Source organism: Agrobacterium sp. DKPNP3 (genome assembly GCF_052686535.1).
The window spans coordinates 1-52,955 of the sequence record NZ_JBQYSN010000012.1 but is presented as its reverse complement, the minus strand read 5'-3'; the positions used below and the strand labels follow the sequence as shown (position 1 = coordinate 52,955).

The 52,955-nt window shown below is 57.6% G+C and carries 63 protein-coding genes and 2 tRNA genes (1 of these 65 running past the window's edge); 38 read left to right on the top strand and 27 right to left on the bottom strand.

The features are described 5' to 3' along the window. From ACUTJJ_RS05720 to clpP, 5 genes are all read right to left on the bottom strand, one after another. A protein-coding gene (locus tag ACUTJJ_RS05720) for an esterase-like activity of phytase family protein (protein WP_445541582.1) crosses the window boundary here: on the bottom strand, nt 1-916 show its 5' portion. It extends 1,283 nt beyond the left edge of the window; only the first 916 of its 2,199 coding nucleotides appear in the window; it begins with the start codon at nt 914-916; its stop codon lies off the left edge, out of view. Nucleotides 917-1,182: 266 nt separating this feature from the next. Then, the gene (gene hupB, locus ACUTJJ_RS05715; protein WP_003502360.1) at nt 1,183-1,458 is read right to left on the bottom strand and encodes a DNA-binding protein HupB; all 276 of its coding nucleotides are present in this window, start codon (nt 1,456-1,458) and stop codon (nt 1,183-1,185) included. 290 nt (nt 1,459-1,748) lie between these two features. Beyond that, nucleotides 1,749-4,166, bottom strand: a complete 2,418-nt coding sequence (gene lon, locus ACUTJJ_RS05710; protein WP_445541581.1) for an endopeptidase La — start codon at nt 4,164-4,166, stop codon at nt 1,749-1,751. A gap of 410 nt (nt 4,167-4,576) precedes the next feature. Continuing rightward, entirely contained in the window at nt 4,577-5,854 is a 1,278-nt protein-coding gene (gene clpX, locus ACUTJJ_RS05705) for an ATP-dependent Clp protease ATP-binding subunit ClpX (protein ID WP_063951205.1), read from the bottom strand. Nucleotides 5,855-6,146: 292 nt separating this feature from the next. Beyond that, nucleotides 6,147-6,779: an ATP-dependent Clp endopeptidase proteolytic subunit ClpP gene (gene clpP / locus ACUTJJ_RS05700; protein ID WP_003521529.1), complete on the bottom strand. Its 633-nt coding sequence runs from the start codon at nt 6,777-6,779 to the stop codon at nt 6,147-6,149. Between the two features lie 447 nt (nt 6,780-7,226). Here clpP and ACUTJJ_RS05695 point away from each other — a divergent pair, with 447 nt between their 5' ends. Together ACUTJJ_RS05695 and ACUTJJ_RS05690 are read left to right on the top strand one after the other, a co-directional pair. Then, a complete protein-coding gene (locus ACUTJJ_RS05695; RefSeq protein ID WP_445541580.1) occupies nt 7,227-8,474 on the top strand; it encodes a diguanylate cyclase in 1,248 nt (415 codons plus the stop codon). Nucleotides 8,475-8,564: 90 nt separating this feature from the next. Then, nucleotides 8,565-9,812: a cytochrome P450 gene (locus ACUTJJ_RS05690; RefSeq protein WP_445541579.1), complete on the top strand. Its 1,248-nt coding sequence runs from the start codon at nt 8,565-8,567 to the stop codon at nt 9,810-9,812. Between the two features lie 21 nt (nt 9,813-9,833). On the opposite strand, the gene ACUTJJ_RS05685 is transcribed toward ACUTJJ_RS05690, so the two are convergent. After that, on the bottom strand, nt 9,834-10,604 hold the full coding sequence (locus ACUTJJ_RS05685; protein ID WP_172801658.1) for an SDR family NAD(P)-dependent oxidoreductase: 771 nt from the start codon (nt 10,602-10,604) through the stop codon (nt 9,834-9,836). Between the two features lie 89 nt (nt 10,605-10,693). Here ACUTJJ_RS05685 and ACUTJJ_RS05680 point away from each other — a divergent pair, with 89 nt between their 5' ends. Next, on the top strand, nt 10,694-11,008 hold the full coding sequence (locus tag ACUTJJ_RS05680; RefSeq protein ID WP_063951209.1) for an ArsR/SmtB family transcription factor: 315 nt from the start codon (nt 10,694-10,696) through the stop codon (nt 11,006-11,008). Between the two features lie 21 nt (nt 11,009-11,029). Here the strand turns inward: ACUTJJ_RS05680 and ACUTJJ_RS05675 are convergent, their stop codons facing one another. From ACUTJJ_RS05675 to ACUTJJ_RS05665, 3 genes are all read right to left on the bottom strand, one after another. After that, complete coding sequence (locus tag ACUTJJ_RS05675; RefSeq protein WP_063951210.1) at nt 11,030-11,374, bottom strand: cupin domain-containing protein; 345 nt, start codon at nt 11,372-11,374, stop codon at nt 11,030-11,032. A gap of 12 nt (nt 11,375-11,386) precedes the next feature. Next, the gene (locus tag ACUTJJ_RS05670; protein ID WP_445541578.1) at nt 11,387-12,670 is read right to left on the bottom strand and encodes an O-acetylhomoserine aminocarboxypropyltransferase; all 1,284 of its coding nucleotides are present in this window, start codon (nt 12,668-12,670) and stop codon (nt 11,387-11,389) included. A gap of 73 nt (nt 12,671-12,743) precedes the next feature. Then, nucleotides 12,744-13,178, bottom strand: coding sequence for a CoA-binding protein (locus ACUTJJ_RS05665; RefSeq protein WP_063951212.1), 435 nt, complete (start codon nt 13,176-13,178; stop codon nt 12,744-12,746). A gap of 841 nt (nt 13,179-14,019) precedes the next feature. On the opposite strand from ACUTJJ_RS05665, the gene ACUTJJ_RS05660 reads away from it, so the two are divergent. The 6 genes from ACUTJJ_RS05660 to ACUTJJ_RS05635 all read left to right on the top strand — a co-directional run bounded on the left by ACUTJJ_RS05660 (nt 14,020) and on the right by ACUTJJ_RS05635 (nt 18,985). Next, on the top strand, nt 14,020-14,856 hold the full coding sequence (locus ACUTJJ_RS05660) for an EamA family transporter (RefSeq protein WP_445541577.1): 837 nt from the start codon (nt 14,020-14,022) through the stop codon (nt 14,854-14,856). A 251-nt stretch (nt 14,857-15,107) separates the two neighbouring features. Then, nucleotides 15,108-15,572: a 50S ribosomal protein L13 gene (gene rplM / locus ACUTJJ_RS05655; RefSeq protein WP_004441288.1), complete on the top strand. Its 465-nt coding sequence runs from the start codon at nt 15,108-15,110 to the stop codon at nt 15,570-15,572. 2 nt (nt 15,573-15,574) lie between these two features. Continuing rightward, nucleotides 15,575-16,042, top strand: a complete 468-nt coding sequence (gene rpsI, locus ACUTJJ_RS05650) for a 30S ribosomal protein S9 (RefSeq protein ID WP_003521540.1) — start codon at nt 15,575-15,577, stop codon at nt 16,040-16,042. A gap of 130 nt (nt 16,043-16,172) precedes the next feature. Next, nucleotides 16,173-17,126 carry an agmatinase gene (gene speB / locus ACUTJJ_RS05645; protein ID WP_445541576.1) on the top strand — a complete coding sequence of 318 codons (954 nt, stop codon included), beginning with the start codon at nt 16,173-16,175 and terminating at the stop codon, nt 17,124-17,126. A 70-nt stretch (nt 17,127-17,196) separates the two neighbouring features. Beyond that, on the top strand, nt 17,197-18,129 hold the full coding sequence (argC, locus tag ACUTJJ_RS05640; RefSeq protein ID WP_445541575.1) for an N-acetyl-gamma-glutamyl-phosphate reductase: 933 nt from the start codon (nt 17,197-17,199) through the stop codon (nt 18,127-18,129). 10 nt (nt 18,130-18,139) lie between these two features. Further along, a complete protein-coding gene (locus tag ACUTJJ_RS05635; RefSeq protein WP_445541574.1) occupies nt 18,140-18,985 on the top strand; it encodes an aminoglycoside phosphotransferase family protein in 846 nt (281 codons plus the stop codon). Nucleotides 18,986-18,991: 6 nt separating this feature from the next. Here the strand turns inward: ACUTJJ_RS05635 and ACUTJJ_RS05630 are convergent, their stop codons facing one another. Further along, the gene (locus ACUTJJ_RS05630) at nt 18,992-20,089 is read right to left on the bottom strand and encodes a COX15/CtaA family protein (protein ID WP_445541591.1); all 1,098 of its coding nucleotides are present in this window, start codon (nt 20,087-20,089) and stop codon (nt 18,992-18,994) included. Nucleotides 20,090-20,237: 148 nt separating this feature from the next. Between ACUTJJ_RS05630 and ACUTJJ_RS05625 the strand changes: the two genes are divergently transcribed. Next, entirely contained in the window at nt 20,238-20,450 is a 213-nt protein-coding gene (locus tag ACUTJJ_RS05625) for a DUF2842 domain-containing protein (protein ID WP_063951219.1), read from the top strand. Nucleotides 20,451-20,546: 96 nt separating this feature from the next. Then, entirely contained in the window at nt 20,547-21,779 is a 1,233-nt protein-coding gene (locus tag ACUTJJ_RS05620; protein WP_445541573.1) for a GNAT family N-acetyltransferase, read from the top strand. Nucleotides 21,780-21,786: 7 nt separating this feature from the next. On the opposite strand, the gene uppB is transcribed toward ACUTJJ_RS05620, so the two are convergent. After that, nucleotides 21,787-24,060 (bottom strand): polysaccharide biosynthesis protein UppB, encoded by a 2,274-nt coding sequence (gene uppB, locus ACUTJJ_RS05615; protein ID WP_445541572.1) that lies wholly within the window; start codon nt 24,058-24,060, stop codon nt 21,787-21,789. Nucleotides 24,061-24,270: 210 nt separating this feature from the next. Between uppB and uppC the strand changes: the two genes are divergently transcribed. The 6 genes from uppC (at nt 24,271) to ACUTJJ_RS05585 (ending at nt 30,050) form a co-directional block, all read left to right on the top strand. Then, nucleotides 24,271-24,843 (top strand): polysaccharide export protein UppC, encoded by a 573-nt coding sequence (uppC, locus tag ACUTJJ_RS05610; RefSeq protein ID WP_209088761.1) that lies wholly within the window; start codon nt 24,271-24,273, stop codon nt 24,841-24,843. Nucleotides 24,844-24,860: 17 nt separating this feature from the next. Next, nucleotides 24,861-26,003, top strand: coding sequence for a polysaccharide biosynthesis type 4 glycosyltransferase UppD (gene uppD / locus ACUTJJ_RS05605; protein ID WP_445541571.1), 1,143 nt, complete (start codon nt 24,861-24,863; stop codon nt 26,001-26,003). Nucleotides 26,004-26,216: 213 nt separating this feature from the next. Further along, nucleotides 26,217-27,770 carry a polysaccharide biosynthesis glycosyltransferase UppE gene (gene uppE / locus ACUTJJ_RS05600; RefSeq protein ID WP_445541570.1) on the top strand — a complete coding sequence of 518 codons (1,554 nt, stop codon included), beginning with the start codon at nt 26,217-26,219 and terminating at the stop codon, nt 27,768-27,770. Beyond that, nucleotides 27,767-29,008: a polysaccharide biosynthesis O-antigen ligase family protein UppF gene (uppF, locus tag ACUTJJ_RS05595; RefSeq protein ID WP_445541569.1), complete on the top strand. Its 1,242-nt coding sequence runs from the start codon at nt 27,767-27,769 to the stop codon at nt 29,006-29,008. Before uppE ends, uppF begins: the two co-directional genes overlap by 4 nt. A gap of 79 nt (nt 29,009-29,087) precedes the next feature. Beyond that, nucleotides 29,088-29,237 (top strand): hypothetical protein, encoded by a 150-nt coding sequence (locus ACUTJJ_RS05590; RefSeq protein ID WP_104679367.1) that lies wholly within the window; start codon nt 29,088-29,090, stop codon nt 29,235-29,237. 171 nt (nt 29,238-29,408) lie between these two features. Beyond that, nucleotides 29,409-30,050 carry a hypothetical protein gene (locus ACUTJJ_RS05585; protein WP_445541568.1) on the top strand — a complete coding sequence of 214 codons (642 nt, stop codon included), beginning with the start codon at nt 29,409-29,411 and terminating at the stop codon, nt 30,048-30,050. A 60-nt stretch (nt 30,051-30,110) separates the two neighbouring features. Here ACUTJJ_RS05585 and ACUTJJ_RS05580 read toward each other — a convergent pair whose 3' ends face one another. Next, nucleotides 30,111-30,656, bottom strand: a complete 546-nt coding sequence (locus ACUTJJ_RS05580; RefSeq protein WP_144574766.1) for a DUF1269 domain-containing protein — start codon at nt 30,654-30,656, stop codon at nt 30,111-30,113. Nucleotides 30,657-30,899: 243 nt separating this feature from the next. On the opposite strand from ACUTJJ_RS05580, the gene ACUTJJ_RS05575 reads away from it, so the two are divergent. From ACUTJJ_RS05575 to ACUTJJ_RS05565, 3 genes are all read left to right on the top strand, one after another. Beyond that, a tRNA-Pro gene (locus tag ACUTJJ_RS05575) sits at nt 30,900-30,976 on the top strand. A 137-nt stretch (nt 30,977-31,113) separates the two neighbouring features. After that, a complete protein-coding gene (locus tag ACUTJJ_RS05570) occupies nt 31,114-31,374 on the top strand; it encodes a hypothetical protein (RefSeq protein ID WP_063951228.1) in 261 nt (86 codons plus the stop codon). Nucleotides 31,375-31,507: 133 nt separating this feature from the next. Then, nucleotides 31,508-31,711, top strand: a complete 204-nt coding sequence (locus tag ACUTJJ_RS05565; RefSeq protein ID WP_144574772.1) for a hypothetical protein — start codon at nt 31,508-31,510, stop codon at nt 31,709-31,711. A 68-nt stretch (nt 31,712-31,779) separates the two neighbouring features. On the opposite strand, the gene ACUTJJ_RS05560 is transcribed toward ACUTJJ_RS05565, so the two are convergent. The 7 genes from ACUTJJ_RS05560 to ACUTJJ_RS05530 all read right to left on the bottom strand — a co-directional run bounded on the left by ACUTJJ_RS05560 (nt 31,780) and on the right by ACUTJJ_RS05530 (nt 37,513). Further along, complete coding sequence (locus ACUTJJ_RS05560) at nt 31,780-32,277, bottom strand: ferritin (RefSeq protein ID WP_404493728.1); 498 nt, start codon at nt 32,275-32,277, stop codon at nt 31,780-31,782. A gap of 80 nt (nt 32,278-32,357) precedes the next feature. Further along, nucleotides 32,358-32,813 (bottom strand): pseudoazurin, encoded by a 456-nt coding sequence (locus ACUTJJ_RS05555; protein WP_445541567.1) that lies wholly within the window; start codon nt 32,811-32,813, stop codon nt 32,358-32,360. Continuing rightward, complete coding sequence (locus ACUTJJ_RS05550; protein WP_445541566.1) at nt 32,810-33,631, bottom strand: ABC transporter ATP-binding protein; 822 nt, start codon at nt 33,629-33,631, stop codon at nt 32,810-32,812. Before ACUTJJ_RS05550 ends, ACUTJJ_RS05555 begins: the two co-directional genes overlap by 4 nt. Then, nucleotides 33,628-34,680 (bottom strand): FecCD family ABC transporter permease, encoded by a 1,053-nt coding sequence (locus tag ACUTJJ_RS05545; RefSeq protein WP_445541565.1) that lies wholly within the window; start codon nt 34,678-34,680, stop codon nt 33,628-33,630. Before ACUTJJ_RS05545 ends, ACUTJJ_RS05550 begins: the two co-directional genes overlap by 4 nt. A gap of 110 nt (nt 34,681-34,790) precedes the next feature. Further along, the gene (locus ACUTJJ_RS05540; RefSeq protein WP_445541564.1) at nt 34,791-35,903 is read right to left on the bottom strand and encodes an ABC transporter substrate-binding protein; all 1,113 of its coding nucleotides are present in this window, start codon (nt 35,901-35,903) and stop codon (nt 34,791-34,793) included. Nucleotides 35,904-36,232: 329 nt separating this feature from the next. Next, a complete protein-coding gene (locus tag ACUTJJ_RS05535; RefSeq protein ID WP_404494401.1) occupies nt 36,233-36,787 on the bottom strand; it encodes a dual specificity protein phosphatase family protein in 555 nt (184 codons plus the stop codon). A gap of 138 nt (nt 36,788-36,925) precedes the next feature. Next, complete coding sequence (locus tag ACUTJJ_RS05530) at nt 36,926-37,513, bottom strand: YqaA family protein (protein WP_063951237.1); 588 nt, start codon at nt 37,511-37,513, stop codon at nt 36,926-36,928. Between the two features lie 516 nt (nt 37,514-38,029). On the opposite strand from ACUTJJ_RS05530, the gene ACUTJJ_RS05525 reads away from it, so the two are divergent. Next, nucleotides 38,030-38,674 carry an exopolysaccharide biosynthesis protein gene (locus ACUTJJ_RS05525; protein WP_445541563.1) on the top strand — a complete coding sequence of 215 codons (645 nt, stop codon included), beginning with the start codon at nt 38,030-38,032 and terminating at the stop codon, nt 38,672-38,674. Nucleotides 38,675-38,677: 3 nt separating this feature from the next. Here ACUTJJ_RS05525 and ACUTJJ_RS05520 read toward each other — a convergent pair whose 3' ends face one another. Further along, complete coding sequence (locus ACUTJJ_RS05520) at nt 38,678-38,956, bottom strand: hypothetical protein (protein ID WP_445541562.1); 279 nt, start codon at nt 38,954-38,956, stop codon at nt 38,678-38,680. A gap of 175 nt (nt 38,957-39,131) precedes the next feature. Here ACUTJJ_RS05520 and ACUTJJ_RS05515 point away from each other — a divergent pair. The 7 genes from ACUTJJ_RS05515 to ACUTJJ_RS05485 all read left to right on the top strand — a co-directional run bounded on the left by ACUTJJ_RS05515 (nt 39,132) and on the right by ACUTJJ_RS05485 (nt 42,873). Next, nucleotides 39,132-39,206: transfer RNA gene (locus tag ACUTJJ_RS05515), tRNA-Asn, on the top strand. 161 nt (nt 39,207-39,367) lie between these two features. Further along, nucleotides 39,368-40,330, top strand: coding sequence for a DUF4062 domain-containing protein (locus tag ACUTJJ_RS05510; protein ID WP_445541561.1), 963 nt, complete (start codon nt 39,368-39,370; stop codon nt 40,328-40,330). Between the two features lie 172 nt (nt 40,331-40,502). Beyond that, nucleotides 40,503-40,634 carry a hypothetical protein gene (locus ACUTJJ_RS05505; RefSeq protein ID WP_445541560.1) on the top strand — a complete coding sequence of 44 codons (132 nt, stop codon included), beginning with the start codon at nt 40,503-40,505 and terminating at the stop codon, nt 40,632-40,634. Between the two features lie 112 nt (nt 40,635-40,746). Next, entirely contained in the window at nt 40,747-41,391 is a 645-nt protein-coding gene (locus tag ACUTJJ_RS05500) for a hypothetical protein (protein WP_445541559.1), read from the top strand. A 78-nt stretch (nt 41,392-41,469) separates the two neighbouring features. Then, the gene (locus ACUTJJ_RS05495) at nt 41,470-41,649 is read left to right on the top strand and encodes a hypothetical protein (RefSeq protein ID WP_445541558.1); all 180 of its coding nucleotides are present in this window, start codon (nt 41,470-41,472) and stop codon (nt 41,647-41,649) included. Nucleotides 41,650-41,659: 10 nt separating this feature from the next. Continuing rightward, nucleotides 41,660-41,854 (top strand): hypothetical protein, encoded by a 195-nt coding sequence (locus tag ACUTJJ_RS05490; RefSeq protein ID WP_445541557.1) that lies wholly within the window; start codon nt 41,660-41,662, stop codon nt 41,852-41,854. A 617-nt stretch (nt 41,855-42,471) separates the two neighbouring features. Then, nucleotides 42,472-42,873: a hypothetical protein gene (locus tag ACUTJJ_RS05485; RefSeq protein WP_445541556.1), complete on the top strand. Its 402-nt coding sequence runs from the start codon at nt 42,472-42,474 to the stop codon at nt 42,871-42,873. 163 nt (nt 42,874-43,036) lie between these two features. On the opposite strand, the gene ACUTJJ_RS05480 is transcribed toward ACUTJJ_RS05485, so the two are convergent. The 3 genes from ACUTJJ_RS05480 to ACUTJJ_RS05470 all read right to left on the bottom strand — a co-directional run bounded on the left by ACUTJJ_RS05480 (nt 43,037) and on the right by ACUTJJ_RS05470 (nt 44,085). Then, the gene (locus ACUTJJ_RS05480; RefSeq protein WP_445541555.1) at nt 43,037-43,306 is read right to left on the bottom strand and encodes a hypothetical protein; all 270 of its coding nucleotides are present in this window, start codon (nt 43,304-43,306) and stop codon (nt 43,037-43,039) included. A 180-nt stretch (nt 43,307-43,486) separates the two neighbouring features. Next, nucleotides 43,487-43,735, bottom strand: a complete 249-nt coding sequence (locus tag ACUTJJ_RS05475; RefSeq protein ID WP_445541554.1) for a hypothetical protein — start codon at nt 43,733-43,735, stop codon at nt 43,487-43,489. After that, a complete protein-coding gene (locus tag ACUTJJ_RS05470; protein WP_445541553.1) occupies nt 43,732-44,085 on the bottom strand; it encodes a hypothetical protein in 354 nt (117 codons plus the stop codon). The genes ACUTJJ_RS05475 and ACUTJJ_RS05470 overlap by 4 nt, the downstream gene beginning before the upstream one ends. A gap of 50 nt (nt 44,086-44,135) precedes the next feature. On the opposite strand from ACUTJJ_RS05470, the gene ACUTJJ_RS05465 reads away from it, so the two are divergent. Then, nucleotides 44,136-44,474 carry a helix-turn-helix domain-containing protein gene (locus ACUTJJ_RS05465; RefSeq protein WP_445541552.1) on the top strand — a complete coding sequence of 113 codons (339 nt, stop codon included), beginning with the start codon at nt 44,136-44,138 and terminating at the stop codon, nt 44,472-44,474. 139 nt (nt 44,475-44,613) lie between these two features. Beyond that, entirely contained in the window at nt 44,614-45,657 is a 1,044-nt protein-coding gene (locus ACUTJJ_RS05460) for a tyrosine-type recombinase/integrase (RefSeq protein WP_445541551.1), read from the top strand. Here ACUTJJ_RS05460 and ACUTJJ_RS05455 read toward each other — a convergent pair whose 3' ends face one another. Continuing rightward, on the bottom strand, nt 45,658-45,945 hold the full coding sequence (locus tag ACUTJJ_RS05455; RefSeq protein WP_445541550.1) for a hypothetical protein: 288 nt from the start codon (nt 45,943-45,945) through the stop codon (nt 45,658-45,660). It abuts the gene before it with no gap. A 137-nt stretch (nt 45,946-46,082) separates the two neighbouring features. Here ACUTJJ_RS05455 and ACUTJJ_RS05450 point away from each other — a divergent pair, with 137 nt between their 5' ends. The 8 genes from ACUTJJ_RS05450 (at nt 46,083) to ACUTJJ_RS05415 (ending at nt 50,926) form a co-directional block, all read left to right on the top strand. Then, nucleotides 46,083-46,283, top strand: a complete 201-nt coding sequence (locus ACUTJJ_RS05450; protein WP_445541549.1) for a dehydrogenase — start codon at nt 46,083-46,085, stop codon at nt 46,281-46,283. Then, complete coding sequence (locus ACUTJJ_RS05445; protein WP_445541548.1) at nt 46,273-46,749, top strand: hypothetical protein; 477 nt, start codon at nt 46,273-46,275, stop codon at nt 46,747-46,749. The genes ACUTJJ_RS05450 and ACUTJJ_RS05445 overlap by 11 nt, the downstream gene beginning before the upstream one ends. 2 nt (nt 46,750-46,751) lie before the next feature. Next, nucleotides 46,752-47,411: an SOS response-associated peptidase gene (locus ACUTJJ_RS05440; protein WP_445541547.1), complete on the top strand. Its 660-nt coding sequence runs from the start codon at nt 46,752-46,754 to the stop codon at nt 47,409-47,411. A 157-nt stretch (nt 47,412-47,568) separates the two neighbouring features. Continuing rightward, nucleotides 47,569-47,787, top strand: a complete 219-nt coding sequence (locus ACUTJJ_RS05435; protein WP_135855965.1) for a hypothetical protein — start codon at nt 47,569-47,571, stop codon at nt 47,785-47,787. A 44-nt stretch (nt 47,788-47,831) separates the two neighbouring features. Continuing rightward, nucleotides 47,832-48,134 (top strand): hypothetical protein, encoded by a 303-nt coding sequence (locus ACUTJJ_RS05430; protein ID WP_445541546.1) that lies wholly within the window; start codon nt 47,832-47,834, stop codon nt 48,132-48,134. Nucleotides 48,135-48,387: 253 nt separating this feature from the next. Beyond that, nucleotides 48,388-48,525, top strand: a complete 138-nt coding sequence (locus ACUTJJ_RS05425) for a YHYH domain-containing protein (protein ID WP_445541545.1) — start codon at nt 48,388-48,390, stop codon at nt 48,523-48,525. 119 nt (nt 48,526-48,644) lie between these two features. After that, on the top strand, nt 48,645-49,865 hold the full coding sequence (locus ACUTJJ_RS05420; protein ID WP_445541544.1) for an AAA family ATPase: 1,221 nt from the start codon (nt 48,645-48,647) through the stop codon (nt 49,863-49,865). A 398-nt stretch (nt 49,866-50,263) separates the two neighbouring features. Further along, on the top strand, nt 50,264-50,926 hold the full coding sequence (locus ACUTJJ_RS05415; RefSeq protein ID WP_445541543.1) for an outer membrane protein: 663 nt from the start codon (nt 50,264-50,266) through the stop codon (nt 50,924-50,926). A gap of 52 nt (nt 50,927-50,978) precedes the next feature. On the opposite strand, the gene ACUTJJ_RS05410 is transcribed toward ACUTJJ_RS05415, so the two are convergent. The 3 genes from ACUTJJ_RS05410 to ACUTJJ_RS05400 all read right to left on the bottom strand — a co-directional run bounded on the left by ACUTJJ_RS05410 (nt 50,979) and on the right by ACUTJJ_RS05400 (nt 52,507). After that, nucleotides 50,979-51,323, bottom strand: a complete 345-nt coding sequence (locus tag ACUTJJ_RS05410; protein ID WP_445541542.1) for a hypothetical protein — start codon at nt 51,321-51,323, stop codon at nt 50,979-50,981. A gap of 117 nt (nt 51,324-51,440) precedes the next feature. Beyond that, entirely contained in the window at nt 51,441-51,692 is a 252-nt protein-coding gene (locus tag ACUTJJ_RS05405; RefSeq protein ID WP_445541541.1) for a hypothetical protein, read from the bottom strand. Then, entirely contained in the window at nt 51,689-52,507 is an 819-nt protein-coding gene (locus ACUTJJ_RS05400) for a glycoside hydrolase family 108 protein (RefSeq protein WP_445541540.1), read from the bottom strand. Before ACUTJJ_RS05400 ends, ACUTJJ_RS05405 begins: the two co-directional genes overlap by 4 nt. Nucleotides 52,508-52,955 lie beyond the last annotated feature (448 nt).

Here is a 52,955-nt window from a genome sequence, read left to right as displayed (position 1 = left end):
AGCCGCGTGCACCGCCCTGCCAGTCGCCCTCGTTGGCGATGACGATACGGTCATTGTCCAGCCACTTCACCGCATCCGGCTCGCGCTTGCGGCCTTCCTGCTTGTCGGTGAACTTCAGTTGACCATCGGTCTTGGTGTCGATGCCTTCCAGATCGACGGTGCCGGCAGAGAAATGCGTCTTCACCGCGCCTGTCTTGCCGTCGATAATGACGATATGGTTGTTTTCCTGGAGCGTCAGCGCGATCTCGCCATTGGCATTGATCGAGACGAATTCGGGCTCCGGATCCTCAGGCGAAATTTCGGCGAGACCGGTAACGTCGATCTTCTTCAGGCTCGCGCAATCGGCCACGCCGTCTTTCAGGCCAACCGTTACCAGATAACCGGCCGGCATCTGCGGCAGTGCGCCTTCATTCACCTTTTCGTCCCGTTCGTTTTCGATCGCGATGGCGGCAAAGGTCCTGTCCGGGGAAACCGCGACGGAATCGGGCTGGCCGCCGAGATCGCAGCTTACTTCGACCTTCTTGGTGGCGATATCGATCGTCACCAGCTTTCCCGACGGGTTGGCGCGGTTTTCCGAGGTATTGACGCCGGCCAGAACCTTGAGACCGGCCACGGCGACGGAGGTCGGCTCACCTTCCAGCAATAATGCCCCGCCGGCCTTAGGGGCTTTCGCATCGGTGATGTCGATGAAACCAATGCCTCCGAGCGGGCTGTCCGAATAGATCAGCGTCTTGCCGTCTTCACTGGCGGTGATGATTTCAGCCGAGGTGACGGACTTCGTGTCCTTGTCAGCAGGCAGGTTCTTCGCAACGGGAAAAGATGCGATGCGGTTAAAGACCGGCTCGGCCGCCGCCGGGAAGGCAGCGGATGTAAGCAGCGCCGCGCTCAAAGCCATATGAGAAAATCGGAACGCCATTGTAATCCCCCTTCGATCCAGAAACACCCCAAGGCTTCTGCGTCAAAGACATGACAGTGGCATGACACCCGACGCCGGGAATCAAAAAGCCCGGCCTTGGAGACCGGGCTTTTTTGTATCTGCGTCCATTCCGCTTATCGGAGCGCCCTTGTGGCCGGATGGAGGCCACACAGGCGCGCCATAATGGCGTTAACGCGTCAAAACATCTATCCTCGTGACCTGAAAAGCCGCTCGCCCGCCGCGGGCGTCGCGACCCTTCGGAAACCTTACGAGTTGACGGCGTCCTTCAGGCCCTTGCCTGCGGAGAACTTCGGAACGTTGCGAGCCGGGATATCGACTTCAGCACCCGTGGAAGGGTTGCGGCCCTTGGAGGCTTCACGACGGCTGACGGAGAAGCTGCCGAAGCCGGCGAGACGGATGTCGCCACCGTTCTTCAGTTCGCTCTGTACGGTTTCGAATACGGCATCAACAGCGGAAGCAGCATCTGCCTTCGTGAGACCAGCCTTTTCGGCAACAGCAGAGACGAGCTCGTTCTTGTTCATGTTTCCACCCCTTTCAATGGTTTGAAACGACTCAAATTAAGTCGGCGCAGAATACGTTTGTATCCGCGCGCAGCAACCCAAAAGCGCTGGAATCGCCTGAAAAACAAGGGGTCTGGAGTTTTTTTCACAAAAAAGGCCGACATTTCTGCCGGCCTTCCACATATTCGTGCCAAATTCGCATCACTTGCGCGGGACTAAACACCGCACTCCCCTTGGAAGGGCTAACACATTGAATCTACGCGACACACGCCACGAAAGGCGATTCCCGCCTTTCGTGTGCCTGTGGGCCTTCAATGTGCGATGGTCTGGCTGCCGTCATCAACACCTTCGACCGTTGCAATCACGGGCGTTTCGATGCTGCCGTCCCACTCGATGGGTTCCGGCTGGCGGATGAGGGCGTGCTTGATAACCTCGCCCATGCGCGATACCGGAATGATTTCCATCTCGTTCTTTACGTTGTCCGGAATCTCCGCCAGATCCTTGGCGTTTTCTTCCGGAATCAGCACCTTCTTGATGCCGCCGCGAAGCGCTGCAAGCAGCTTTTCCTTCAGGCCACCGATCGGCAGAACGCGACCACGAAGCGTGATCTCGCCTGTCATCGCCACATCCTTCGAAACCGGAATGCCGGTCATGATGGAGACGATGGCGGTTGCCATGGCGACACCGGCCGACGGACCATCCTTCGGGGTTGCCCCTTCCGGTACGTGCACGTGGATGTCGCTCTTGTCGAAGCGCGGCGGTTCGATGCCGAAGTCCACGGCGCGCGAGCGGACATAGGATGCCGCCGCCGAAATGGATTCCTTCATCACTTCCTTGAGGTTGCCGGTGACCGTCATACGGCCCTTGCCCGGCATCATCACGCCTTCGATGGTGAGCAGCTCACCGCCGACTTCCGTCCAGGCTAGACCTGTGACGACACCGACCTGATCCTCGCGCTCGGCCTCGCCGTGGCGGAACCGCGGAACGCCCAGATAATCCGGAACATTGGCAGCGGTGACTTCCACGGACTTGACCTTGCCCTTGATGATCTCGGTGACAGCCTTGCGCGCCAGCTTCATGAGCTCGCGTTCGAAGCTGCGCACGCCCGCCTCGCGGGTGTACTGCTGGATGACGACCATCAGGGCATCATCGGTGACCGAGAATTCTGCCGGACGCAGGGCATGTTCCTTGATCGCCTTCGGCAGCAGGTGACGCTTGGCGATTTCGCGCTTTTCGTCTTCCGTGTAACCGGCGATGCGGATCACTTCCATACGGTCCATCAGCGGGCCCGGGATGTTCAGCGTGTTGGCCGTGGTCACGAACATCACGTCGGACAGGTCGTATTCCACTTCCAGGTAGTGGTCCATGAAGGTGGAGTTCTGTTCCGGATCGAGAACCTCGAGCAGCGCCGACGACGGATCGCCACGGAAATCCATGCCCATCTTGTCGATTTCGTCGAGCAGGAAGAGCGGGTTCGCCTTCTTGGCCTTCTTCATCGACTGAACGATCTTGCCCGGCATGGAGCCGATATAGGTGCGGCGGTGACCGCGGATTTCCGCTTCGTCACGAACGCCACCCAGCGCCATGCGCACATATTCGCGGCCGGTCGCCTTGGCGATCGACTTGGCGAGCGAGGTCTTGCCGACGCCGGGCGGGCCGACGAGGCACAGGATCGGGCCACGGATTTTCGTCGCACGGGCCTGCACTGCCAGATACTCGACGATCCGCTCCTTGACCTTGTCCAGACCGAAGTGGTCCTGATCCAAGATCTTCTCGGCGTTGTTGAGGTCGGCCTTGATCTTGGACTTCTTGCCCCAGGGCAGGCCAAGCAACCAGTCCAGATAGTTGCGCACGACGGTCGCTTCCGCGGACATCGGGCTCATCTGGCGCAGCTTCTTCATTTCCGCTTCAGCCTTTTCCTTGGCCTCCTTGGAAAGCTTGGTCTTGGCGATGCGCTCTTCCAACTCGGCCATCTCGTCACGGCCATCCTCGCCGTCGCCGAGTTCCTTCTGGATCGCTTTCATCTGCTCGTTCAGGTAATATTCGCGCTGGGTCTTCTCCATCTGACGCTTGACGCGCGAGCGGATGCGCTTTTCGACCTGAAGCACGGAAATCTCGCCTTCCATGAAGCCAAGCGCCTTTTCAAGCCGCTGCTTCACGCTGACGGTTTCCAGCATTTCCTGCTTTTCGGTGATCTTGATCGACAGGTGAGAAGCAACCGTATCGGCAAGCTTCGAATAATCGTCGATCTGGCCGGCAGCGCCGACAACCTCGGGCGAAATCTTCTTGTTGAGCTTCACATAGCTCTCGAATTCCGAAACGACCGAACGCGAGAGCGCCTCGATTTCGACCGGGTCTTCGGCAGGCTCCTGCAACGGCGTCGCCGAGGCTTCGTAGAAATCCTCGCGGCCGGTGTAGCTGTCGATCTGGGCGCGGCCCTTGCCTTCCACCAGCACCTTCACGGTGCCATCGGGAAGCTTCAGGAGTTGAAGCACATTGGCGACAGTGCCGACCTTGTGGATAGCTTCAGGTGCCGGATCGTCGTCGCTGGCATTGATCTGGGTGACAAGCATGATCTGCTTGTCCGAACCCATGACTTCCTCGAGCGCACGAATGGATTTTTCCCGCCCGACGAACAGGGGAACGATCATATGCGGGAAAACGACAATGTCGCGCAGGGGAAGTACAGGATAGGTACCACCAGATGCCGCAGACGTGATGTTCGTCATATCATTTCCTTTCCTGGTCCCTTTCGGGACACTTTGCCGGACAGCTTGGGGCATCCGGCACATTCATTTCTCGAGACTGAAAGTGGAGTTTCGAAACACCGATTTCAAGTCGTCGGAACAGACAGCCTTACGCAGCGGCAAGACCGAGAAACTCAACAAAACTCAGCGCTGGCTCATACTCCCGACATTCCGGTTATCCTCAAGGGTCAGGAACCGGGTCGCCGACGAATTTCACATTTCCGTCATATCGCGCTGCAAATCAGTTGTAAGACTTTATCAGCAAAGCGCAATCCGCTCCAAACGCAAAATCGGGCTTCATCAAGTTAGACGCAAGTTTCGCAAAGTCGCTCCAATAGAAAAGGCCCGCACGGATGCGGGCCTTTAAATTCGTCCAACATTGCATCAGCCCATCAGGCCGAAACGTTGGTCTTTTCTTCCTGACGGTCCGCATAGATGTAAAGCGGACGGGCGACACCGCTGACGACCTCGTCGGAAATGACGACCTCGCGTACGCCTTCCAGCGTCGGCAGTTCGAACATGGTATCCAGCAGGATCTTTTCCATGATCGAGCGCAGGCCACGGGCACCGGTCTTGCGGGTGATCGCCTTGCGGGCGATTTCGCGCAGCGCGTCCTCGTGGAAGGTCAGCTCGACATCTTCCATCTCGAACAGGCGCTGATACTGCTTGACCAGAGCGTTCTTCGGCTCGGACAGGATCTGGATCAGCGCATCTTCATCCAGGTCTTCCAGCGTCGCCAGAACGGGCAGACGGCCAATGAATTCCGGAATGAGGCCGAACTTCACCAGATCTTCCGGCTCCAGCTCGCGCAGCACTTCGCCCACACGCCGGTCGTCTTCCGCCTTGACGGTCGCACCGAAGCCGATCGAGGTCTTTTCGCCACGGGCCGAGATGATCTTGTCGAGGCCGGCAAAGGCGCCGCCGCAGATGAACAGGATGTTGGTCGTATCCACCTGCAGGAATTCCTGCTGCGGATGCTTGCGTCCACCCTGCGGCGGAACGGAAGCGACCGTGCCTTCCATGATCTTCAGAAGCGCCTGCTGAACGCCCTCGCCCGACACGTCGCGCGTGATGGACGGATTGTCCGACTTGCGGGAAATCTTATCGACTTCGTCGATATAGACGATGCCGCGCTGGGCGCGCTCGACATTGTAATCCGCTGCCTGCAACAGCTTCAGAATGATGTTTTCCACGTCCTCGCCGACATAACCGGCTTCGGTCAGCGTCGTTGCGTCCGCCATGGTGAAGGGAACGTCGATGATGCGGGCGAGCGTCTGGGCAAGATAGGTCTTGCCACAACCCGTCGGGCCGACGAGCATGATGTTCGACTTCGCAAGCTCGACATCGCCATTCTTGGAGGCGTGCGCGAGGCGCTTGTAGTGGTTGTGAACGGCCACGGACAGAATCTTCTTCGCCTGCTTCTGGCCGATGACGTATTCGTCGAGGATCTTGATGATGTCCTGCGGGGTGGGTACACCCTCGCGCGACTTCACCATCGACGTCTTGTTCTCCTCGCGGATGATGTCCATGCACAATTCGACGCATTCATCGCAGATGAACACCGTCGGTCCGGCAATGAGTTTCCGGACTTCGTGCTGGCTCTTGCCGCAGAATGAACAATAGAGTGTATTCTTAGAGTCGCCGCCGTTGCTGCCGCTGACTTTGCTCATATCACTTTCCTTCCAGCACGCCGCAGGTCCGCCAAACGGATCGCGGTCAACTTACCGCCCGCAGATACGACCGCCCTTGGGGTGCATTGCCGTATCCGCCTCGTTTAACGGGGTACTAGCCGTATCAGATACAGGACCTGACAACCGGCTGCAACGAATTCCCCATCAAAACCAAAGCTACGTCATAAAATCTCAACATAGCCTTTATATATACTAATATCGCTTTCTGTTGCGGTTGAAAGCCCCGAAATTACTTTTGCGGCTTCAAACAAACGTCAAAAAGCGGCGCGCCTCAATTCGCGGCGGCGCCTTCGATTTCCTGGCGCGACGTCAGGATCTTGTCGATCACACCCCAGTCCTTCGCCTCGTCTGCATCCATGAAATGGTCGCGATCAAGGGTTTTTTCAACCTCTTCGAGCGTGCGGCCAGTGTGCTTCACATAGACTTCATTCAGACGGCGCTTCATCTTAATGATGTCGCGGGCATGGCGCTCGATATCCGAAGCCTGTCCCTGGAAACCGCCAGACGGCTGGTGCACCATGATGCGGGCGTTCGGGGTCGCAAAACGCATTCCCTTTTCACCCGCGGCCAGAAGCAGCGAGCCCATGGATGCGGCCTGACCGACGCAGAGCGTCGAGACCGCAGGACGGATGAACTGCATCGTATCGTAGATCGCCATGCCGGCGGTCACGACGCCACCTGGCGAATTGATGTAGAGCGCAATTTCCTTCTTGGGGTTTTCCGCCTCGAGGAAAAGCAGCTGGGCGCAGACGAGCGACGCCATCTGGTCTTCCACCGGACCGGTGAGGAAAATGATGCGTTCCTTGAGAAGACGGGAAAATATGTCGTAGGAGCGTTCGCCGCGATTGGTCTGCTCAACGACCATCGGCACCAGAGCCATGGCGGTATCAACTGGATTTTTCATGTCCGTCCTTTGTCAACTCTGCCCTTCGCGGAAAACCGCTCCGGAATCACTTCTAACCTTCGTTCCCCCTACATAGAGTGTCCCTGCCCCGTACTTCAAGACAGGAAGCCGCATATCCTTAACGGCTCAACAGCGTTTACAGGGCTTGAGGGCCAGCACCGGCAGGCTTTTGCACCCGGTCGCCCCAACCGCAGCCACTTGTTTCCGCGCCATCAAAATTTTACCAAGACTGGCGACGACGAAAAATTTCTCCGTCGTGCACAGATATAACTTCTAACCGGCAAGAACTCGTTAGTATTTGCTGCTGATACTGAAAAACGAATTTCGGTTCCCATTGGCGAATAGGCCCGTCCGGGCGGAATGGCAGCTCAACAATTCAGCGGGAATGACGCACGTCGTGCGACCTTGCCCGCTATTGCCGCATGATGGCGCAGATAGGATTTTGCAATGCTGGATGCAAAGACGAGCACGCTACTGTGGGCGGCGGAAACGTTTACCCTTGCCGTGCTTTTGGGAACCCTGTGGCTGCACCGCCCTGCCCGTCGGCATAATCTCTATTTCGCGGCCGGTTTTCTCGTGACCGGCGTCGGGACGGTCATGGTCGCTTTGCGTGGGGAAATTTCAAGCTTCCTGTCCATTCAGGTCGGCAACACGTTGGCGCTGGCCGCGTTCGGTTTCTGGCTTGCCGGCCTCCTCACGCTGGAGCGACGCACGCTCGCCGGCTGGATCGCGATCCCGGCCCTGCTGTGGATCGCGGGAATGTTCGTGCCGGCTGTGCGCGACAATATGGTGGCCCGCATCCTGCTTTATCACGCCAGTGCGGCCACGGGCTATTTCATGCTCGCAGGAATTCTTCTCGCGAGCAGTGAGCGCCGCTCGCGCAGCCGAAAGGTCCTGGCGACGATCCTGATCCTGCAGGCTTTCGCCGGCGCTATCGTCGCCTCGATTGTCATCCCGGCCAATGCTGCTGCCCCCAATGCCATTCCGCTGACATCGGCGCTTGCGTTTTCCGGCATGCTCGGCTTCACCGCGATCATCATGATCAGCGCCAAGATTATCATGGAGGATACGGAGGTTCGTCTACAGCGTCTCGCCATGACGGATCATCTGACGGGCGTTCTCAACCGGCGCGGCCTGCTTGAGGAATTCGATCGCATCAAAAAGCGCGCCCATGCCTCTGACCGCTACGTGGCGCTCGCTCTTTTCGACATCGATCATTTCAAGAAGATCAACGACCGCTATGGCCACCAGTCGGGTGACGCCGTGCTCGTTCACTTCTGCTCCATTGCGCAGCGCGTCATCGGCAACCGAGGCCTCTTCGTTCGAATGGGGGGCGAGGAATTTGCTCTGGTCGCCGAGGTGGACAGCCCCTCCAGCACCGTGGCGCTGGCGGAATCCATTCGCAGCAACCTGCGCCACTCCAACATCACCGCCCGCGGTCAGGCGATCGAAGTCACGACCAGCGTTGGCATATCCGAAGCGGTCGTCAGGGATGCCGACCTCAACAAGATGATGACCGAGGCGGACCGCGCGCTTTATGCGGCCAAGAAAGCGGGGCGCAACCGCACCGTCATCCATGTGAATTCAGCCAATGTCGTCGTACCGGCCACGGATCGCGACGAAGATCCGATGGATAACAATGCGGATCGGCAGGTCGCGGCGCTCAACCGTATAGCTGCAATTGCCAGCCGGTAACCCTATCACCGCGGGGTGACACCTCTTCGAACGCCAACGAGCTGTCGGACCGACCTTTTCAAAACCCGGCAGTCAGCTTAAACCATCACCATGACAGCGACATTTCCTTTCCTCCAAATCGATCCCGCCACACGCCGCGTTTCCCTTGATGCCCGCGATCCGGCCTTCTACAACGATCCGAACCCGGTTTATGCCGCGCTCCATGCACAATGTCCTACCTTCTACTGGGAAGAGCAGCGGCAATGGTTTTTCACCGGTTACGACCATGTCAGCGCCCTCCTGCGCGACCGCCGTTTCGGTCGCCAGATTCTGCATGTGGCAAGCCGCGAGGAACTGGGCCTGCCGCAGCCATTCGAGCATGTGAAGAACTTCGACCTTGCCGAGCAGCATTCGCTTCTAGAGCTCGAACCGCCCGAACACACGCGCCTGCGCACCCTTATCAACCGCGCCTTCGTTTCCCGCCATGTCGACAGGATGAAGCCGGAAATCGAGGAACTCGCCAACCGGCTGATCGATGCTTTCGAAAAGAAGGGCGAGACGGAACTGCTCTCCTCCTACGCCGATATCATCCCGGTGACGATGATCGCCCGCATGATCGGCATTCCCGAGGAGATGGGGCCGCAGCTTCTCAAATGGTCACATGCCTATGTCGGCATGTACATATTCAAGCGCACGCCCGAAGACGAACTTCTGGCTGACAGGGCTGCAAAGGAATTTTCGGATTATGTCCGCAGTGTGATTGCTGAGCGAAGGGCGGCACCCAGGGACGACCTTCTGAGCCACATGATCCATACGGAGCACAAGGGCCAGTACCTGACGGATGACGAGCTGGTATCAACAACCATCGTCCTGCTCAACGCGGGCCACGAAGCGACCGTGCACCAGATCGGCAATTCCGTGCGTATCATTCTGGAAAGCGGGATATTGCCGCAGGCCTTGTTCAACGACGAGGTCGCCACGGAACGAACGGTGGAAGAAACCCTGCGCATCTGCGCACCGGTGCACATCTTCCAGCGCTGGGTTCTGGAGCCGGTCGAGATCGACGGCGTCACATTCAAGCGCGGCGACAAGGTGAGCCTCATCCTGGCTGCTGCCAATCTCGATCCATTGAAATTCTCCGACCCGCTGACGTTTCGGCCGGACCGGAACGAAGGCGCCAATGTCTCCTTCGGCGCCGGCATCCATTTCTGCATCGGCGCGCCGCTGGCGAGGCTGGAGCTCAATCTCGCCCTGCCGCTGCTTTTCAAACGTCTGCCCGGCCTGAAGATCGCAGAGCCGCCCAAGGTCAAGGATGTCTATCACTTCCATGGCCTGGAGCGGCTCGATCTAAGCTGGTGAGCGTTGCCTGAGCCTCACGCCTCAGATCTGAGCGAGACCGCCATCAACCGAGAGTTCGACGCCGGTGATGTAGCTTGCCTTGGACGATGCCAGAAAAAGCACGGCCTCGGCAATCTCGTCGGGGTCTGCCATACGACCGATCGGTGCGGCGTCTTTTAGATACGCCTCGTAACCGGCGATCTTTTCTTGGTCCAGCTTCAGGCCGTTTTCCATGATCGGCGTGCGTGTCATGCCGGGGCTCACCGTATTGACGCGGATGCTCCTCGCCTTCAGGTCGTTGGCAAAACTGCGGGCGAATGAGCGAACGGCAGCCTTGGAGGCATTATAGGCGCTCAACCGCTCAAGGCCCTTGTTACCGACGATGGACCCGGTGAGCACGACCGAGCCGCCATCGCGCAGGACCGGCAGCAATGTCTGCACGGTGTAGAACACGCCCTTGACGTTGATGTCGAAAATCCGGTCGTAGAGGGCCTCGTGGGTATCGCCGAGGTCATTGTTCTCGGCGATACCAGCATTGGCAACCAGCACGTCCACTTTCCGGCCATCGGCCTCGATGCGTGCCTTGAGCCTTTCCAGATCGGAGAGATTGGCCACATCGGACGCAAATCCGATCGCCCCCCGCCCGAGCCTGGCGACTGCGGCTTCGAGATTGGCGGCGTTACGGCCCGTCACATAAACGGCAGTGGCTCCGCCTTCCAGAGCCAACTTCGCGACGGAAAAGCCGATGCCTGTCGACCCGCCGGTAACGACCACGACCTGCCCACTGAATAATCCAGACATTGCACACTCCATGAATGTCATCATTTCCGAAACACCATAATTCGGTATTTCGGTTTTATTGAAATATTGAAGCTTGTCAATCCATATGCTACAGGCCGCTTATGGCTCAGTTTTTTCATCCTGCTCGCGAAGACATCTCGCTCACCGCCGTGCTCGCCGCTCTCGGCGAACCTGCGCGCATGGGTATCGTCAGAAAATTATGGGGTTCCGAGACGGGGCAAAATTGCGGTGCGGCGGCGCCCTGTCAGGACATGCCGCGCTCCACCCTGTCCAGTCATATGCGTATTCTGCGGGAAGCCGGCTTGATTCGCACCCACAAGCAGGGCGTCGAAAATATCAGTGTTGTCCGAACAGAGGATCTCGAAGCCCGGTTTCCCGGGCTTCTGCCGTCGATCCTTAAATTCGAAGCGCAATAGGCGCTGGAAAACACCCGGCTCTCACAGCCGGATGACGTAATCCTTCCGCGTGGTTTCCACCACCTCCCAGGTTCCGGTAAAGCCTGGACGGAGAATGACGCGGTCGCCGGCCCTCAGCTCACGCGGTGTGCCACCGTCTTCGGTCAGGATGGAGTGGCCCTCGAGAATGTTGAAATACTCCCATTCCTCGTAGACCACCCGCCATTTGCCGGGCGTGGACTGCCAGATGCCGGCGTAGATGCCGCCCGGCGCCTCCTCCAGATTCCATGTGGTGAATTTGGGGTCGCCGGAAAGCAGCCTATCAGGCGCAGGCGCACCGTGCTCCACCTCGACGCTGCTGTCTTCAAAAGGCACGAGATTTGTCATAGCCGCAGGTCCTCAGACTTTCGACAGCGACTGTTCGAGGTCTGCGATGATGTCCTTGACGTCCTCAATGCCGATCGAAAGGCGAACCACATCCGGTCCTGCACCCGCCGCCGTCTGCTGTTCCGGCGTCAGCTGCGCATGGGTCGTGGATGCGGGATGGATGACGAGGGAGCGCGTATCGCCGATATTCGCAAGATGGGAGAAGAGTTGCAGCCCTTCCACAAGCGCCTTGCCGGCCGCGTAGCCGCCCTTAACACCAAAGGTGAAAACGGAGCCCGCGCCCTTTGGTGAATATTGCTGCTGAAGAGCGTGGTTATCGCTATCTTCAAGACCGGCATAATTCACCCATCCCACCTTGGGATGTACTTTCAACCATTTGGCAACGGCAAGCGCACTGTCGGAGTGGCGTTGAACGCGTAGCGGCAGGGTTTCTATACCGGTCAGAATGAGGAAAGCATTGAAGGGTGAGATCGCCGGGCCGAGGTCACGCAATCCGAGAACGCGGCAGGCTATGGCGAAGGCGAAATTGCCAAATGTCTGGTGCAACACCACGCCGGAATATTCCGGCCGCGGCTGCGACAGGGCCGGATATCGGTCCGTTGCAGACCAGTCGAAGGTGCCGCCGTCAACGATGATACCGCCCATGGAATTGCCGTGGCCGCCAAGGAATTTCGTCAGCGAATGCAACACGATGTCGGCACCGTGTTCGAGCGGTCGCAGCAGATAGGGGCTCGCCATGGTGTTATCGACAATCAGCGGCAGGCCGTGGCGGTGGGCAACCTCGGCAATGGCGGCGATATCCACGAAGGTGCCGCCGGGGTTGGCAAGGCTCTCGATGAAAACCGCGCGCGTGCGCTCGTCAATCTGCGCCTCGAAGCTCCCGGGATCAGCAGCGTCAGCCCAGCGCACCTGCCAGTCAAAACCCTTGAAGGCATGGCCGAACTGGTTGATCGAACCGCCATAAAGCTGGCGCGCCGCGACGAAATTGTCGCCATGCTGCAGAAGCGTGTGGAAGACGAGCAATTGCGCCGCGTGGCCGGACGCGACAGCAAGCGCCGCCGTGCCGCCTTCCAGCGCCGCCACGCGCTCCTCCAGAACCGCCTGGGTGGGGTTCATGATGCGGGTATATATATTGCCGAACTCTTTTAGTCCGAAAAGGGCTGCGGCGTGGTCCGCATCGCGAAAGGCATAGGCCGTGGTCTGATAAATCGGTGTCGCGCGTGCGCCGGTTGTCGGATCAGGTTGTGCGCCCGCATGGACGGCCAGCGTCGAAAATCCGGGATTGCTGCTCGACATGATGTTTCCTCCGTTGGAATTTTGGAGGGATCATAATGCCTTGCCGCCAAATGATAAGTCTGATCCGTACTAACTATCTTGTAATATTGAGACGCGGATACTCAATTGCGGGGCAACGGTCCATCACGACATCCATGCCATAGGCTTCCGCCTTGGCTGCGGCGTTGTCATCGCGAACGGAAAGCTGGCCCCATATCACCGACGGTCGCTCCGGCAGTACTATCGCCTCTTCAACGATAGCCGACAGATATTCCGGCGCACGAAAGACGTCGACCATATCCACGGGCTCGGGAATATCGGCGAGCCGTGCGTAGACCTTCTGGCCCAATATCTCCTTGCCAGCCTGACCGGGGTTGACGGGAAACACGCGGTAACCCTTTGACAGTAGAAAACGCATCACGCCGTGGCTCGGCCGGTCCGGGTTAGGGGACGCGCCGAGCAGCGCAATCGTTTTGACGTCGGTGAGAATTTTTCTGATGTAGTCGGGCTCGTAATGATCATGCTGCATGTCAACTTCTCCCTTTCCAGGTGTCTCGCGGTTTTACAGGCACGCGCTCACCTCTTTCATCTAATTATTTGATGCGTTAGGCCAGCCTGCATGGTCGAAGACGTCTCTTCGATATAGGTCCGCGTCTTCCATCTAGTAAGGCTAGCGGGCAGCTTTAATCCTGCTCCTTAGAAATTCATCCTCGAACCATGACTCTGGCGGACAAGCGCACGAACCAGAAAACGCAAAACCATTTCATAAAACACGAAAACGCGGATGAAATTGACTGCATTCCTCAGCTTTTGAATATAACGATGAGCCCCGACGAGGGCCGCCGAAAACAACATAAGCGTGCACACAGAGCGCCGTTCGTCTCCTGTTTGTTTTCATTCCGTTCACACTTGAATTAGCGACACCTAATTTTCACAAAGTTATGACCTAAATCGATCGTAGCGAAAACCTGTAACGATATAGGACATAAAACTGGCGCATTATGAAATTTCTTTTCACTCTGACATCAACGGAAAGACTTTTGCAGCTCCAAGGGAATACAATCAGATTCTCGCGCTTGACGTGCTTCGGCGACGTCATCAGGGCTCAGAAAACGCTTCCTCACCATCGCCTAGATCGCCATTTTCTCCATGGAATTGACCAAGGCGCCAACGCAAAATCATTCCAAGGAGAGATCACCCGCAGAAAGGATATTTTTTGCGCGCGTAAAGATTTGTCGCCATGAAGTTAGCCGACTGCCTTCAACGATCGAGGTTGCGCCGCAAAGCGACCGGACCAGGTCTAAAATCGATTCCGGTTTTCAGGCTGATGCTGTAGGCTGCAAAAAGTTGCCCGCAAGCGAGTCTTTACCGTGACAATCGACATTCTTCTTCTGGTGCTTCTGGGCGCGATGCTGCATGCCGGATGGAATGCGCTGGTTAAATCGGGAACCGACAAATCACTGGATGCATCTCTGATCGCGGCGGGCGCTGCGGCCTGTTCGCTGCCCTTTCTGCCGTTCCTGCCGTTGCCCTCGCCTGTCGCCGTTCCTTTTCTGGTTGCGTCCGCCGTCCTGCAATTCGCTTACTTCCGCCTTGTGGCCGCCGCCTATACGATCGGTGACATCGGGCTCGTCTATCCCGTCATGCGCGGCGTTGCGCCTTTGATCGTTGCGGCGACGAGCAGCCTGTTCCTGAGCGAGGTTTTGAGCCCCCTCGCCCTCGCCGGCGTTGCCATCATCTCCGCGGGCATCCTGACGCTCGCTTTCGAAGCCCGGCGGGGCGGTGGAAAGGCAATCCTCGTCGCCCTCCTCAATGCCTTCGTAATCGCTTCCTACACATTCGTGGATGGTGTTGGCGCAAGGCTCTCTGGCAACGCCATCTCCTATACGCTGTGGATGTCGCTTCTGCCGCCGGTACTTTTGTTCGGCTTCGCCTTTTTCCAGCGCGGCGTCGCACCCGTCATGCAGCATGTCGGACGCAACTGGTGGCGCGGCCTGATCGGCGGCTTCGGATCCATTCTCTCTTATGGGCTCGCCCTTTACGCTATGACGAAGGCGCCCGTCGCCGTCGTCGCGGCGCTCCGGGAGACCTCCATCCTTTTTGCGCTGATGATCTCCGTGGTTATCCTCAAGGAGCGCGCGAGCATGTGGCGTTATCTCGCCGGCGGCATCATTGCAGCGGGCGTTCTGGTGATGCGGCTAGGGTAAAATAAGTCAATTTAGTGGGGTAAAATATTACCACATACATAACTATATGATTTCATTTGCTTATTTTTACGGCCCGCAAATTCGTTCATATTGACGCTTTGGCTCGCGCACCGTATAAGCGCGCCAGACCGGATTCCAGCCGGAATAGGGTCATTTGCGGTTGTCTTTAACGGCAACCAAACCAAGCAACAAGAAACGCCCGTATGCTCTTCCTGAAGAGGATGACGGGTCCACGTTAGAAAGTGAAATTCATGTCTACTTTCGTTCAGAAGCCCGCTGAGGTGGAGAAGAAGTGGGTCATCATCGACGCCGAAGGCCTCGTTGTTGGTCGCCTCGCCACCATCGTTGCAACCCGCCTGCGCGGCAAGCACAAGGCTACCTACACCCCCCACGTTGATGATGGCGACAACGTCATCGTTATCAATGCGGAAAAGGTTGCCCTCACCGGCAAGAAGTATTCCGACAAGAAGTACTACTGGCACACCGGTCACCCGGGTGGCATCAAGGAGCGTACGGCTCGCCAGATCATCGAAGGCCGCTTCCCGGAGCGCGTCGTTGAAAAGGCCGTCGAGCGCATGATCCCGCGCGGTCCGCTCGGCCGTCGTCAGATGAAGAACCTGCGCGTTTACGCTGGTTCCAACCACCCGCACGAAGCACAGCAGCCGGTCGTTCTCGACGTTGCCGCGCTCAACAAGAAGAACGTAAGGAGCGCCTGATAATGGCCGATCTTTCCTCTCTGAAAGACCTCGCCCCGGCATCGGAAGCTTCGGCTCCCGTGCACGTCCGCAAGGTTGACACCCTCGGCCGCTCCTATGCGACCGGCAAGCGCAAGAACGCCGTAGCCCGCGTATGGGTCAAGGCCGGTTCTGGCAAGATCATCATCAACGGCCGCGATTTCACCACGTATTTCGCACGTCCGGTTCTGCAGATGATCCTCCAGCAGCCGATCGTCGCCGCTGCCCGTACGGGTCAGTTCGACATCATCGCCACCGTTGCCGGTGGTGGTCTCTCCGGTCAGGCCGGTGCCGTTCGTCACGGCCTGTCCAAGGCCCTCACCTACTTCGAACCGGGCCTGCGCTCCGTTCTGAAGAAGGGCGGCTTCCTGACCCGCGACAGCCGCGTTGTCGAGCGTAAGAAGTACGGTAAGGCCAAGGCCCGCCGTTCGTTCCAGTTCTCCAAGCGCTAATCGCTTACCGGAACGGTTCGTTCAGAACTTCGGAAGGCGGGGCTTCGGCTCCGCCTTTTTTCATGGCATTCCTCCCTTGTTTTTTGAGCGCGAAGACAGCAACCTCGGCGCAAAACGCAAGGGGTGAACAATGCCATCCAAAACAATCGACCACGCCTTCACCGCGACGAGCCTTACATCGGCCGCTACCGACCCCACCCATGCGGGCGTGTTGTCCTTCATGCGGCGGAGATATACGAAAAACCTCAAGGGTGTTTCGACGGCCGTGTGGGGGATCCCGTTTGATGCCGCGACATCCAATCGTCCCGGCGCGCGTTTCGGGCCGCAAGCGATCCGCCGCGCCTCGGCGATCTTCGACAATGATCCGCAATATCCCTTCGCGCGCGATCTTTTTGCCCGTATGCCGACCATCGATTATGGCGACTGCCTGCTTGACTACGGCAACCACTGGAAAACGCCTGACACGATCGAGAAGGAAGCGCGGTCGATCATCTCCAAGACGGATTATCTGCTGACGCTGGGCGGCGATCATTTCATTACCTGGCCGCTGCTGAAGGCCCATGTCGCCAGGCACGGGCCACTGGCGTTGGTGCAGTTCGACGCGCATCAGGATACCTGGTTTGACGATGGCAAGCGCATCGACCACGGTTCCTTCGTGGCGCGCGCCGTGCGGGATGGGTTGATCGACGCGGATCGATCCATCCAGATTGGCATCCGCACCCACGCCCCGGAAGATTTCGGCATCCGCATTCTGCACGGTTACGAGGTGGAAGAAATGCGGGCGAGGGATATCGCGTCGCTGATCGTCAAGCACACGGCTGGCATGCCTGCCTACCTGACCTTCGATATCGATTGCCTCGACCCCGCCTTTGCACCGGGAACAGGCACGCCTGTGGCTGGTGGGCCGACCAGTGCGAAAATTCTCTCCGTTTTGCGCGGGCTTGGCCAGCTCGATATTCGCGGCTCTGATGTGGTGGAGGTCGCACCCGCTTATGACCACGCGGATATTACCGCCATTGCCGGAGCGACCGTTGCAATGTATATGCTTGGCCTGCGTGCCGAACGGCTGGCCAAGGCTGGCTGACAAAGACAACGGCGCTTGCCAAACTGATTCCGAATACCCTCGCAACACTCTGAAAAGTCAGGACAAGGACATGACAGCGAAGATCTTCATCGATGGCGAACACGGCACCACGGGTCTGCAGATCCGCACGCGCCTTGCCGGTCGCCGCGATATCGAGCTGCTGTCCATTCCGGAAGCCGAACGTCGCAATGCGGCGATGCGCGAGGATATGCTCAACAATGCCGACATTTCAATCCTGTGCCTGCCCGACGATGCGTCGCGGGAAGCGGTCTCTATGGTCGCTGGCAACAATAATGTCCGCATCATCGACACCTCGACCGCCTATCGCGTCCATCAGGACTGGGCTTACGGCTTTGCCGAAATGGACAAGGACCAGGGCGAAAAGGTTCGTTCCGCCCGCCTCGTCGCAAATCCGGGCTGCTACCCGACCGGCGCGATCGCCCTTCTGCGCCCGCTGCGCGCCGCAGGCCTCCTGCCGGACGGTTATCCTGTCAGCGTCAACGCGGTTTCCGGTTACACTGGCGGCGGCAAGCAGATGATCGCGCAGATGGAAGACCAGAGCCGCGACGACGCCATCAGCGCCAACAATTTCCTGTATGGCCTGACGCTCAAGCACAAGCATGTGCCGGAAATGACGATTCATGGCCAGCTCGACCGCGCGCCGCTGTTTTCGCCCTCTGTCGGTCGCTTCCCGCAAGGCATGATCGTCCAGGTGCCGCTGTTCGCGGCCGACTTGGCGGAAGGCACTGATATCGAAACGATCCATGCGGCACTCACCGCCCACTATGCGGGACAGGATATCGTCAGCGTCGTGCCGCTTGCCGAAAGCAAGGGGCTCGCGCGTATCGATGCCGAGGAATTGGCTGGCAAGGACACGATGAAGCTCTTCGTCTTCGGTACCGAGGGCGGTGAGCATATCAATCTCGTGGCGCTGCTTGACAATCTCGGCAAAGGCGCATCCGGTGCTGCCGTGCAGAACATGGAACTGATGCTCTCCGCATGAGACGTTTCTCATGAGTGATGCCGCCCCATCTTTTCCGGCCTCGTGGAATATCGAGGCCGCAAAACAGATTGCCGATACGCCGGCAGGGGTGGTGTACGAGCTTATGCGCAGCGACGGTTCCCTTGCCGTCGCCAAGGTTCTGAAGAAAAAAGCCTTGAAGGACAGCCTTCGCGGCGCGGATTTCATCGAATGGCGCGCCGGTGTCGGCTGCGTCGAACTGCTCGACCGCTCCGATGACATTCTGCTGATGGAACATGCCGGCACGGAAACCCTTCGCGACATGCTGTTCCGGGAGGGCGACGACGATGCCGCAACGGAAACCGCCGCCGAGGTCCTGCTCCGATATCACCAGCCTTCCGAGCAGCCGCCGCCGTCCAGCCTATTGACGCTGCCGCTCTATTTCGAAAGCCTGTTCCGCAAGGCCGAACAGGACCGTACTGACGGCGTGGACAGCCCCTATATCGAGGGCGCCGCGCTGGCGCAGGCACTGATCGACCGGCAGCGAGATATCAGGCCGCTGCACGGCGATCTGCATCACGAGAACATCATGCGCAGTGAACGCGGCTGGATCATCATCGATCCGGCAGGCCTGATCGGCGACGCGGCGCTTGATGTCGCCAACATGTTCTCCAATCCGCTCGACCGTTTCGACCTCACCCGCAGCGAAGCGCGCATCGCCTCCATGGCTGCAATCTTTGCGAAGGCGCTGCAACGGGATGAACGACTGTTGCTGCAATATGCCTTCGCTTACGGCTGCCTCTCGGCCGCCTGGCATGATGAAGACGGCAATGACGAAGAGCGCGACAACGAGCTTGCTGTCGCGGCAGCCATCAAAAACGTACTTCGACAGCTCTGAGCGGCCTCAGTCCCTGACTTCGACCGAAACCGGCGCGGGATATTCTCCGATGAAACCGCGCCAATGGGCGACCGCAAAGCCCAGCACGAACAGCGCCATGCCCTGATGGGCGAGCGCGACGTGGATATCCACATGCAGCAAAAGCGTGGTGATGCCCAGCGCGGCCTGAATGGAGACGAGCACGAAGAAAAGCACCGCGCGTCGGGCGTGTGGCGTGCCGGGCAAGGCGCGGGCCATTGATGCCATATGCCACAGCGTGGCGGCAAACAGCGTGTAAGCACCCAGACGATGGATGAACTGAACCGTCTTCGGATTTTCGAAAAGGTTGATCCACCAAGGCTGCTGCAGGAAAAGATCGCCCGGCACCAGCGAGCCATCCATCAACGGCCAGGTATTGTAGGAAAGGCCGGCATTCAGCCCTGCCACCAGCGCGCCGAGATAAATCTGGAAAAGACAGAGAACCGTCAGCAAGGCCGCAAAGCCCCTGCCCGTCTTTTCGTTGGCGGCGTCAGGCGAATGGTGCGACAGTCCGCGCAGAATCCACATGCAACCCGCAAAGATAAGGCAGGCGATCGTCAGATGCGTGGCGAGACGATATTGCGAGACATCGGTGCGGTTGACGAGCCCAGATGATACCATCCACCAGCCGATAAAACCTTGAAAACCGCCAAGGGCAAGAAGACCGACGAGTGGCAGGCGCAGACGTTTCTCGATGCGGCCGCTCAGCCAGAAGTATGCAAGCGGCAGGGCGAAGATGATGCCGATCGTGCGGGCGAGCAGGCGATGCGCCCACTCCCACCAGAAGATCGTTTTGAACTCGTCGAGCGACATGCCCTTGTTGATTTCCTGATATTGGGGGATGCGCTTGTAGAGCTGGAATTCCTCTTCCCACTCAGCGACGGAAAGCGGCGGGATGGCGCCGTGGATCGGCTTCCACTCGGTGATCGACAGGCCGGATTCGGTGAGCCGCGTCGCCCCGCCGACGAGAACCAGACAGAACAGCGTGAAAAGCACGACCCGCAGCCAGATCCGCAGCAGTCGACGGTCCTTCTCCTGTTTCTGCAGGGCAGCCTCCACCACCACTTCCGCAGAACCATGTGCCATCGTTACGCTGTTCGAACGCATATTTCGGGTCTCCATCATACAGTCATGTTGATTAGCCCCAACCGGCACTACAAAACAAGGCCTCAGGGTTTGCGGCATGGGGTCGCGGCGCTATAGTCGCAAGACCAGTTCAATCACGGAAGAATGTATGCCTCCTCGCCTCAGATCGCTTATCGGCACCATCGTCATCATCTGCCTCGTCGTCGCTTACGCCGTGGTGGCGACGGCCATTGCATCGGCAGCGCTCGCTCAATCGCCGTGGTGGGTGCATCTTGCATATTTCGTATTCACTGGGGTTTTGTGGATTCTGCCGGCCATGCTCATCATCAAATGGATGGCCGGGCCTAAAAAACAGGACTGAGCGGCAGCGTCTGCATAACATCCACAGGTCGCAATATTATAAACTGATTGTTTGCCGCTCGACGCTATAGTCCCACCGAAACAACCGGAGAGAGTGATGGCGGCTGAGGGGCCTGTCTTCATCAGCGAGAGGCAAGCACCCACCGCCGTCCCAAATGGGCGGCGCGGTTCCGATCGGCTGTTGATCGACCTCGTGAGTGATGCCGCCACCATTCGCGCCGATTGGGAGCGGCTGGAAAGCGACCCGCTCAATTCGCTTCATCAGAGTTTCGGCTGGTGCTCCATCTGGGCGCGGACGCAGAACACCCCGTTACTGACGCTTCGCGGACGGCGCGGCGGCGAGACTATTTTTTTGCTGCCGCTCGAAATCGTGTCGGAAGGCGGCATTCGCAAGGCCGGCTTTCCCGGCGGCCGCTTCAACAATCTCAATACCGGCCTTTTCGAGGCTTCTTTTGCGGAACGGGAGGGAGAGGACATCGCGTCCGCCATTGCGCGCGAGGCGCCGAAGCTGCTGCATGGCCGGGCGGATGTTCTGGCATTTCAGAATGTACCGCTAATATGGCGCGGCAGGAAAAACCCTCTGTCACACCTTGCCTCCGTCGAAAACCAGAATCCCGCCTTCCAGCTTCATCTTTTCGATAGTTTCGAAGCTACACTTCGGCAGGTCAATGCCAAGAGGCGGCGCAAGAAGTTCCGTATCCAGCGGCGCAGGGCCGAGGAAATGGGTGGCTACAGCCACATCATCGCGCGGACACAGGAGGAAAAATGCGAAATCCTGCAGGCCTTTTTCCGTCAGAAAGCGGCGCGTTTCGCCTCGCAGGGCATACCCGACGTTTTCCGCGACCAGGCGGTGAAAGCGTTCTTCTACGATCTGGCCAATTTGCCGGAAGCGGAAACTGACGCCCTGCTGGAGCTGCACGCTATTCGCCTTCATGGCGCAAATGAAGGTGTCGTCGCCGCGATTGCCGGGCTTTCGCGCAAGCAGGATCACATCATCTGCCAGTTCGGTTCCATCGATGAGGCAGCCTCTGAGTGCAGCCCCGGCGAGTTGCTGTTCTGGCTGATGATTGAGCGGGCCTGCCGAGAAAAAGCCGCCCTCTTCGACTTCGGTGTCGGGGACCAGCGCTATAAGCGCAGCTGGTGCCCGGTTTTCACCGTGCAGCACGACATATTTCTGGCGTTAACGCTGAAAGGTCGGGTTGCTGCCTCCGGTTACGTGGCCATTGCCCGCATGAAGAGCATGATCAAATCGAGCCCTGCCCTCTATACGCTCATTCAGCGTCTTCGCGCAGGATGGCGCAAGACCGACACGGCCGCCGGCACCGACTGAGCATGCATCAGGCCGCGCTGCGATGGCCCGGCTTGCGCATGCCGGTCATCGGCAGTGCCTCTTCATAACCTGCGGTATCCAGTTCACCCAGTGTCTGCTCGAGAAGATCGCTGTCCTTGCCGGGAACCGAAACGACGATTTCGGCTGGCAGGTTGCGCAGCATTTTCCCGAGGCTCGAAATCTGCACCGCCCCGCACTCGACGAGAACCGTATCGTAAGCGTCCGAGAGCGCGCCGAGTATCATCGTCAGGCGATCGATCGCGCGCATGGCCTCCCGCGGCTGCGCATTGCCGCGCGGCACGATATGAGCGTCGGACAGACGGTCGCCATGAATGGTTTCGCCGAAGGCGGCAGCGCCGGCGAGAAGGTCCATGACGCCGGGAAGTCCGGTTTCGGGCGCCATCAGCCGCGTGGGACAGGCAGACGCCGTCATATCGACGAGAACGACCGAGCGACCGAGTTCCGAGAGCGCGCGCGCCAGCATGACAGTTGTCGTGGAACCGCTATCACCGGCCGGAGACACAACGGCCGCAACCGGTTTGGCAAGGCGGGTCGCAAGATAAGCCGCGACGGCATCGATCGAGAAATCCTCGGATGTCTCGGCATCATCGTGCGCGTTTTCAGAGGCGGCCGGCGTGGCAGCGGCCGGTTCTTGCCTGTGAGGTGCCGGAGCGACCGCCACGGGCATCATCGGGGCGGAGGCCGCTTCTGCGATAGCGGACTTATACGCCGCAGCCGGGACCACCTCTACCGCGGCCGGCGGTGTGGTTTCCCGCGCTGCGGCAGCCGGCTTTTCGGGCAAATCGGCAGCCTCGTCATCATCAACCCTCGCGCGCGAGGGCGGCGGATCGGAAAGGGGTGGAACCTGGCTTCTGCCAACCGGCTTCAAGGCGCGTCCGGTAAACAGCTCCACCAGCATGACGACGATGCATGACAAGAGGAAGGCCGCCAGCGTCACGACGATGGTGATGGCGCCGGTCTTCGGGAAATAGGGTTCGCGCGGCTCCACTGCCGTTGAGATGACGCGTGCATCCGCTGGCGTCGACTCTGCCGAACCGGCGCGCGACGTCGCCTCGCGATATCGGGCGAGATAGGTTTCGAGAAGCTGTCTTTGTGCGGCCGCTTCGCGCTCCAGGTCGTTGAGGCCCACCTGCTGTTCGCCGGCGCGCACGCTTTCCGACTTCAGCACATTCAGTTGCTGCACAAGCTGCCGCTCGCGCAGGCGCGATACGTTCGCTTCATTCTCCAGGCTCGCAAGGACCTTGCGGGTTTCTTCCTGGATCTGGCGCTCGATGCCGGACAGCTGGTTGCGCAGCGCCCGGATGCGCGGGTGGCCCTCCAGAAGCGAGGACGAGAGATCGGAAATCTGGCTGCGGATCGTCGTTTCGTTTTCTTTGAGCCGCTGGATCGTCGGAGATCCTACCACGTCGGGAAAGGTATCGAGCGGGCGACCGCTGGCCAGGGCGTTGCGCACGCCTTCCGCCCGCGCCTCGGCATTGGCACGCTCACCGCGGATGCGGCCAAGTTCGGTCGATATATCACTCAATTGCCGCGTGGCGAGCGTCTCGCCCTGCCCCGCCGACAGGAGGTCGGATGACGCGCGATAATCCGCGACTTTCCTGTCGGCATCCCGCACTTTTTCGCGAAGACTGGCGATTTCAGGCTCAAGCCAACGCGCCGCTTCCGTGCTGGTGCCAAGCTTCGCGCCGCTTTGCAACGCGATATAGGCCTTCATCATTTCATTCGGGATTGCAGCGGCGAGTTTCGGGTCCTCTGACGAGAACTCGACCGTGATGACGCGCGAACTTTCAACCTGATAGACTTGCAGTTTTTCACGGAAAGCCTTCAGGACCCGTTCTTCGGGCAGGACCTGAAGCGGGTCCTTCTTGATGCCGACGGCGATCAGCATCCGGGAGATCAGCGACGGATGAGCGTCCGGATCGAACTCATCCAGTTCATAAAGCTTCATGTCCTTGGCGACCTGCTTGATGAGGTCGACCGATTGGAGGATTTGCACCTGGCTCGAAACGGTCAGCTCATCCAGAACCGGTTCAGCCGGGGCGTTCGACTGCTGCGATGCGCCGAAGGAGGCGGCACGGGATTCGATAAGCAGACGCGCCTCGCCCTTGTAGGCAGGCGCCATCATGCTGGCGATCACAAATGCGCAGCCGCCGGCCAGAAGCGTAATCGCGGCGATCCGTCCCTTGCGCCGCCAGATGGCCGCGACAAGCTGCGCGAGATCGATATCCACATCCCTGTCATCCATGCGATCGCCGTTCATGCGCGCTCCGTAACCGACATAAATCGCGGCCCTTAAATATAGATGGTCAATTCCTGCGAAGCTTAAGTGCTGCCGGTAACACAACCGTTAATCCCGGCGGATCAGACAGCAAAAGGCTAATATTAGCATCACTTGCCCGGGGGCGTTTACCGCGCATTAACCCTAACAGAACGATAAGAATGGTCAAAGATCGACTCGGAGCCAGATGAGATGCCGCTCGCCGGATCACGCCATGTCACCGCACTGACGCTTGCCGTTCTGACGGCCCTTTCCGGCTGTGCGGCGTATCAACCCGCGCCGAGGTCCTTCAATGAGGCCGCCTTGCAGCCATATCATGTGGATAGCGGCGACAGGCTGCGCATCAACGTCTTCGAACAGACGGGCCTGACCAACACCTATACGGTCGACCAGGCTGGTTACGTCGCCTTTCCTCTCGTGGGTCAGGTTCCCGCCCGCGGGAAAACGCTCCCGCAACTCGAAGCCGCCATCGCGGCCAAGCTTCGCCAGGGCTATCTGCGCGACCCTGATGTCACCATTGAAATCGATCGTTATCGCCCCGTCTTCGTCATGGGTGAAGTCGGCCGTCCGGGCCAGTATTCCTACGTCCCGGGCATGACGGTTCAGAACGCGATTGCCATCGCAGGCGGCTTCAGCCCCCGCGCCAACCAGGCCGATGTGGATGTTACGCGCAAGATCAATGCCGAGGTACTGACCGGCCGGATCGGTATCACCGCCCCGCTTCTGGCTGGTGACACCGTCTATGTTCGCGAACGCTTCTTCTGACGGGCGGAGCGATCAGCGTGTCGGATGACGGCCCTCCCCTGCGCATCATTCACTGTTTCCGCTCGCCGGTGGGTGGCGTGTTCCGTCACGTGCGCGATCTCATCGAAGAACATGTCAAGCAGGGTCACAAGGTCGGCATCGTCTGCGACAGTTCGACCGGCGGCGCGCACGAGGAAAGGCTTTTCGCACAGATCACGCCGATGCTGGAGCTTGGCCTTACCCGCCTGCCCATCCGGCGCTCCATCAGTCCCGGCGACCTGCCGGCGCTCTGGACATCCTACAAACACATTAAAAGTTTGCGGCCGGACATTCTGCATGGGCATAGCGCCAAGGGTGGCGCTCTTGCCCGGCTGATCGGCTCACTTCTGCGGGTGAACAGGTATCGCGTAGCCCGCCTTTATTCTCCGCATGGCGGTAGCCTGCATTACGCCCGAAACAGCGTGAAAGGGCAGCTCTTTCTGCGGTTGGAGCGCTTTCAGGAGCGTTTCACCGACGCGCTCTGTTTCGTATGCCATTTCGAGCAGGCGACTTACGAGGCCAAGGTGGGCATGCCGCGCACCCGCACCGCAATGATCTATAATGGGGTGCAGGAGAGCGAATTCGAGGCCGTCCCCGCCCGTGAAGGCGCTGCCCGTTTCCTCTATATAGGCATGCTGCGCGACCTCAAGGGACCAGACATCTTCATCAAGGCGTTTGCCAAAACGGAACGCAGCCTCGGCAAGCCTCTGAAGGGCGTCATTGTCGGCGATGGGCCGGACAGGGACAAATACGCCGCGATGATCGATGCGGCCGGGCTTTCGCAACGGATTTCCATGCATGCCGCCATGCCCGCCCGGCAGGCCTTTGAGCTCGCACGGACAGTGGTCGTCCCCTCTCGCGCCGAAGCCATGCCTTACATTGTGCTGGAAGCGCTCGCTGCGGGAAAAACGGTTATTGCCTCGCATGTCGGCGGCATTCCCGAGGTGCTTGGCGAAAACAGCGAAGCACTGGTGCCGACAGGCGATGCGGACGCGCTGGCGCGAATCATGGCAAGGGACGCCGAAGATGACGGCTGGGCGCAACGCGTGATGCCCCACGCGGACAGCTTCAAGGCGAAATTCTCAACCCCCGTCATGGCCAACGAGATGATGAAGCTCTATCGCGATCTGCTGCTTAACTGAAGCAGTTAAAAAACTCGATTTCCGATTGTATATTCCCACCACGTTGCAGAAATCCGTCATAAACGTTTCTTAGCATGTTTCGGCTAGTTTTCTGCCGGTAAGGCGCCGCGCCGGAGGGTCTGCGTGTACTTTGCCACTTTGAAGTTGCGTCTCGTCCCGGTCGAAAATCAAATGCGACGTTAGGCCGATGCGCTGGAGGGTGCGGATCAAGCGATGACCAAGAGTGACAAGGACAGGCTGCAATTCGACCTGGCGTCGTTGCGCGAAAAAATCTCCGGATCGGAGGCTGAGGAGTCTCCGGCTTCGGCAACCGTCGTCCTTAATCCGCTTGCCCGCCAGATTGCCAACCAGCTGCGGAGTGGCAGCCACTCCCCCAACATGGTGATCGGCCAGCTTCGTCTTCTCGAATTCACCATGCTGGTGGTTATCGCGGCCATCGCCAACGGCATCGCCGCCGATCGCGGTCTTGAAAGCTTTCTGTCGAGCTTTGGCGGCGGTGTTCTGGGGGCCGCACTCTGCGTCATCCTTCTGCAGGCCGGGGACTGCTACCAGCTTCCAACGCTGCGTACGCCGATGTCCATGTTCGCCCGCGTTCAGGGAGCCGTCTGTTTCTCCTTCGTGGGCGTCGCCTGTTTCCTCCTTCTGTTTTTCCCTGGCGCGCTGCATTCCTGGCAGGCCTTTGCGCTCTGGTACGCCACGGCTGCGCTGGCGATCTTCGCCGGACGTCTGCTTCTCGGTTTCGCCATTCGCCACTGGAGCCGCAACGGCGTCATGGAGCGCCGCGCCGTCATCGTCGGTGGCGGCGATTCTGCTCGGGACCTCATCCGCTCACTGGAGCAGCAATCCGACAACGATATCCGCATCTGCGGAATTTTCGACGACCGCAATAGCGAAAGATCACCGGATGTCGTCGCCGGTTATCCGAAGCTTGGCACCTTTGCCGAACTGGTGGAATTTGCCCGCCTCACCAAACTGGACATGCTGATCATCTCGCTGCCGCTGAGTGCCGAAGCCCGCATTCTCCAGCTGCTGCGAAAACTCTGGGTGCTGCCGGTCGACATCCGCATTGCCGCCCATGCCAACAAGCTGCGTTTCCGTCCGCGCGCCTATTCCCATGTCGGCAGCGTGCCGATGCTCGACGTGTTCGACAAGCCGATCCGGGACTGGGATTCCGTGGCGAAGCGGGTGTTCGACATCATATTCAGCTTGATCGGCATCGCGCTTCTGTGGCCGGTGATGCTGGCGGCGGGCATTGCCGTGAAAACAACGTCAAAAGGCCCCGTGCTTTTCAAACAGAAACGACACGGCTTCAACAACGAGACGATCAACGTCTGGAAGTTCCGTTCCATGTATACGGAACTGAGCGACCCCACCGCCAAAAAGGCCGTCACGAAAAACGATCCCCGCGTCACGCCGGTCGGCCGTTTTCTGCGCAAGTCATCGATAGACGAGCTGCCGCAGCTGTTCAACGTTCTCTACGGCGATCTGTCACTGGTCGGTCCGCGCCCCCATGCCGTCCATGCCCAAACGGGCGATCTGAAATATACCGAGGTGGTGGAGCACTATTTCGCCCGCCACAAGGTCAAGCCCGGCGTGACCGGCTGGGCGCAGATCAATGGCTGGCGCGGCGAAATCGACCATGGCGACAAGATCAAGTTCCGCACTGAGTATGATCTCTACTACATTGAAAACTGGTCTTTGTTTCTGGATCTGAAAATCCTGTTTCTTACGCCGATCAGGCTGCTCAAATCGGAAAACGCCTATTGACCCACACCGGTTACCAGCACGCGGCGAATTTTGACGCACCGTTGGCCACCATGCGGCTCATCGGTTCGTTCTTTATCGCATTCGGCGTGTTCCTTTCCGGCTTCGTCATCTCCGAACCGGCGCCTTATGAATTGATGATGGTGGGACAGGTGGCGCTGTGGTTCCTGCTGGGCCTTCGTCTGTCGCGCACGGTCGTCCTGCTTCTGTGCCTGCTGCTTGCGTTCAACGTTGGCGGTTATCTGTCTCTCACCACCATGGCCAATTTGGATGAGGGACCGCTTTATCTCGCCGTTTCGACGTTTCTGGCGCTGACGTCGGTGTTTTATGCGGCGATCGTGGAAGACAGGCACCAGCGTCTGCTTCTGATTTTCCGGGCCTGGCTTGCCGCCGCGCTCATTACGTCGCTGCTCGGCATCATCGGATATTTCCATGCCATTCCGGGCTTTGAGGTCTTTACGCTCTATGATCGCGCCAAGGGTGCATTTCAGGATCCGAACGTCTTCGGTCCCTTCCTGGTGACACCGTCGCTATACTTGATCTACGGCCTTTTAACCGGCAAGGCGATGCATGCGCCGCTTCGGGCTGCCGGGCTGCTCATCCTGTCGCTCGGCATCTTTCTCTCATTTTCGCGCGCAGCCTGGGGCCTGTTTCTCTTTTCCACCGTTCTGCTTGTCTTCGTCATGCTGCTGAAGGAGCGCACGGCAGCGTTTCGGCTCAAAATACTTGTGCTGTTCCTCGTCGCCGTCGGGCTCATGGTTGCCGCTGTTATCGTTGCGCTGCAGTTCAAGCAGGTGGCGGACCTGTTCTCCAGCCGTGCGTCGGCGGTGCAGTCCTACGACGGCGGTCACCTCGGACGTTTCGCCCGCCACTATCTCGGCTTTCTGCTCGCCATGGAACATCCGCTCGGGATCGGGCCGATGGTATTCGACGATATCTTTCCCGCCGCCGAACATAATATATGGCTGAAAAGCCTCACCACCCATGGCTGGTTCGGTTTTGTCGTTTATCTCACCCTGATCTGCTGGACGATTGCCGCCGGCTTCAGCCATCTTCTGAGACCGCGCCCCTGGCAGCCGTTCCTGATCATTTCATGGGTTACTTTCGTCGGGCATGTGTTGATCGGCGCCGTCATCGACACGGATCACTGGCGGCATTTCTTCCTGTTGCTCGGCATCCTGTGGGGGTGCATGGCGCTCGAAAAACGCGAAAACCTGCGCCGGCGCGCCCGCGCTGCGTAAAACAGCTGCCCTTACGGAACCTTCTGCTATTGCAACCGTTTAGCCCTCGATTGTGACATGTCCAACGGGGAGACATCTTATGACGCAGACCAATAATCTCTATCTCATTATCGGCGCCCTTATTGTCGTCATCGCGGGCCTTGGCGTCTACGTCTGGCATGAAGAAAGCAAGCCGAAGGGGATCGAGATGAACATCGGCCCGAATGGCGTCTCCGTTCAGGAGAACTAAGCCACAAGCGTCGCGCAAACTCCGGCGATTAAGACCGGGTGCATTCCACGTCAAAGCCGGCGTGGATGCACCCGGTCTTCTTATGAGAGAAGACGAAAGGCGGGATCGATGCCCGCAGAGCCGGCCCGATACGCATGATCCGTATCGCCCGATCAAGGATACATCCGCGCAATGGTCTCCTCCGTCGACCTTTCCACACGCCTGACCGCCACCAGACTCGCCCTTAAGGCCATCAAGGATCAGGAGGACAGCGCCGCCGCCACGACTTCCTCGGCACGGGCCACGCTCCTCGGCTCCTATGGGCTGGACACGTCCCCGTCATCGACCAATACCCGCCTCACCCAGCTTCTGGCGCAATACGCGCAGTCATCGGACCAGGACAAGACCGACGACGCGACGGCACAACCCTTATCCGGCGACATCAACAAGTCCGACTTCATGACAGCGCTGAAGACGATGCTGGAAGGGCTTAGCAAGGACCCGGATAAAGCAACGCAGGCCAAGGCGATGCTGGGGGCACTGGAAGCGGGAACGCTGACGGTATCCGATCCCGCCGCAGGCGCGAAAATTGCGGCCTGGGACGTCGGCGCTGACCCGAAAACCGTGTCCAAACCCACCACGGAAATTCCGACTGAAGGCTGGAGCACGTTCTTAAAGGACCATCTGCAGCGCGACGGTTCGACCTACGTCAAAAGTGGAAGTGGCGCCTATGTCGACGCCGCCTCCGGCGACAATGCGTTTTTCGGCAGTGTCGGCAGCCGCTATTATTATCTCACCTGGCCGCAGGCGAAGAACGGCACCCTGACCGTTTGAGCGGCCGGGAAGAGTGATGCTGCGGCATAAGGCGCCGCAGCACGTCGATCTACGCCTGCGTCATATTGCGGGCGTTGCGGCAGGGACGGCCGAGGCCGCGTTACCGGAAAGCGCTTTTTGAAGTTCCGCCTCCTGCGCTGGCGACAGGGATGTCTTGATAACGCGGCCGCGGAGGCCCTCGAACTCGGCAAGCACCTTCTCGGCCTGCACCTTACGGATCAGCACGAACAGGGCGGAAGAACTGTTCGGTATGGTCTCGCCAAGCGACTTGATGAAGTCATCATCGATCCCGAAATCCGTAAGCGAGCCCGCAAGCGCGCCCGTGCCCGCGCCAATCGCGCCGCCAATGGCAAAGCCGGCGAGCGGGTTGAGGAAGAGCAGCCCAACGAGGCCGCCCCAGAGGCCGCCGGACAGAAAGCCGGAACTTGCGCCGATGGCGGTGAGGTTGACGCTCTGTTTCAGGTGCACCTTGCCATTCTCATCGCGAACGACAACCACGGCATCTTCGAGATCGACCAGATATTCCTTTTTGAGGCCAGCAAGCTTCAGAAGCACCTGATCGGCGACTTCCGTACCATCAAAACCAATAACGACGAGTTCGGACATAGTTTGTCTCCCTGAGTTTTAAGTCGGCTGCCATTCAACGCCCGATGGAGCGGCTTGTTCCGGCCATGATGGAACGGGGATATGTCCGGGGTTTGACGGTTGTCTCCTCGCCGCAAAGCTCGCCCAGTCCGCCCCCACGTGCCGCGGGCTCACTTGGCGTCCACACCTTCTTTTTGTTTTTTTATGAAGAGGCCATTTTCCGCTTGCGCCCTAAGAGGCTTCTATATAAACGGCTTTCAGGTTCGGAGCGTAGCGCAGCCCGGTAGCGCACTTGACTGGGGGTCAAGGGGTCGTGGGTTCGAATCCCGCCGCTCCGACCATTAAAATCAGATAGATAGCCAGTTCCCCCAGAGCTGGCTATATTTGTTTCAGCGATCTGCAACATCGCTCCTCGCCGCGTGAAAAGACCCGTCCGGGGTTAATCCTTGTCCAAGCCTTGAGAAGCAGGTGTGCGGAAATGGCCAAAAAACCGAAAATTGAGCACTCGGAATTCTCGGGCGAGTTCGAGGATGATGGGGTCACCGTTCTCGTCGATATTTACCGGCCCGCCGGCACCCAGCAGGACTGGACGCTGGAGGTGATCAGCGAGCACGACGATGTCACCACCTGGGACGAGCCCTTCGCGACCGACAAGGACGCGTGGGAGGAGTTTCTGGCCACCTGCGAGAAAGATGGCATCCGCAGCTTTCTCGATGGCGAGGAACCCTCGGTTCACTAGACGCGCTCGTGGCCGATTTCTGAAATCGTTGTTTCATTACCGCCAACAGCGCCGGCCTGGGATGGCCGATATTGGCTTATTGACTCTCCGCTAAAATTAGAACATTTAGTGAACAAAAGAGAGGTCGCCACCCATGTCCGACGCGGAAAAAATCACCCCCATCCAGCCTGACGACATCGCGGGATACGTCATCCAATGTCATGACGGCAATGCAAAGGCGGCTGTCGAAGCCCTTCTTGGTGAAATCGAACATCTGCAGGATCAGCTTTCGCTTGCCGTCGCCCTGATGGGAAGGGGATATACGCGCGGGTGGACGCCGGATATGGAGCGGGAGTAAACCTAAATCGGCACTTCCCGAGACGCATTCTTGTGGCTCAGGAAGTGCTGACAAATCCGTGGTAGCAATCAGCCCTTCTCTGCCAGATGTCCAATTTCCCGGTCGATAAGGTAGTCGGCATTGGGGCCGTTGCCGATCAGCTCGATCTTTCCAAGAATCGTGCGGCATAGGCTGTCTTCCTCATGCTGCTCATCGACGAACCATTGCAAGAATGATGTCGTCGCGTGGTCTTTTTCCGCCCGGGCGAGATCGACGGCAGCGTTGATGGCTGCGGTGACGCGGGATTCATGTTCGGTGACGATCGTGAAAAGACCCTTGATGTCATTTGCAGTCACCTGCGGTGCCGGTAGTTCCGCGAACGTGACCTTTGCGCCGAGATCGTTGAGGAACGTGAAGATGCGATGCATATGCTCGAGTTCTTCGGCGGCGTGGCCAATCAGAAATTTATAGCAACCGTCGAGGTTGCGTTCCGCCGCCCATGCGGCCGTTTGAAGATAGGCGTGGTGGGCACGTAATTCGCCGTTGAGGAGATCGTTCAGCGTCGCTTCGATGGACTTGCTGGCCATGGCTTATTCCTTTGTTTCGGGTTCAAAAATGCGTGCCGTCGAGACGGCGATGCGAGGGTGGGCGTTAGGATTTTTGTGGATTACTGGGCGGGCGTTACCTGCGAGAGCGCCGCGTCGAGCCTCTCGGCTTTCATGACCAGTTTGGGCCGGAGCTTCTCGGCTTTCTGCCTGACCGTTTCGAGATTGGCAGGTTTGCCGACCTGGATGACGCCGATCATCGCCATCATCAAATGCGGCGGGCAATAATAGAGATAGACGCCTTCCTGATCGACGGTCACGCTAAAGGCTTCATCTAGCTTGCTTTTCCATGGCGTCACGCCTTCGGGAACAGCATAGGACTGGACGTAGTGGCTCGAATTCTCAGGCACGAACGTGATCGTATCGCCCGGCTCCGCCTTGACATAGGAAGGCTCGAAAACCATGCCACCCTCCTTGCCATAGTTGAGCATCAGGACCCTGTGCTCGGCAGCGACGGCAGTTGCAACAGGAAGAGTGACAGCCAGTATCGTGGCAAGCGTGATTAAAACTCTGCTCATGCAATTACTCCTTCGGAAGTTTCGAAACGGTCTGGCGGCGACCCGCCCGCAGGCTGAATGACGGGGTTGCCGTGTCGGTCCCGCAGCACCTCAACGGCAAGGTCGTAGGTGTCTGAAATCAACGCCGGCGTGACGATGTCACGTGGTGCGCCTGCGGCCTTGAGCGTGCCATTTGCGATGACGAGGAGGTTATCCGCATATTGGCAGGCAAGGTTGAGATCGTGCAGCACAACCAGCGTTACCCAGCCGTTGGCTCGGGTTTCCCGCCGGACCAGATCGAGCAAAGCCACCTGGTGTTTCAGATCAAGCGCACTTACCGGCTCATCCAGCAGCACCGCCTGCGCCTGACGCATGAGAACCTGGGCGAAAAGCACCATCTGCCGCTGTCCGCCGCTTAACGTCGCGATGTCCCGGTCCGCCAGGTGAGCAATACCGGCCTGATGCAGACGGGTCATGGCAAGGTCGAGTGTCTCATCGTCGATATGCAGGGAAAGTCGCTGAAAGCGGCCGAGCACCACGACCTCCAGGACACTGAGGGCGATATCCGCCCCTGTATCCTGCGGCATATAGGCAAAATTGTCCTGCCAGTTGCCTGCACGTCGCCCTGCCCTCGCTCTGGCGATCCGTTGACGACTTCCAAGGCTGATCGAGCCGGCGGCAAGCGACAGGTCTCCGAAGATCGCCCGCAACAGGGTCGTCTTGCCGGTTCCGTTCGGGCCGATGACGGCGTGAATCCGCCCGGCATCAAGGCGGGCTGAGAGGTTTTTCACGATTGAAACATCGCCACGATTGACGCAGATACCGTCCAGAACCATCATCGGTCACGCCTCTTCGGACTGAAGATGAGCCACAGAAGAAACGGCACGCCGACGATGGCCGTGACGATCCCGACGGGAAACAGCGCGCCCGGAATGATGGACTTCGAGAGAATGGACGCGGCCGACAGCATCAGCGCGCCGCTGAGCACTGACATGGGCAGAAAGAAGCGCTGGTCCTCTCCAACCGTCATGCGGGCAATGTGCGGGGCCACAAGCCCGACAAAACCGATGACGCCGACAAAACTCGTGGCCGTCGCAGTCATGACAGCAACGATGACGAGAACCTTCATGCGCAGCCGTCGGACGTTGATGCCAAGGCTTGTTGCCCGCATTTCCCCCATTCTCAATGCCGTCAATTTCCAGCAGTCGGCCATCAACAGCGCGCAGCAGAGCGCCGTCACGAATGCCGTCAGCGCGAGCGTCGGCCAGGTCGCCTTGGTGAGACTGCCGAAAAGCCAGAACAGAATCTGCTGCGACAATTCCGGCGACGACAGGAACTGGATAAGCGAGAGAAGCGACTGAAACAGGAAGAGAAGAGCAATGCCGCCCAGGATGATGGTTTCAGCGCTCATCTGGCGCATGGATGCGAGCAGATAGAGGAACAGCGCCGCCAGCATGGAAAAAACAAAAGCGCCAAGGGGAACGGCGATCATGGCATCCAGTCCGAGCCCGCCGAGCGCCAGCACAAGCGCCGCGCCGAAACCGGCGGCCGCAGCCATTCCGAGCGTATAGGGGCTGGCCATCGGGTTATTCAGCAATGTCTGCATCTGCGCGCCGCCCGCGCCGAGTGCTGCACCAACGGCAAGCGCCATCAACGCCATGGGAAGGCGCAGGCCCCGCACGATGGAATCGGTCATCGCCGCCCGTTCGCCAAGACCCGTCAGCGAGCGCACCACTTCGGCCGGGGAGAGCAACGATGGACCAGTGGCGATATCGAGAACAAGACTGACGACCACCATGAGGAAAAAAATTGATACGACGCGCCAGCGGCGACGTTCGCGCAGCCGATGGGCGCCGATCGCCTCGGCATAACGGGCGGCAAATGTCATGAAGAACCTGCTTGTAAAGGATCGTATTGAGCGAACGCCACGACGCGGCGTCCGCAATAGCCCGGCTGCGCATGAAGACCAGGCGCCCTCGACGCAGCAGTAGGGAGCGATCAATCCTTGACGGCGATGGCGAAGGTGCCCTCGGGCGTCACAGGCAGGTATTTCTTGTAATAGCCAAGATAGTTTGCGATCGGATCGATGTCCTTGAACTGCTCGGGATAAAGCTGTTTGGCGATGTATTGGACCATCGCGAAATCAGAGAGGGTGCGCGACGCGCCCTGGTAGACGCCGAAAAGCTGGCCGTTCTTGATGGCCGGCAATTCGCTCCAGCCCTGACGGGTCTCAAAGGCTTTCAGCTTCTCACGGGCATCCGCGGCCTCCACCGCCTGCCCGATCGGCAGGGCAGCCGGGTTCTTGTTGTTCTCACGACCGGCAATAAAAATCGCGTCCGGTTTGGAAGCCAGAACCTGTTCCGGATTGATCGGTCCCCACCATTCGACGAATGGCGCCGCGATGTTGTCGCCGCCAGCGGCGGTGGACATGGCGCCCCACATGTTCTTGCCGTAGGTGAAGGAATATTCGGCCGGGCCCTTATTGCCGAACTCGACATAGACCTTTGGCTTCGGTTTGCCGGACTTCGCAACGCGATCGGCGACGTCCTTCAGCGAACCGGAATAGAATTCCGCGATTTCGTTGCCGCGCTGTTCCTGCCCGGTCAGCTCGCCAAAAAGCCGCGTGGAGGCGACATGCCGCTCGACCGTCTGCGCGTTGTAGTCGACCACGACGACCGGAATGCCCTTTTCTTCCAGACGGTCGGCATCGAGGCCAAGCGCCTTGTATTGCCAGTCCGCCAGGATCACGAGATCGGGATTGAGGCTGAGAACTTTCTCGACGGAGAAGGTCTGTGCCTCGACTTCGCCTACATCGGCAATATCGGCAAGGGAAGCGCGGTGGGCAAGATGCATTTTCCAGTTGGCGGGCACCCAGCCCTCCCAGGCCTCGCGCGAAATCCCAACGACGGAATCATAGGCCTTCTCACCGCCAACAGCCATGTAGTCTTCGAAATAGAAGCCAAGAACGACACGTTTTGCAGGAAGATCAACCTTGACCTGACGGCCGATGACATCCGTGATGGTCTTTTCCGCCGCTTCGGCGGAATGCACGATCAAGAAGGCTGAAAATAGAGATGCGGCAAGGCCGGCAAGAAATATTTTGTGGGTCATGATGCGATCCGAATGTTGAAACAGAGACGCTCTATAAAAGATGACATATAGAGTCAACTTCAGTTCGGAATCGCGTAAGTCGCTAATATAATGAGTGAATTGCTACCGGCCGCGTCACGTCGCGTGGGAGACGCAAGATGTGCCTACGCGGACCCGGACGAAGAGTACCGGGACATTTTAGCCGGATCGGCGATATATTTCTTCCGAGCAAGGCCGGGACGAATCCCGGTCTCGGACACGCCCGGCAAAAGTAAATTGGCCGTTGTTCGTCTGGACCTTGTAAACAATGATGGGGAATTTCGGGTAATGGGGTTTCCTGAGAAAGCACTCTAGAACTCGTTGGAGGCGATTGTCAGGTCGTCGATAAGAGGCATTTCCTCGGCATTTTCCCAGGTGCGGTCCATGGCATAGGCCGCCGAGAGATAGGGGATGCCGACATGCCCGTAACGAATGGACAGCTGGCTTTCTGCCGCCTCTTCACCCAGCCGGGCAACCCGGCTGAGGTAGAGCGCCGTGGCCAGGCCGGTTCTGTCCGCACCCGATTTGCAGTGGATAAGAATGGGTTTTGGCGCGTCGCGCATGATTGCGACGAGCTGATTGACCTGGCTCATGGTGAGCTCGCGGCTGGCCGACATGCCAAAATCAATATGGTTCAAGCCAAGCTTCTTCGAGGTTTCCAGCTCGTCGCGATACCAGCTTTCACCTTCGTTGGCGCCACGCAGATTGATCACGGTCTTTATTCCATAATCTTCGGTGTAGCGCACCAGTTGCTCGGCGGTCGGCTGATTGGAGCGGAAAAACTGACCCGGAACGACCTCGTGAAAATTGCCAAGGAGCTGGATGGCGTAGAGATAACCACCTGTCGCGAGGACAACAAAACCCATGCCCCAAAACGAGCACTTCCAAAATTTCCGCATGACTGAACGGTTTCCCTGATTGAACAAGGAACCGATACCGATGGATTCTGACAGCAGGCTGAAAGTTCTGCGACAGTATTGTTAGAGTATTGCCCGCATTACGGATCAGCGCACGAAAACGTAGACGGCATAGACAGCCAGGAGCGCGGCGGCGGCCGCCGCCGTAATGACGCCGAGACGTTTTTCGATGAAGTGGCGGACCGATTCCCCGTATCGTTGCAGCAGGCCGGCAAGGATGAAGAAGCGCGCCCCCCGGGTGACGACGGCTGACAGGATGAACAGGCCAAGGCTGATATTGGCGGCGCCGGAAAGGATGGTGACGACCTTGATCGGCGGCAGATGCGCGAGCCCCGATGTCACCAACAGGAGAATAATCGTCTCGTAATCCACCGAGCTCTTCAGATGCTCGAAACTGTCGAGCTTGCCGTAAAATTCGAGAATGGGGCGGGCGAGGCTCTCAAAGGCGTAATGCCCCAGGAACCAACCGGCAATGCCGCCCAGTACGGATGCAACTGTGGCCACCAGCGCGTAAAACATCGCCTTCCTGGGCTTCGCCAGCACCATGGGCAGAAAAAGCACATCTGCCGGGACGACGAAGACGGAGCTTTCCACGAAGGCGACGATCGCCAGCCACCAGACTGCGGTTTTGCGCGCGGCCAGCGCCATCGTCCAGGCGTAGATGTTTTTCAGCATGTCATGTCCCCGGGGAAGCGTGTTGGGATTTGATCCAGGAGGTGAAGCACGCCCTGGTGATTTGCCGGGTCTGGAGGTGCTTGCCATCGGCGATAAATATCCGACCCGAACGAGAGAATTAGAGACATCGCAGGAGAATGGCAAATGTTGGAAGATTTATTTTGCATCGCAAAAAGTCGCGGAGACGCCTCCTACGAGACGATACCAGATTTTGGTTGCTGCATTGCGAAATTTCACCCTGCGGTAGATTGGCTCGCCTTTTTGCTGTAGAATGAAACGTGGAGGAAGAGGAGGAAGTCATTATGGACTATGTCAACTTCGTTACATCGATTAATCCGTTCATTCTTGTGATTTTGCTGGTGGTTCTGCTTGCGGGCGCCTACAGCAACTGGGTTTCGCACTGAAAAGCGCCGAACCGCTCGACCAAATGTGAAAGGGCTGATTTCTATCGGTGATAGGCACCCGGCCCGATGAATGTTATCAAGCCCGGAGTTGAAACAACTTCCGGGACGCCGCATGACGAACGAATTCGCATTCTCTGACACGTCTGAAAAGCTCAGCACGACGCTGGAGAAACTGATCGGAAAACTGAAGGGTCAGACGATCACGTTGCGCGAGCTGATGGAAGCGATCGGCGAACAGGGGCTGCTGCTGATCTGCGCCATCGCGTCCCTGCCCTTTCTTATTCCGGTTTCGATTCCCGGCGTCAGCACTGTGTTTGGCGCAGCGATCATCCTTGTCAGCCTCGCAATCACACTGAACCGCCTTCCATGGCTGCCGAAAAAGATTCTCGACCGGCAGATGGAAACCGCAAAGCTTATCCCCGCCCTGCAGAAGGGCGTCAGCATCGTTTCCAAGCTCGATGGCTTCATCCGGCCGCGCCTTCCGGCGCTGACGACAGGTGCGATCGCCAACAGGATCAACGGCCTTGCGCTGATGACCGCTGGCGTCCTGCTGATGATGCCACTCGGCTTCATTCCGTTCTCCAACACCCTGCCGGGTGTTGCGATCCTGCTCTTTTCGGCCGGGAAGATTCAAAGGGATGGTGTCACGGTGCTTGGCGGTTACCTCTTCCTCGGCTTGACCACCGTTTACTTCGCAGCCCTCGCCTATGCCGCGTTCTGGGCAGGCCAGGGCCTCAGCAGCTCCATCGGCGCCTGAAGCCTACTGCTGGCCCTCCTTGCGGTTGCTGCGGCGGTTCTGGCGGTAGGCCCACCAAACCGCAAGACGCCGACGCCGCCGCCGAACTGCCGGCAGATCGTGGGACAGCACCACGAGACCAAGCGGTATCATCCAGAAGCCAAGAATGGGCAGGAAACCCAAAGTCCCGCCGACAATCAAAGCCGAACCCGTCGCGATCCTGCCGACCCGTGACCGCGGCATGGCGAGGCTCCATTTTCCTACATTGAGGCGACCCGTTTTGTGGTCGATACCGAATTTCATTCCATCCTGCCCTTTTCATCTGGCCTGTGGATAATTTTTTCTTCGTCCAGAAGCCCGGAAAATCGGGACTCTGCACAGATAAAACAAGGGCAATGCGTTTTTTTTGAAAAAACCGCTTGGCAAATCGGAAAAGCATTTGTATTACCCCGCTCACACCGCGCCAAGCAGCGCACGTTCCCTGGTAGCTCAGCGGTAGAGCATTCGACTGTTAATCGACAGGTCGCCGGTTCGAATCCGGCCCGGGGAGCCATTTCTTCTTACAAGCATATGATTTGCTTGAAGATTTTGATGCCGCTGAAAAATTCCCCACTTTTTCTCCCCACATTCGCTTTGTGTTGTTGATATCGGACATGCGCGCTTGATTTGCCATAGTGCTTCATAAATTGTCTGACCCGGGTAAAGGTTCAGGTCATGAAAAAGAAATTACAGGTTTTTGTTTCCAGCACATTCACTGATTTGCAGACAGAACGGCAGGCTGCCGTGCAGGCCATTTTGAAGGCAGGTCACATTCCGGCAGGGATGGAGCTTTTTACGGCTAGCGACAAGTCTCAATGGGAGATCATTAAGCGCTGGATCGATGAGTCCGATGTGTACATGCTCATTTTGGGCGGAAGGTACGGATCAGTCGATAAGGACACCGGCATAAGTTACACGGAGATGGAATACGATTACGCAGTAGAGAAAAGGAAGCCGCTGTTCTCTGTTGTGATCAAGGAAGACGCCCTAGAAGCCAAGGTCAAAAACTTCGGAAGCTCCGTTATCGAGCAAGACAATCCGAAAGCCCTAAAGAAATTTCGCGAGAAAGTGCTGAGCACTATGTCGGCGTTTTTCGTAGACGATCGCGACATAAAACTAGCCATCCATGAAAGCCTAGGCGAACTTGGCCATCAAACAGATTTAGTAGGATGGGTGTCTGCATCGGAGATAGTCGATGTTTCAGCGCTGCATGCCGAAATATCGAGGCTTCGATCTGAGCTTGACAGCGCTACCTCATCTAAGGGTAATTCGATTACCAGTAGGAGAACAACAACAAAATCCGACGAGCTTGATGACATAATAGAATTGCTGAGTGCAACAACAATTGAAATTCCTGATGCGATCGAGGCGTTATCAGGAACGGAAAGAAGCTTAGCAGAACTCGTTTCCCATTTTTATTCGCAGTTGGTGAACGGAGTGCCACACGGAGTAACTAATCCTACCTCGCGATTTCTGATCCAAGATGTATTTCCCAAACTAATCATTCATGGGTTGGCAGAAACCCAAAAGCCAACAGCAAACACGACTAGGCGTAGCGTCCTGACTGAACGAGGACTAAGAGTACTCGCGCAGCTCGAAAGAAATAGAATCATGGGTTCTGGGAAAAATAGCAACTAACTTTTTTTGGCGTCGACCTAACGATTCGTCGCGTCAAATATCCAGTGTGTGGTTATCACAACCGCGCAGGCGGTGGCGTTGCCAAGCGGCCGTGAGCGCGTCCGACTACAGGAAGTCACCCAAGGCCAAGAACTGGGTCGGAAGCGCTGTAGCGTACGCTGTGGGGCTGGATTTGGACGATAACGTGCAGCGCAAGCGTGCGGCCAGCCTCGTGGCTGCTTTGATGCGTGAAGGTGCGCTTGTCGAGCGCGAAGAGCGGGATCCTGTGCGGCGAGAGTTGGCGGTGTTTGTGAGGGCGGCTTGAAACCAAAGCCTCCTAAAGGAATGATGGGCCTGCGGCTTCCATAGGGCGGTCGATGTTCGCGTTGACCGCTATCTCTCGGAAGCCACGAAGAGTTTTCATACTGGAGAACTGCATGGAGCACTTTAAACTCGTTTATCAGGACTATCATCTCGACCTTCCAATCGAGGAGCCACGCATTGCATTGCGGGCTTCTAGTGGATCTTGGCCTGGTAAGGAATTGGAGGATTACGTCGTTCTAGATTTAGAAGTGAAGTCTCCGAAATTCTTCTTCGATCCGAACAATGATCCCGAGGATGACGTCGCTCAGTGGTTGAACCCGGGACTGGACACGCAGTGGCTTAAAATCCCGGTGAAGCACTTCGAGAACGGCGATTTTCGCAGCCTGCAAAAAATACGGGTAGACTTCCAGGGCGAGGGTACTCGCAATACGTTGACAGGCGAGGATTGGTGGGAAGCCCCGGGCCTCATCACCACCTACAGCGACGAGTTCTTCACTCGGGCGGTGGTTGCCATAAATTACGACGGAGATGGTAGATTTTCGGTTCAGCTTTCTGGCACGACTCAATTCGACACCGCCTTTGACATTGCATTTAGTGCTCCCCTGACCGTCAAGCTTGTCGGCTATCGCAAAACGGCGACGTCGGACGAGCTCTTGAGCTGGTTTGACCGCTTTTTAAGCAGGGAGGACTTTAACTTTACGTCCACACAACGAGGCGAAGACCTTTATCTCGACGGTGTGGTCAAGGCTGGGCGCTAATCTCGTCGGAGACGAGTTTTCGCATCCTTTTGGAGTCCCACGCGTTATTCTCGTTCAATGTGAGCGAGGAGAGATTTCATGTCCAAGAGAGAGCTAATCGACACCGGCACTGACAAGCGCTACGCACGTCGCGACGAAAAAGGCCAGTTTAAGGAAAGCGTCGACGTTGGGCGGTCACTATCTGCCGATAAGCGCCATCGGGCGAAGCACGACGCAAAGCCCGGCGAGGGTGATCGCGGCGACCACAAGAAGCACTGAGGATAGCGCTATGCAGGATGAAATCGGTATCGAGCTAGAGCAACTTGTCGATCGGTTTGTTCAGAAAGGCCACGCGGCGCCAGACATTATCGCCGCTTTCCAGGAAGAACTCTATCGGCTGACGACTTCCTATCAACAAGACCCGGACCCGGCAGATGACCCGAAGGAAATCGACGAGCCGGCAAATGATTGGCCATCTGCCTGACGGGAACCAAATCCATCCTAGCTAGTTATGTGGCCAGACAGCTTGCGCACTGACCACGGATGTACTGGCAGCAGCGGCAGGCGACAGGAAGGCTGGGGCAGCGATGCACCGGCCTTTTTTGTTGCCCACGCAAAAATCAACTCCCGATCCACAATAAGCAACTCTAGATTATTTAAGATAGAATCAGAGGGGCGGATAAATTGGGACAGGCTAATCAGAAAAAGTTATCACAGAAGCAGATGGTAGATGCGGCTCCCCGATGCGTCTACTGCAATCGGAAGCCCACGACGTTAGAGCATATGCCTCCACGGATGCTTTTCGACGGCAGGCAGCGACCATCTGGTTTAGTGTTCCCTGCTTGCTCTGAGTGCAATAACAAGACGAAAGGGGCTGACGTCGCCGCCGCTTTTCTCTCAAGAATAGATAAATCGGGCCCGGCGGATTTCTGGAATTCACAGGCTGGGAGAAATCTGCTTGCTACGTTCAGACGAGACTCGCCCCTAGCGTACAGCGAGTTTATGCAGATTCCGAAGCGTAACGTCCTGCTCAAAAATGACGCTGGAATTCTACTTAGAAGCGTTGAAATGAGGGCGAACGGGCCAAATCTGAGAAATCATATGAATGCCTTCTCAGCTAAGATTGCTATGGCTCTTTTCCACGAGCATACGGGAAAGGCGTTACCTGATGAAGGGATCGTTCAGGCAGCTTGGTATGCAAACCACGGACTATCCGACGAACATGCCAAGGCTATGCTAAAGATATTGCCCGGCCAAGGCGAATTGAAGCAAGGCCAGTTTTCAGTTTGGAATCAGTTCGCGTATCGATATAATTCGGACAACAAGACGATAACAGCTGGTCTAGTTGGTCTTCACCGCAACCTGCATATTTTCTTTTTCGCCTCAAGCACACCAGAGGCTCACGGCCTGCCAGTTAGAGGCGTGCTTGATCCGGTGACAGGTTTCGTAGCGCATCCAGGTTCGATCCCGGCCATGCTAAAGCCGGCATTTCCTGCAACCTGAGCAATCATTGCTTCAACTTAGAAGTAACGCCCGGATAGCGCATTTTTATCCGTGCACTAACTGTGCACATTCGGGCGGAGACAACCGGTGTTTGAGGTAAGCGAAAACCCGCCAGTCGGTGATTCTGGCGGGCCTTCTTGGCGCTGTGGTGGCGGTTGGAAATTTAGTTGTGGCAAATTTTGCCAGTAGTCGATCCTTCGTCTTCTTCGCCTTCCCTGCCGTCCATGGTGTAGAAGGCAGGCATGACCCACGTTTGTGTCTTGTGCGTGCGGGCCATGTCATCAGCTACATCTATCGCGTCCTCGAAGCCGCCAGCACCTTCGAACGTGGCGCACCATGTCACCGCGCCGAATGCGTCCGTCATGAAGACGTTGAAAAAGGCGCTAGCTTTGCCGCACGCGTCATCTGGAATTGGCATTTGCATGCTTTTCATTGTCGTCTCTCCTCAGGAATAAAAGACCCGCGCAGCCACGTGGGCGCGCTGGGCAAGTTGGCCAGCCCTGCGCAGGGCTGGCTCAGGGAACTAATGGGGAGCATGGCCGGGATCGAACCGGCATCATCCAATTACCGTAGTCGGGATAGAAGGCCCGAACGGATACATGCCCAAAGCTATTTAATCGGCTGGATATTTCGGCATAGCGCCAACTGTGCGAAGCACAAGTTCGGCTCTAGTAGACGGCTGCGGACGGTCGCGCCAATCGCCCTGCCCCACGTGAAAATCGCCCGCAAAGGTGCCGCACGGCGTTAGCTGCTTGTCGGCCCAGTACTCGTCGCCGTAGAGCTCAATCCGAAGGAGGCGGGCTTCTATGGCCAGCCACTCAAGGTAAGCGAAACGCGGATCATCATCCTCATTAATGCTCATGCCTTTGCCTCCTTCATTGCCGCGCTCCATTCTTTGGCACGAAACTGGCGGAGACCATTTAGGGAGGTTGCTATGGCAAGCTGCTCATTCGTGTACTCACCATGCGGGCATTCGACTAGCAAAGCGGCGTGACGCAGCTTGCCTGCGATGTCCGCCTCACAGGTCACTGGCGCCTCGATGATCGCCTTTGAGACAATCCACTCAGCCTCCGTAATATGGTCCATTGCATCATCGGGCATCTCGCCCACGCGCTCGCCGACGGTGTGCAGTTCCATGAAGAGGCGGGACATCCTGGATATAAAGGATTCTGGCATGACTTCGGCGTTCGCCGGTAACGTTGCGTTAACCATTGTTTCGGTTCCGTGTTGCTTTTGTGTCGCTGCATTTGTACTGTGTACACATGAAGCCACACGAGATTAACCGTGTCAACATGTATTTGTACAGGGTACCTAAAATGAACGCCACTCAGCTTAAAATGGCCCGCGTTGGACTCGGCTGGGGTGTGCGAGATTTAGCGGAAAAGGCCGGCGTTACGGCCAACACGGTCACGCGAATCGAGAACGGCTCGGACGCCAAGACTTCTACCGTCCATCTTCTTCAAACGGCCCTGGAAGTCGGCGAAGAGTTCGAGCCTGGCAGATGGCGTTTCGCGGAGTTCATCGAACCAGACGGCGTGCGCATCCGGGTCGGCGGCCATCCAGAAGCCGAGCGTGGATCGGTCGTACATAGAGCAGTTTAGTCGTTATCTTGACCGCCAGACAGGTCCGTCCTAACTTACCTTCGCGACCACCAATCGCGCACCACCACATGAGGAGACGATGAACGCTTTCGGCACTTGTGCCGGCGGCAGCTAGTCCCGCGATGGAAAGGTGGTTACGATGCGCGACGCAAGTTTAAAGGGCCTGGCGAAGGTCAAGAAGACGCTCGCCAGCGGCAAATCCATCTATTACTGCTACGCTTGGCGAGGGGGCCCTCTGCTCAAGAACGACAATGGCGAGCCAATTCAGCCCGGTGATCCCGTTCTCGAGGTGGCGTTCAGGCAGGCTCACGAGCGGCGCCGAGCCCCCTCACCCACCGACTTGTCGTCGCTCATAACGCTATATCGCGGCTCTTCAGATTTTCGTCGCACCACACTCGTCACCCGTCAAGAATACGATCGATACCTCGACAAGATCCGAAAGGAGTTCGGCCGTCTATCACTTGTTGAGCTACAGAACCCCGTGACGCGCGGCTCGTTTAAGGAATGGCGGGATGCGCTGGCCGACAAGCCTCGCAGCGCGGACTTCGCATGGATGGTGCTTGTCCGAGTTCTGTCGTTTGCAAAAGACCGAGGGATGATCTCGGTCAATATCGCTGAACGAGGTGGTCGATTGTACCGCTCGACGAGACGCGATCGGACATGGAGTGACGCTGACGTGGCCGCGTTTGAGGCCGTGGCGCCTCCCTACATTCGTTTAGCCATTCAGTTGGCACTATGGACCGGGCAGCGAAAGGGAGACCTCCTGCGGCTCTCCTGGCGCGATTTTGACGGCTCCCATTTGCGGTTCACTCAGTCAAAAACGAAGGCGCGCGTTTTGGTGCCTGTGGGCCCACTGGCCGACGTCCTAAGCTCCCAGCGAGGCAATGGCGCCATCCTTAGAAACAGCCGCGGCGGAGCCTGGACAAGCGACGGGTTCAATACCTCGTGGCGGAAATGCTGCGAGAAGGCTGGCATCACCGACCTTACCTTCCATGATCTACGCGGCACAGCAATCACGCGGATGGCACTGGCCGGGTGCACCGTGCCAGAGATTGCCGCTGTTACAGGCCACAGTTTGAAGGACGTCGAGACGATCCTCGATATGCACTATCTCGGAGGGCGCGCCGAGCTCGCAGCGAATGCGATGAGAAAGATGGTTTCGATAAATCGAAGTGCTCTTTGATCATAGGGCGTCACACGGGATAATTTGGTGACGCTCCTCATAAAGTACTTGATGCAGATTTCTTAGAAAATCCGCGCTAAACACGCCCTTGCGTATTGCCTCCCGCATCAATGGAAGAAGTTCCTCTTCTGGTAAATCGAGCGGCCGGACCATCATCTTTCCGTCTACCCACCAAGAAAAACGAATCTCGTCTTTTCCATGTTCTTTGACGTGGATGCGTTCGATAGTCTGCCCGATATCGTCACGAGCCGTTGCGATTTCGTCTGCATACGCCGTCTTCCTGAGCATTCCATTACTCCTCCGCCAATGATCTGGGGCCAAAGGCTAGCTTGTTCTTGACTACTTCGCAAACGGGAACATAATAGGAACATTGCTGACGAAATGCGGCCTCGCTCTGCAATGGGATGACAACGGTGGAGAGAGGCATGAACCTTAACACAAGAGAACCACAAGCTGATCCGGTCGACCACATCATTGCATGGCACGACGGCGACAGCCGGGCCGCGATTGAGACGCTTATGGAAGACATCCAGCACTTGCGGCTGCAGCTTGCGCTGGCGACTGCCGCGATGGGAACCGGTTTCACGAGGGGATGGAAGCCGGACGCTGATCGAAATGCCGGGTGAAGGAGTCTATCTGCTTTCGGACTACGGCGGCGAGCCGGTCGGTGTCATATGCGAGGAATGCGAGCTCCTGAAATTCATAAGCTCCGGCGAGCTTATGATTGAGTTTGGCGACCTATCGATGCCGACGATGCTGCGACACATCTCTCAGGAAGTGATCAAATGCGCAAAGCCGGTGGAAGGTTATTCCGGTCGCTGCATGCTTCACTACCACTCACGCTCCGGCAGCCAGATCGAGGCATTGAAACAAGCAAAGCCGCCGGCCGTTAGAGTGAAGGAAATTCGAAACTGGGAGATAGTCGTTGCCAAGTGCAACTACTGCGGCCACGTTTCAAATATCCCGCACTGGCAACTGAACCGTGCAGCCAAAACCGACACGACGGTAGACGAGATAGCCAAGCGGCTGAAATGCAAACGATGCAGCGTGAAGGGTGATGTGAAAATCACCATAGCCAAGATGCCGAGGTGAGCATGTGTAACCTATACCGCGTGAAGACCAACCAGGAATCGATCCGCGATATCGTGGGCACCATGCAGGAGCGGCTCAATCTGGAGCCGGATGTAGAGGTCTACCCCGATCGACCGGCGCCGGTGGTGCGCAATGGCGAAACCGGCCGGGAGCTCGTCGGGCTCACCTGGGGCATGCCATCGCCACAGTTCGTCACGCAGGGAAAGCCAGATACAGGCGTGACCAATATCCGCAACGTGACATCGCCGCACTGGCGCCGATGGCTTCGGCCCGAAAATCGCTGCGTGGTCCCGTGGACGACTTTCTGCGAGTGGGAGGATACAAAGCCGCGGAAAACAAAGCGCTGGTTTGCGCTGAATGAGGAAACGCCCCTCGCCTTCTTTGCTGGCATTTGGACCGACTGGCGCGGCGTGCGCGGCTCGATGAAGAACCCGCGAGAGGGCGATCACCAGCTCTTTGCCTTCCTCACGACAGATCCAAACAGCATTGTGAAGCCGATCCACCCGAAGGCGATGCCGGTCATACTGACTAGCAAAGATGAAGTGGAAACGTGGCTGACTGCGCCATGGGAGGAAGCCAAGGCGCTACAACGCCCATTGCCTGACGAAGGGCTTGTGCTGCTGCCCGTCGAGGAGCAGAAAGAGCAAGGTTCCTTGCTATGAGCGACCAGACCAACAAGGCCGGCGACGGCATCCACGAGAATCACTGGTGTGAGCATCCGGGGTGTCGTAAATGGGGTGGCTTCGGCTTTAGCCGAAACAAAGTTGAAAAGTCATCCTGGCATTGCTGGGAGCACTATCCGCACAAGGAGTCGCCCAGATGATCACTCGTATCACTCGACAGAAAGACGCAAAGCAGCGCCTGTCCATGGCCCTGCGCCAGTTGAACGACGCCGTGAGGGATCTTCACAAGAGTGGCCTCGATGTGGAAATCATGGAGCTGACGATGCTGACGTCACGCGGAGATATGAAGCAGTTCGATATCCGGACGTTTAGGGCAGAAGGCGCGCCGCCGGATTTGAAGGTGGTGGGAGATTAACTATTCTGGGTGGATCCGGAGGTGTGAAATGGGAGCAGCAAGCAATGTCACAGCCGACAGGGGAAACTGATGGGCCGAAAAGTGGCTCATCTTGGCTGAGACGTTACATCGCTGAGACATCAGGATTCTGGAAAGCAGCGGTGTGCTTTCAAATCGCCTTCCTGGTTTTGATGCTGCTTCACGCAGGCGCCTTGCTTGCAGGCTGGCACAACGTTTCAAATCGGATGTTAGGCTACTCGTCGCTGGTCTTCGTAGGATTTTTCGTATCGCTACTGTGCCACGCATATGTCAGCATCAGGGGATCGATGAAACGGGACGAAGTGAAGAAGCAGAATGAAACGCGTTGAAAAGGTTTACAATGCTTGGGTGCTTTATTGAGTCTCTCTTGGGAAGCTTGTTCGGAGGCGCCAACAACCCGAAAAATGAGACTGAGCGGAAAGTACGCCGAGTGATGGTTCCGCTTGTTATATTGTTCCTCATAGGGCTGGTGACGTTTTCAGTGGCGTAATCGGCCTTCCTAATAAAAATTCTAGTTGAGTAGACTCGACTCCAATCTCACTGCGTGTTTTTCTCGCGCCATCTGGGAATGGGGATTCTTCAATGAAAATATTCAGGTTGGCTTTGGCCGCGGCCTTGCTCGCTGCGTCCGCGTTGAATGCATATGCGCATGGTGGGGGCTTGGACAAGAACGGCTGCCATAATGATCGGAAGCGCGGCGACTATCATTGCCATAGATGACGCAGGACGAGGTGAAGAGACGGTAGCGGCGCGCGCGGCGCGCAAGAAACAAGAGCGGGGCGCGCGACGTGCAAGCGGATTTTTTCAATCATGATGCGCGGCAGGCGCGGTAGGGGAACATGCATCGGGATCAAATTTTTATTGCCGGTGGGCAGCCAACTGTAACTTACGTCGATCGTCAGGAACTACATGTCGAAAAAAGTCTGGCAAGGGCGATTGCTACACCGAACCAGATCGTTTCTCTCGCAGGTCCAACCAAGACAGGTAAGACCGTGCTATGCAAAAAAATGCTTGGTGAACGTGAATACATCTGGATCGACGGCGGCCAAGTAAAAGATGCGCAATCACTCTGGGATAAAATCGCATCGGAACTGAACATTCCAGTGGAACGGTCATCGGAGGCAGGGACCGAATACACTGTGGAAGGCGAAGTCAATGCCGTCGTCGTTACGGCCACTGGGTCTAGGCTTTCCAGCAATACTAACGGGCAAACACATAAAGTCGACGGTATGTCTGAGTCGCTTCAGGCGATGCAAAGGCGAAACATTATTCTCGTCATTGACGATTTTCATTACATCAGTTCCGATGCGCGAACGGAGATTGTTAGAAATCTGAAAGGTTCAATATTCAATGGCTTGAAGGTTCTTCTGCTATCGGTTGCCCATCGTGTTTTCGACGCTATATCGGCTGAATCGGAATTAACAGGCCGGTTTATATCCGTGACTTTACCAGAATGGAAAAATGACGAACTCGAAAAAATTGCTAGGCTAGGGTTTACCGAGTTGAAGGTCGATTGCCCTGAGGCGATCATAAATACCATCGTAGAGGAGAGCCAGTCGTCTCCCTTCTTGATGCAGAAATTCTGCTGGGAAATTTGCTTTGACAATGAGGTCGAGAAACCACCGCTAATTCGCCATCACCACATCCCAGAATCTTACGATCTAAAGGAAATGTTCACCCGCATAGCTAAAGACGCGGGCCTGCCAATTTATCAAAAGCTCGTCACCGGTCCGCAAGCGCGAAAGGAGCGGCTGAAGAGGCCACTAAAACAGGGTGGGGAAGCTGATATCTACGAGGCAACGCTTCTCGCAATTGCGGAAACGGGTCCTACACCGACAATCTCGTATGAAGATTTGAGGTCAAAACTGAGCTCACTGCTGACCGAGATGATGCCGCAAAAACATGAAATTACATCAGCGCTCAAACATTTGGCATCCATCTCATTGAAAGGCGGCTTATCGTCAGCAATTGACTGGGATGAAGATAGCCGCGAGATCAGCATCGCAGACCCATATCTTAGGTTCTATCTGCGTTGGCAGGTCCGAAACATTGTGGTTTAGTCCGACTCGAGACCCGCTCCGGCGGGTTTCTTTTTGCTTGCATCATCCGCAGCGGGATATCTTCAAGGCGACCTCACCGCGCAGGCGGACACGCCGGCAAAATCGGCTCCATCATCATATGAATGACCAGCAGATCGGCTTCGTGAGCGACGACAACGAAGGCCTGGCGGGCGTCTTCGGGTAGATCATTGGGTCATGCTAAAGGACAGCGAGACTAACCGTAAGAGCAGTACTTCTCCGGGTGTCCACCAGAAACGATACACATCCGCGTGATTTCGGCATCCATAGGAAGCAAGATCCTACCTCGAATACGCTTGGGTTGCGAGTGTTGCCCATGCGCTACAGCATGTTACGTCGAAATATTATTTATTTGAGCCTCAAATTTAGGAGTTCAGACAATGAAAAAGACACTCGCGACCCTAGCTTTTGTTCTGGCAGCATCAACTGCTATGGCTGCTGACGCGGTTTCTGAAGTACCCGCAGCGCCTGTTGCTGATGTGGCACCAGTATTCAGCTGGACTGGCTTCACCCTCGGTGTTCAGGGTGGCTACAACTGGAACAACCAGGACGTAGAGATTAGCGGCACCGCAGGTTCCTTCTCGGAAGATTTCGACGGCGGTATCCTCGGCGGCTTTGTTGGTTACAACTATGATTTCGGCAACAGCTGGGTTGTCGGTCTCGAGGCTGATTTCGACAAGAACTGGGCAGACAACACTGCATTCGGCGGCGCTCTCAACTACGGCTTCGACTGGCAGGGTTCGGTACGCGGCCGCGTTGGCTACGCCTTTGACCGCGCTCTCGTATACGGTACTGCCGGCTGGGCTTATGCTCGCGGCTATGCGGACGTAGCGGGCTTCGGTGAAGAGAAAGAAACGTTCAACGGCTACACCCTCGGCGTTGGACTTGATTATGCTTTCACGGACAACGTGTTCGCCCGCGTGGAATATCGCTACACTGACTTCGGCGATAAGACGTTCGACTTCGGCAGCCTCGGTGGCGGCACGATCAACTCTGATATCGATCAGCACGCTATCCGCGTCGGCCTCGGCGTAAAGTTCTGATAGCCGTCCATAAACACAAAAAGCCCGGCCAAAGTGCCGGGCTATTTTGTTTCTACCCTCCCCGCGTCGTGCGCGGCTTCGACTGATTTTCGACAATCCGATCGACACGCAACGTCATTTTGTCGACGGCATCCTTTACGGCCCCAATCGCGCCCATGATCTGCTCTGTCTGCTCTCGCAGGCCGGATTTGGAAACGTAGGTTTCGGCCACATGTAAACGGTGCGCAGCGAGCTCTTCCCTTGCCAGTGAGGCCAGCGCCTGGGCGGCAGCCGCTGCGCCAGCCGCCTCGGTCTTTGCGGCGCTGATCTTCGCATCGACGTACTTCCACAGGCCGAAGAAAAAGCCGAAGAGCAGAACGAAGAAGCCGCCAACAGCCATGATCTCGGCGCCGGTCATGGCTTCACCCCGCAAAGCTTCATCAGCTTCTCATTTTCAGCAAGGATTTGCCGCTTGGTTTCGCTGCTCATCTGGTCGTCGACAGATGGACGCACCGGGCGCGCGATGTCGCAGTAGCTACCGCTTGTCGCGCATCCACTTGCCAAGAGCGTCGTCAACGCCAGCGTCATCCAGATTCCTGATTTCATTTTCGACATCCCCGGCCTTCTTGATGGCCTTGGCATTTGCTGCGGCCTGTTCGTCTTTTGCCGCGGAGCGCCCTGCCCTCTGGCCATACAAAAAGACGCCCGCGATGATCGCGAGCGCCGTACCAATTGCGGCTAGATAGCCAGAAAGGCGCGACCATAGCGCGGTGAGAAAGACCATCATGCCGCCCTCACCCGCTTGACCAGATAGATGAAGCCGAGGATGCCCCCGCCGATCATCAATGCCGCGAGCGCCCACTGCACCGGGCCAGATCCGGCAAAGATTGCGCCAGCCGCAGACAAGAAGCCGCCAAGCGGTCCCCATGCCTCCGGCTTCTTGATAACCTCAATGAGGCCGGTATCACGAACGTCGGCTTTCGCCTTACCTTCCTCTGGCACCTTCACGTCCTTGACCATATTGGCGCTGAGTGTAGCCAGGCGAACAGCATTACCGACGACGCCGAGCTGATCGGCCCACTGGCCTTTCGGATCCTTGCCGGTGACACGGATCGTCCAACCACGGCCATTGACCGGGAAGCCGGTCTTTGCGTTCGTCAGGCTGCGGAGATAGGCCATGCGCTCGTCGCAGTAAGCGTGAATGAGCTTGGCAATACCGCCAGGGTACGCCTTGACGGCCGCCACGGTCTGTTCGCCAACGACGCCATCCTCGCGAATGCCAAGGACCTTCTGCAAGCGGCGGACCGCGGTTGAAGGTCCAGAGTTCACGCCAAAGTCAAACGCAGCGTAATCGAGGCCCTTCGGCAGCAGATCACCGCCACTCTGTGTCCAGTAGGACCGGCGATAGATTTCCGTGGCTTCCTCGCGCGTCATAGCCTTGACCTGTTCGGCCGTGACAGATGCAACGCCACGATGAGCCGCAAGCGTCTTGTGAGTGATGCCGAATTTGGTCGGGCCGCCCCGATCCGTTTTCGAATTCACGTAGCCACCCTCGTGACCAAACATAAGGTCGAGAGCGACGGGAAGCGTTTCCCGAGCCATGATGTTCTCCTGATTGTTGATTGACGGCGCTCCGAATGGTCGCCAATAAGAATGCGCCGCATGTCCCCTGAAACAGGCTGCGGTATTGAGGACCTGGCGCTTGGCGGAGCGACGGGCCTCTTTTAGTTTTGAAAGCTAATAGTTGCCGTTAAGACGTAAGCTTTGCGCAACCTATCTGCGCTATCTTCTATTCCAACGACACGAATGCCAAGAACAGGCATCAGAGAATGCAGCGGCGTTGCAAATTAACGCCTAAGCGTAAGCCCGCCATCCCGCCAGGTGGCGGGCTTTTTTTGCTCAAACAGCCGGCCAAGCAATCGGCGCGATCTCGGCAAGAAATTCATCGACGGTCGGCTGCTCGCGCTGCCCAGCCTGCACCTTTGCCAATTCGCCGTAAGCGTAGGACCAAACGTTGTCGCGCCACGCGACGAAGGCCTGCGCCTCGGCC

What these genes read in the sequence shown, in the direction of transcription:
- ACUTJJ_RS05530 (WP_063951237.1), bottom strand. Translation starts at nt 37,513, where the DNA reads ATGCTGAAAAACATCTACGCCTGGACGATGGCGCTGGCCGCGCGCAAA.
- ACUTJJ_RS05500 (WP_445541559.1), top strand. Translation starts at nt 40,747, where the DNA reads ATGGAGCACTTTAAACTCGTTTATCAGGACTATCATCTCGACCTTCCA.
- uppC (WP_209088761.1), top strand. Translation starts at nt 24,271, where the DNA reads ATGCCGCTCGCCGGATCACGCCATGTCACCGCACTGACGCTTGCCGTT.
- ACUTJJ_RS05540 (WP_445541564.1), bottom strand. Translation starts at nt 35,903, where the DNA reads ATGACCCACAAAATATTTCTTGCCGGCCTTGCCGCATCTCTATTTTCA.
- ACUTJJ_RS05625 (WP_063951219.1), top strand. Translation starts at nt 20,238, where the DNA reads ATGCCTCCTCGCCTCAGATCGCTTATCGGCACCATCGTCATCATCTGC.
- ACUTJJ_RS05520 (WP_445541562.1), bottom strand. Translation starts at nt 38,956, where the DNA reads ATGAAATTCGGTATCGACCACAAAACGGGTCGCCTCAATGTAGGAAAA.
- ACUTJJ_RS05545 (WP_445541565.1), bottom strand. Translation starts at nt 34,680, where the DNA reads ATGACATTTGCCGCCCGTTATGCCGAGGCGATCGGCGCCCATCGGCTG.
- ACUTJJ_RS05415 (WP_445541543.1), top strand. Translation starts at nt 50,264, where the DNA reads ATGAAAAAGACACTCGCGACCCTAGCTTTTGTTCTGGCAGCATCAACT.
- ACUTJJ_RS05495 (WP_445541558.1), top strand. Translation starts at nt 41,470, where the DNA reads ATGTCCAAGAGAGAGCTAATCGACACCGGCACTGACAAGCGCTACGCA.
- ACUTJJ_RS05685 (WP_172801658.1), bottom strand. Translation starts at nt 10,604, where the DNA reads ATGGAGTGTGCAATGTCTGGATTATTCAGTGGGCAGGTCGTGGTCGTT.
- ACUTJJ_RS05525 (WP_445541563.1), top strand. Translation starts at nt 38,030, where the DNA reads ATGACGAACGAATTCGCATTCTCTGACACGTCTGAAAAGCTCAGCACG.
- ACUTJJ_RS05460 (WP_445541551.1), top strand. Translation starts at nt 44,614, where the DNA reads ATGCGCGACGCAAGTTTAAAGGGCCTGGCGAAGGTCAAGAAGACGCTC.
- ACUTJJ_RS05635 (WP_445541574.1), top strand. Translation starts at nt 18,140, where the DNA reads ATGAGTGATGCCGCCCCATCTTTTCCGGCCTCGTGGAATATCGAGGCC.
- clpP (WP_003521529.1), bottom strand. Translation starts at nt 6,779, where the DNA reads ATGAAAAATCCAGTTGATACCGCCATGGCTCTGGTGCCGATGGTCGTT.
- ACUTJJ_RS05420 (WP_445541544.1), top strand. Translation starts at nt 48,645, where the DNA reads ATGCATCGGGATCAAATTTTTATTGCCGGTGGGCAGCCAACTGTAACT.
- ACUTJJ_RS05695 (WP_445541580.1), top strand. Translation starts at nt 7,227, where the DNA reads ATGCTGGATGCAAAGACGAGCACGCTACTGTGGGCGGCGGAAACGTTT.
- ACUTJJ_RS05475 (WP_445541554.1), bottom strand. Translation starts at nt 43,735, where the DNA reads ATGAGCATTAATGAGGATGATGATCCGCGTTTCGCTTACCTTGAGTGG.
- ACUTJJ_RS05570 (WP_063951228.1), top strand. Translation starts at nt 31,114, where the DNA reads ATGGCCAAAAAACCGAAAATTGAGCACTCGGAATTCTCGGGCGAGTTC.
- ACUTJJ_RS05425 (WP_445541545.1), top strand. Translation starts at nt 48,388, where the DNA reads ATGAAAATATTCAGGTTGGCTTTGGCCGCGGCCTTGCTCGCTGCGTCC.
- speB (WP_445541576.1), top strand. Translation starts at nt 16,173, where the DNA reads ATGCCATCCAAAACAATCGACCACGCCTTCACCGCGACGAGCCTTACA.
- ACUTJJ_RS05560 (WP_404493728.1), bottom strand. Translation starts at nt 32,277, where the DNA reads ATGGCCAGCAAGTCCATCGAAGCGACGCTGAACGATCTCCTCAACGGC.
- ACUTJJ_RS05405 (WP_445541541.1), bottom strand. Translation starts at nt 51,692, where the DNA reads ATGATGGTCTTTCTCACCGCGCTATGGTCGCGCCTTTCTGGCTATCTA.
- ACUTJJ_RS05485 (WP_445541556.1), top strand. Translation starts at nt 42,472, where the DNA reads ATGAATGCCTTCTCAGCTAAGATTGCTATGGCTCTTTTCCACGAGCAT.
- ACUTJJ_RS05580 (WP_144574766.1), bottom strand. Translation starts at nt 30,656, where the DNA reads ATGTCCGAACTCGTCGTTATTGGTTTTGATGGTACGGAAGTCGCCGAT.
- clpX (WP_063951205.1), bottom strand. Translation starts at nt 5,854, where the DNA reads ATGAGCAAAGTCAGCGGCAGCAACGGCGGCGACTCTAAGAATACACTC.
- ACUTJJ_RS05675 (WP_063951210.1), bottom strand. Translation starts at nt 11,374, where the DNA reads ATGACAAATCTCGTGCCTTTTGAAGACAGCAGCGTCGAGGTGGAGCAC.
- ACUTJJ_RS05450 (WP_445541549.1), top strand. Translation starts at nt 46,083, where the DNA reads ATGAACCTTAACACAAGAGAACCACAAGCTGATCCGGTCGACCACATC.
- ACUTJJ_RS05680 (WP_063951209.1), top strand. Translation starts at nt 10,694, where the DNA reads ATGGCTCAGTTTTTTCATCCTGCTCGCGAAGACATCTCGCTCACCGCC.
- ACUTJJ_RS05565 (WP_144574772.1), top strand. Translation starts at nt 31,508, where the DNA reads ATGTCCGACGCGGAAAAAATCACCCCCATCCAGCCTGACGACATCGCG.
- ACUTJJ_RS05690 (WP_445541579.1), top strand. Translation starts at nt 8,565, where the DNA reads ATGACAGCGACATTTCCTTTCCTCCAAATCGATCCCGCCACACGCCGC.
- ACUTJJ_RS05430 (WP_445541546.1), top strand. Translation starts at nt 47,832, where the DNA reads ATGTCACAGCCGACAGGGGAAACTGATGGGCCGAAAAGTGGCTCATCT.
- uppE (WP_445541570.1), top strand. Translation starts at nt 26,217, where the DNA reads ATGACCAAGAGTGACAAGGACAGGCTGCAATTCGACCTGGCGTCGTTG.
- rpsI (WP_003521540.1), top strand. Translation starts at nt 15,575, where the DNA reads ATGGCCGATCTTTCCTCTCTGAAAGACCTCGCCCCGGCATCGGAAGCT.
- ACUTJJ_RS05435 (WP_135855965.1), top strand. Translation starts at nt 47,569, where the DNA reads ATGATCACTCGTATCACTCGACAGAAAGACGCAAAGCAGCGCCTGTCC.
- ACUTJJ_RS05455 (WP_445541550.1), bottom strand. Translation starts at nt 45,945, where the DNA reads ATGCTCAGGAAGACGGCGTATGCAGACGAAATCGCAACGGCTCGTGAC.
- ACUTJJ_RS05620 (WP_445541573.1), top strand. Translation starts at nt 20,547, where the DNA reads ATGGCGGCTGAGGGGCCTGTCTTCATCAGCGAGAGGCAAGCACCCACC.
- ACUTJJ_RS05665 (WP_063951212.1), bottom strand. Translation starts at nt 13,178, where the DNA reads ATGCAGCATGATCATTACGAGCCCGACTACATCAGAAAAATTCTCACC.
- argC (WP_445541575.1), top strand. Translation starts at nt 17,197, where the DNA reads ATGACAGCGAAGATCTTCATCGATGGCGAACACGGCACCACGGGTCTG.
- ACUTJJ_RS05410 (WP_445541542.1), bottom strand. Translation starts at nt 51,323, where the DNA reads ATGACCGGCGCCGAGATCATGGCTGTTGGCGGCTTCTTCGTTCTGCTC.
- ACUTJJ_RS05630 (WP_445541591.1), bottom strand. Translation starts at nt 20,089, where the DNA reads ATGGCACATGGTTCTGCGGAAGTGGTGGTGGAGGCTGCCCTGCAGAAA.
- lon (WP_445541581.1), bottom strand. Translation starts at nt 4,166, where the DNA reads ATGACGAACATCACGTCTGCGGCATCTGGTGGTACCTATCCTGTACTT.
- ACUTJJ_RS05585 (WP_445541568.1), top strand. Translation starts at nt 29,409, where the DNA reads ATGGTCTCCTCCGTCGACCTTTCCACACGCCTGACCGCCACCAGACTC.
- ACUTJJ_RS05670 (WP_445541578.1), bottom strand. Translation starts at nt 12,670, where the DNA reads ATGTCGAGCAGCAATCCCGGATTTTCGACGCTGGCCGTCCATGCGGGC.
- ACUTJJ_RS05510 (WP_445541561.1), top strand. Translation starts at nt 39,368, where the DNA reads ATGAAAAAGAAATTACAGGTTTTTGTTTCCAGCACATTCACTGATTTG.
- rplM (WP_004441288.1), top strand. Translation starts at nt 15,108, where the DNA reads ATGTCTACTTTCGTTCAGAAGCCCGCTGAGGTGGAGAAGAAGTGGGTC.
- ACUTJJ_RS05490 (WP_445541557.1), top strand. Translation starts at nt 41,660, where the DNA reads ATGCAGGATGAAATCGGTATCGAGCTAGAGCAACTTGTCGATCGGTTT.
- ACUTJJ_RS05400 (WP_445541540.1), bottom strand. Translation starts at nt 52,507, where the DNA reads ATGGCTCGGGAAACGCTTCCCGTCGCTCTCGACCTTATGTTTGGTCAC.
- ACUTJJ_RS05465 (WP_445541552.1), top strand. Translation starts at nt 44,136, where the DNA reads ATGAAGCCACACGAGATTAACCGTGTCAACATGTATTTGTACAGGGTA.
- ACUTJJ_RS05445 (WP_445541548.1), top strand. Translation starts at nt 46,273, where the DNA reads ATGCCGGGTGAAGGAGTCTATCTGCTTTCGGACTACGGCGGCGAGCCG.
- ACUTJJ_RS05535 (WP_404494401.1), bottom strand. Translation starts at nt 36,787, where the DNA reads ATGGGTTTTGTTGTCCTCGCGACAGGTGGTTATCTCTACGCCATCCAG.
- ACUTJJ_RS05555 (WP_445541567.1), bottom strand. Translation starts at nt 32,813, where the DNA reads ATGAGCAGAGTTTTAATCACGCTTGCCACGATACTGGCTGTCACTCTT.
- ACUTJJ_RS05470 (WP_445541553.1), bottom strand. Translation starts at nt 44,085, where the DNA reads ATGGTTAACGCAACGTTACCGGCGAACGCCGAAGTCATGCCAGAATCC.
- uppB (WP_445541572.1), bottom strand. Translation starts at nt 24,060, where the DNA reads ATGAACGGCGATCGCATGGATGACAGGGATGTGGATATCGATCTCGCG.
- ACUTJJ_RS05480 (WP_445541555.1), bottom strand. Translation starts at nt 43,306, where the DNA reads ATGAAAAGCATGCAAATGCCAATTCCAGATGACGCGTGCGGCAAAGCT.
- ACUTJJ_RS05590 (WP_104679367.1), top strand. Translation starts at nt 29,088, where the DNA reads ATGACGCAGACCAATAATCTCTATCTCATTATCGGCGCCCTTATTGTC.
- ACUTJJ_RS05440 (WP_445541547.1), top strand. Translation starts at nt 46,752, where the DNA reads ATGTGTAACCTATACCGCGTGAAGACCAACCAGGAATCGATCCGCGAT.
- ACUTJJ_RS05550 (WP_445541566.1), bottom strand. Translation starts at nt 33,631, where the DNA reads ATGATGGTTCTGGACGGTATCTGCGTCAATCGTGGCGATGTTTCAATC.
- hupB (WP_003502360.1), bottom strand. Translation starts at nt 1,458, where the DNA reads ATGAACAAGAACGAGCTCGTCTCTGCTGTTGCCGAAAAGGCTGGTCTC.